Origin of the sequence: Butyricicoccus sp. AM27-36 (assembly GCF_003480945.1) — a bacterium.
Lineage (GTDB): Bacteria > Bacillota > Clostridia > Oscillospirales > Butyricicoccaceae > Agathobaculum > Agathobaculum butyriciproducens.
In genome coordinates this window covers 571844-625289 of sequence record NZ_QUJR01000001.1, presented here as the reverse complement: position 1 = coordinate 625289, position 53446 = coordinate 571844, and the positions used below count along the sequence as shown (strand labels likewise).

Below are 53446 nucleotides of genomic sequence, written 5' to 3'. Positions count from 1 at the left end.
AAAATGGTACGTTAAAAACCGCATTTTAGATCAAATTGATTGGTATAATAAGAAAGCTGTCCAAGCACAGTCTGATTTTAAGCATTGGTCCGTAGCATCCATCGTTTTAAGCGCGATTATTCCTATCTTAACTCTCTTATCAGATATGCTATCATGCCGAGGGATCAATATTTTAATAGCCATTATCAGTTCAGGTGTAACTGTTATTTCTGCAATATTATCCCTATATCATTTTCAAGACTTATGGGTTCGCTATCGAAGCAACTGTGAAATTCTGCAAAGCATATTACACCGGTATTTGACACACACAGGCGAATTTCAAAATTTGTCCGTCAGCGAAGCGTTTAATATACTTGTGGTTTCTTGCGAAGAGTATATGACCAAAGAATTTCAAACTTGGGTCGCCGCTAACGCTCCTCGTTCTCAGAGTCAAGACTCCACATCCGATTCATCGCACAACTCGTAGGTTTTTTCAAAAATATCGGGCTTACATGGGTATTGTTCTCCATTGACCCCAGTAATAATATAATCCCCTACAGAAGCTATCATATCCCCTTCAAGAGTGTGTATTGTCATTTTTTTATCCGTCCTGTATGCTTTGACAATCACCGGTTTTTTTCGGTACTTCTTAGTTTCAGGCATAGTAAACCTCCTAAATACGAAAGGATGATTTTTTTGGCATTATATAATATCTTCATCAGTCACGCATGGAAATATTCTGATGACTACAAAAAAGTGGTTTCCTGGTTAAATGAAGCTCAAGACGAAGGACTCTTGACATGGAAAAATTATTCTGTACCTGTGCATGACCCCTTAATTGATCCTACTCAGCCAGCCGGTAAAACCACCTTAAAAAACCTTCTGAAAAATCAGATTAGTCCTGCGTCCAAAGTAATCATTATTTCCGGTATGTACGCCGCACACAGTGAATGGATTGACTTTGAAATTGACACTTCTACCGATTATGACAAATATATCATCGGTTTGAAGCCCTGGGGACAGCAGCGGATTCCCTCTAAAGTGCAGGATAATGCAACTGTAATGGTGGGCTGGAACAAAGATTCCCTGATTAACGCTATTCTAAACAGTTAACTCCCATCACAATACACACTCTTATCCCTTGAATAGTCGAAGTATATGACTTCGGCTATTCTTTTTTGCTCATATTACCGTATTATATTATATTTGTCAAGCTGGCACGAAAAAGCACCCTTGTTTCCAAGAGTGCCTTTCCGGAGGTGTTCCAAACATGAAGCAGGAGAAACGCGGGACCTCGGTTTCATTCCCGCTGAACTTCATGATACCAGTATAGCACGGAACAATATGACATACCATGACATCCTATGCCATTCTTGCGATAATTGGTTCGGCGGTGTGCAATGCCTGTCCATGCAGGCGCATCACCTGCCGCCACGAATAATTCAGGTCAACCGCGATTTTCTCCCACTTCTCGAAGTTTAAGTACCGCTTTGTGAGAAGTGTCCGCAGAGTCGTATCCGGCACCTGCGCGATAACCGCCGCGATCTCCTGCTTGATGCCAATGAGCTTGTCGATCTGGGCATCCACCTGTGCGGCAAAGTCGGCGTAGCGGCTCAGGCCGCCGTCTGAGGCACCGCCGCCGCCCGGTGCACCGCTCACCGATGCCACGCCGGACACGCAGCGGTCATACGCCCGGCGCTTGGCACTCTCCAAAGCCGTAATCTCGCGGTCGAGTGCCCACCCGCGGTTCAGCCAATCTTTTGTTGTCATAATCCTACCTCAACGTGATTCCGTAGTCTTCGAGTTCCTTTTCGAGATCGGCGATCGACACATAGCCTTTGGAAACGCTGTCCGCGAGGTAGTTTACCTCGTCCCAGACCCGCCGGAGCCGTGTGTAGCCGAAGCCCTCCTTATCCCGCAGCGCCGAGAAAAAGATTGCCCATGCTGTTGTTACCGCCTCGTTCTGCGCGGCTATCTTTGCCTTGTTGACGTCCGCCAGTGTCGCCGGACGCCTGTGCGGATTGACCCGCTTTTTCTTCATTGCCGTACCTCCATGCTAAGTAGCGCCGAACCTTGTCGCTGTATTTAGTCATGCGACGTCACCGTAACCGGAATGATCATCTCCGGCAGGAAATTCACCTCGTAGTGGAACTTGTCCACGTAAGCGCCACTGACGTCCTCCACAACGTAGATCGTCCAGTCGTTGAGGTACACAAGGTGTTTCTTGTAAACGCCCTGCCCGGTCTCGACAGTCACCTCCAGCTCGTTCTCGCTGTTGTTCGAGATGGCGAAGTTGCCGATCAGCTCAAACACCGGCTTGTCCGTACGCGCGTTGATGACTTCCAGACGGCGCGTGACGTTGAAATTGTCCGCCTCCTTCGAGATGTTGTACGCAACGCGCTCGCTCTCCCTGCAGGCCGACAGACTACACATCATAGCACCGCAGAGCAGTGCCGCCATGATTTTCTTTTTCATTTTTGTTCCTCCATGTATTTTCTCATAATTTGAACCGCCATGCGGCAGGCTTCGTCGCAGGCGACCATCATCTTCTCGTGGCCGTGCAGACCGCCATAGTATTCGATCTCACCAAGGGCTGCTGCTGAGGTCTCAGGATCAAGGATCCGTATAGCTTGTTCAATCGTCATTCTGTTCCTCCGTCCAGCTTCGCCCCGCAGTTGGGGCAGTAAGGCTTGCCGTACTCTTTCGAGAAATTCCGGCAGCGGGTGCACTGCTCCTCATAGTTTCCCGTTTCCAGATTGAACCGTCCCGTGCCCCACCGCCCATGCACCACCGGCACAACGTCGGCGGCAGGCAGCATCTTAATCTTAGCCATGTACCAGCTCGGATAATGCGCGTCCGGCGGTTCCCTTAAGATTGCATCCAGCGCGGATTGCTTCTCAATGTATTCAGCCATGCCGCAGCACCTCCACAAAGCCGTCAATCGGCGAAACGTCACAGAACTCCTCGCCCTTAGTGCCGACGATGAGCACCGTACCTACAACATCCACACCGCACACACGGCCGTTGTCCGACAGGCCGAGGATACGGCCCTCCTCATTGCAGATCAGCGCTGCGCCGTACGGCAGCGTGATGACCTCGATGTAACCCTCGACCTCGGTCTGCAAGGCTGCCAGCGTGTTGTCGATGTCGATCAGTTCCGGTTCACAGCCGGGCTTTTTACGGATTGCTTTCATATCTTCCTCCTACTTCAAATACCGCTCGATCGGCTCAAACGGAATGGTGAACTGCACATTGCCGTCGTTGATGCTCAGTGTCTTGCCGATTTCATCGTTGGTGATGATGCAGTCGAACGTTTTCGGCACCATGAATGGCGATCCCGATACATTCACGCCTCCGCTGACACGGACGTGCAGGTTTTTGATTTTCTTTTTCTCCATGCCTCATTCTCCTCTCAGTGCCTCTGCGGCATTTTGATCATCTTCCACAGAACAGCTACGCTCTCCTTGACCGCACTGCTGCTCCGTGCCCGATTCAGGATTTCCACCTGACGGTTATAATGCGCCTGACACAGCTTAAAGCCGGGCTTGACCGGATTGCTGCACCAGCAGCAGATCCCGGGTGCTTTGGCGCTCAACTTGCGGTTTCTGCGGCGGCGTGTACAATTCGTATTCTTGATGTTGCACTCATAGCAGCGCACATAGCCTTTCTGTGCAGGCTTGCCGCACCGCACGCAAAGTCCCGCCGCCTTACGCTGTTTGTAGAGCGCCTTGCCGCTCTGACGGACACGGCTGCGTACCTGCTCTTTCTGCTCCTCGGTCATGCTGTCCCATCGCACTAATCTGCGTATATTCTGTTTGTCAAGGCAGTTCAGACAGCACACACGACCTGGTGCAGCCTTTTCTTTTCCGCAATTCGGGCAGATGCCGTGCGACTTAAAGAACTGGTAGTCCGACATTGCCTGTTCAGCTGTCCTCATTACGACCCCTCCAGACAAATTTACTGTAATCCTCATCGCACTTATCGCAGAACGCCATGTACTCCTCGTTAGGCCGGTACACCGGCTTACCGTCGGCGCAGCAGTGCGCGCACATCTCACACGGGTCTGCATCGCCGGACACCAGCAGCCGCATATCCTGTTCCATGTCATTGAGCTGCTTCTCCATGCACTCGGCATGAGCCACCGGTGCAGCCTTAACCGGCTCCCCACAGAATTTACATTTTGCCATTGTTCTCCTCCTCAAAACATCGTTTCAACTTCCCCGACGATCTTCTTCACCTCGGGGTTCTCGCTTTGCCGCAGCAGCTTCATTGCCGTACCGGCACGCAGCCACTCGGCCTCCTGCGCGAGGTTACGCTCGTAATCTTTTTTCAGCTCCTGCTTATACGCCACGCCCTCGTTGCGGGTCAGGCCGCCGTGAAAGTGCAGCTCATACAGCAGCCGCAGTGCCAGCCAGATCATGCGCTCGGCGGGTGTCAGACCGTCCGGCTCGGGTTTGCGGTCGTATGCCCGCTGGTTCATCTCCTCAAAGTCCATATCAGCCCTCCACCGGCTCGATGTGAATCCAGATGCCGGGCGTGTCCGCCCAGAATTTCTCCGTGATCTCCGAGCACACCAGCGCATCGTCCGTCCAGAAGTGCTCGGCGGTCATGCAGTCCTTGAGCAGCTTCTGCAGGTTGTCCGTATCCGGCTTTGTCGTGCGGTAGCTGCCGTTCGGGTGCTTCCCCCGCGGGAACAGCCACTTCACTACGAGCCGCACGCCGCCTGTATACGGCTGTTCCGGCCGGTGCTGACCGAGATAGGCGCACAGCTTAGCGCGTGCGGCGGCGAGCGCCTGCGGCTCGTAGAACTGCGGCTTGCCATGTACCACCCGCACCTGCTTCTCCTGCGCCGTACACGTCGGCGGGCGCATCGCCATGAAAAACTGCGTTACCATTTTCTTCTTATCTCCTCTCGCGCGACGGGTCCAGTCGTGTGTGCGCTCTCCAACCATCTGTGAGGGGCGCCTTCAAAGCCCCCTCACATGGTGAGTGCGTTCACACACTGACCCACCTGGTTGTGTCACCTGTGACATTGCCAAAAATATATACGTAGTATATATATGGTCGTGGCGACACTGCCGCCATGACCTAAAATCAAGGTCGTGTCACAGGTTATGACAACAGCGCCACCACCTAAAACGCAAGGTCGTGTCAAAGGTCGTGACACTCTTGCCATGACCTTAAATTTCAGGTCGTGTCATTCAAGATTTTGCCAGTATTTTTATCTATCGTATATCCGTAGTCCTTGACCCAGCGGTAGACTGTCCGCTGTGCCGGTGCCTGCATTTCCCCGTCCTCGTTCTGCTCGGTGTAGTATTCGATCATGTCCTGCACCGTCGGTGCATCCCCACCCAGACACAGCGCGTTGTACGCCGTGTCAAACGCTTCCTTCTTGCTCTGCTTCGCCTGCTTTGCCTTGCCCTTGCGGGCCTTTGCGCCGCGCTGCCATGCCGGAGCAGCCTCGTCCGGATTGATGTCCTGCAAAGCGCCGTTGCCGTCCAGCCGGTGCACCGGAAACTCGAACCACAGGTTGACCGGCGGGAACTTCGGGAACTCGCGCAGCGTGCCCTCGATGCGCCACGCCGTCCGCGCCTGCACCTCTTTTCTCGTGTCCGCGATGCGGTCGAGCAGGTGATTGTAGTCCACGCCGGAGAGCAGCCGCTTGCAGGCATCCATGGCGGCACGCTGGCTGCACAGGTCGTCCTGCGATACCTCGTCGCTCTCTCCTGCTGCCTCGAGCGCCGCGCCGCACACACGGCAGACGGCGTTGTTCTCCATCTGGGTGCGTAAATCGTCCGACACCTCGAGCTCGATGAGGTCGAGCAGCGCATCCGGGTCGCGGGCGAACACGCCGGAGCCGCTCGCGCGGTCCATCGAGCGCTTGCCGCCCTGTGCACCCTTGGAATGGTGGTGACAGTAGATGGTCGCGCAGCCGAGTTCGGTGCACACCTTGTCAAACTGGTTGCAGAAGTTCGCCATCTGGTCGGCGGAGTTCTCGTCGCCGGTGATGACCTTGTAAATCGGGTCGATAATGACCGCGATGTAGTCCTTCTTGACCGCTCTGCGAATGAGTTTCGGCGTGAGCCTGTCCATCGGCACGGACTTGCCGCGCAGGTTCCAGATGTCGATGTTGCCGAGGTGCTCAGGCTTCCAGCCGAGGCAGCCGTACACGTCCCTGAAGCGGTGCAGGCAGGAGGCACGGTCGAGCTCGAGGTTGACGTACAGCACTCTGCCCTGTGCACAGTCAAAGCCGAGCCAGCTTTTGCCCTCCGCGATGGCGATGGTCAGCTCGATCAGTGCGAACGACTTGCCCGCCTTGGACGGTCCGGCAAGCAGCATCTTGTGTCCCTGTCGGAGCACGCCGCCGATGAGTGCCGGAGCCAGCGGCGGCATCTCGTCCCAGACCGCGCTCATGCTCTCCGGGTCGGGTAAATCGTCCGTTGCGCTCTCAATGAACTCGCGCCACTCGGCAAAGTCACTCTTGCCGATGTTGGTGTCGATGAGGAACTGCTTGTGCCCCTTTCGCATCACGCCCGGCATACGCGACAGGCGCGACGGATTGCGGTTCTGCTGGTCGAGTTCCAGACCGTTCTTGCGGCAGACCGTGTACAAGTATTCGACCCGCTTGCGGTACTCTGGGTAGTCGGGTGCATCAATGTGAACGATGGCGTGCACGCTCTTGCCGCCCGAGTGCACCAGACACGCCACCGGCAGCTCCAGCTCGCGGATGAGCGCGTTCTGGCGGTCGATGTCCATGCCGTCGCACTCGACGAGCGCGTAGCGGAACGCGGTGACGTTCTCGTTGCGGATGCCCTTGCCGTCGAGCGGGTTGAAGCGGATCCACGCGCCGACCGCCGGGTCGTAGTCACCGAGCACGCTGCCGATGTCGTCGCCGCAGGCAGAGAGCGCCTGCACCAGCTGACCGGCGGTTCGTGCCCAGTCGCCCTTGGTCGGCATGGCCTTGCCGTCCTCGTTCGAGAACGAGCGGGTGACGTAGCCGACGTGCTCCTCGCTGTCGAACAGCGTTTCGAGGTAGGTGATGAGCTGCTGCGCCGGATGCCATTCGGCGGGTTCGGCAATCTCCTGCGCTTCGACCCAGTGCGGGTCAATCACGCGGTAGGGTTCGTTCCCGCCGATCTCATCGTCCCAGCCGAGTTCACAGTCGCCGCCGTTCGGCTGCCAGCCGCCTCGCTGCGCCATCTGCACGATGGTCCCCGCCGTGATGGGCGTGTCCGTGCCGCGAAAGCTGTCCCACTTGCGGGCGCACTCGCCGGTGCGGTAGCGCCCGCCGTCCCGTCTTGACCAGTCCTCCCACAGACCGACGGGATAGCCTGCTTCTTTCAGTCCCATGCCGACGCCGACCCACTCGCTGTACGAGAGTTCTCTCGGGTCGATGTAGTCCAGCGCCTGCCGGAGATCGAGTTCGTCCTGTTTCATTTATCCTCCATTATCCCATGTAGGTTTTCGGGTCGATGCCGCGCGGAATGCGCCAGCCGTTGGCGGCAATGCGGTCTATGAGCTGCTTTGCCTGCTCAAACTGCCAGGTGCCGACGTGCTCAAAGCCCTTGCCCTCCAGAAAGCGAATCTGCTTGGGCGTTGTCAGACCCTCGGTGCGGCGTGCCGCCAGACGGTCGAGCAGCTTTGCCGCCTTGCCCGCGCATTCGATCTCGTCCGGGCGGATGCCCCACTTTTCCAGTGCGCCGAGCTGCTTTTCGCTCGGCGGCGCGATCTCCCAGCCGAATGCGGGCGTGTAGCCTGCTAAATCCTCCGCCTGAATGGACAGCTCAAACTGTAACGGGTCCACCAGACGGCGCTTGCGGCTTTTCATCTCCGCCAGCTGCTTGGCGAGGGATTCCTCGCGCTGCTGCACGACGTCGCTCTCGGCCTGCTCGGCGGCTTCCAGAATGTCCACCGGACCGCCCTGCTCGGCTGCACTCTCGGTCATGCTTTCGGCCACCTCGGCGGTTTCGCAGACCAGATGCGCCGGTCGGCAAAGCTCGTGCCGTTCGGTGTGCCACAGGAAATCCAGCAGCAGCAGGTCGGTCTTGCCGGGAAACAGGCGCGTGCCGCGGCCTACCATCTGGCTGTACAGGCTGCGTACTTTAGTCGGGCGCAGCACCACAACGCAGTTGACGCTCGGGCAGTCCCAGCCTTCCGTGAGCAGCATACTGTTGCACAGCACGTTGTACTCGCCGCGGTCGAACGCCGCAAGGATCTCCGCACGGTCGGGCGATTCGCCGTTCACTTCTGCTGCACGGAAGCCGCGCGAACACAGAATATCGCGGAATTTCTGGCTGGTCTTAACGAGCGGCAGGAACACAACGGTCTTGCGGTCGGCACAGGTCTTTGCCATCTCGTCCGCGATCTGGTAGAGGTACGGGTCGAGCGCACTGTCGAGGTCGCCCGGCTTAAAGTCGCCGGACTGCACGCCGACACCGGTCAAATCCATTTTGAGCGGCACGGTCAGCGCCTTGATGGGCACGAGGTAGCCCTCGCGGATTGCCTTTGTCAGCGAATACTCGTAAGCCAGCGACTGAAACACGCTGCCGAGGTTTCGCATATCACCTCGGTCGGGCGTTGCGGTTACGCCGAGCACCTTTGCGCTGTCGAAGTGATTCAGGATACGTCCGTAGCTGTCGGATACCGCGTGATGCGCTTCGTCGATGATGATGGTGCCGAAGTAGTCCCGCGGGAACGCCGCTAAGCGCTTGGGCCGCATGAGGGTCTGCACCGAGCCGACCGCTACACGCAGCCAGCTGCCCAGACAGCTCTGCTCGGCTTTCTCGGTCGCGCAGGAAAGTCCGGTCGCGGTGTGCAGCTTGTCGGCGGCCTGATCGAGCAGCTCACCGCGGTGCGCGAGGATGAGCACGCGGTCGCCCTGCCGTACCCTGTCCTCGGCGATTTTTGCAAAAATGACAGTCTTGCCGCAGCCGGTGGGAATAGAAAGCAGGGTGCTGTCGTCACCCTGCTCCCAGCGGTTTTCGACCGCTTCACGCGCCGCCTGCTGATACGGTCGCAGTTCCATATTAGAATGCTCCCGGCGTAAAGCCGCCCGCCTGCTGCATGGACGGCGCACCCAGCGGATCGAGGAACTCGTCCAGATCGTTGGTTTCGCGGTCTGCGCCGGTCTTGTCCTTGTAAGTACGCTTGGTGATGCGGCAGCGGCCGGTCTTGCCGGTGACGGCTGCCCAGTTCATACGCAGCTTTTCGCCATGCTGACGCAGACCGATGGACGTGAAGAACTGGCACAGCTTCCACTCAAAGCGCTTGAGAAGAAACAGGTTGACGTTCATCTCGCTCTCGCCGTCCGGCGCATCCACGCGCAGGTGCAGGATAGCCTGATTGCACGGCGCTACCTTTTCGCTGCCTGCGTAGCGGGCACGCTCAAAGCCCAGTACGGTAAACGGGTACTCGCCCGGCTCGAGCACACGGCGCGGACTGCCCTCGTTTTCGATCTCGTCTTCCCAGCCGAGCTCCTGATCCAGAATGTTGTCGTTCATAATGATTGTCCTCCTTGATTAAAACGGAATGTCCTTGCGCTCTTTCAGAATGACCTGATAGAGCTGATCCCACGCACCGATCAGGCAGCCGTTGACGAAATCCGCCGGATAGTCGGTGATCTCCATGCCGAGCGGGAAATATCCCTTGGCGGAAACGGCGGTCTGAATATCGGTCGCGGTGACGTTGTTGGCCTGCATCAGGTCGCGCAGCGCCTGCGGGATACCTGCCGGAATGTCCGGCACAGTGCCGTCCGGTTTCGCCGGTTCGCTTACTGCCGCCTGTGCGGGTGCATCGGAAACGTCCTTACACTTATCCGGCGTTTCGTCCGCAGAATTGACCACAATCGGTTCATTCGGTTCAGTAATTGACCGAATATTTTTTTCGTCCCCGATGATATGGGCGATTCCGGCATAGTCGAACGGCATCTCGCCGGGCAGGCCGAAGCGGTTCTTCGCATCCCAGCACGGGTGATGGGTGGTATACATCCGGCGCTCGCCGCCCTGTCCCTTGGTCTTGCCGTTCTCGGTCTTGACGGCGAACGTTTTGTAGTTGGCAAACAGCACCATGTCCGCCCACTCCTTGACGAGCGGCGCGGTCTTGGCGGACAGCTTCATCTCCCAGCGGTCGTATGCGCCGAGCTCGTCCGGCTGCTCAAATTTCCGCATCTTGGCGTGCGCCGTCACGACTACGTTCACACCGCGCTCGACCAGCTCGTTCAGCGTATTCAGCAGGGCGCCGAACTCCTCCATCAGATAGGTGTAGCCCTTGCCGTAGCCGAACTCCTCGATGCTCTTTTTCTGCGCCTTGTCGCAGACGTAGCGGCTGCACAGCAGCTCCGCCCAGTCCATCGTGTCGATGATGAGCGTGCCGCACAGGCTCGGGTCGGCAATGCACTCCTTGACCAGACCGAGCAGCATGACCCAGCTGGTCGGCTTAGGCGTGCGAGCGACGTCCATGTGCTTGGTGCCGCCCTCAGTGTCGATGAACAGCGGATTCGGGAACTGTGCGGCAAACGTAGACTTGCCGATGCCCTCCGGACCGTACACGACAACCTTGAGCGCGGTCTTCTGTTTTCCGCGGATGATCTGCATTAAAATGCACCTGCTTTCCATGTACTCTGCGGCTCGTCAGGTAAAGGCTGTTCCTCGCCCTGCACATAGCCGTCCTCGATGATGATGGAGCACTCGTCGCCGGTCGAAACGCGCGTTGCGATGGCCTGTAAGCCCTCGCTCTCCAACCACGCGCCGAACTCACGCAGCGTGCCGAGGTCCATCTGCTCCAGCTTGTCCAGCAGGACGAAGCCGCACTGCGGTTTCAGGCAGCGCACAATGGCGGTCGCCACCCGCAGCTGCTCACTGCCGGACATATTATCCCATTTCTGGCCGTGATAGGTCAGTGCGCCGTCCGCAACACCGAGGCCCTCCATCGGCAGCTTGGCGCCGTCCAGCAGCGCGCGCTTGTCCTCGCGGAGCTGTTCAATGTCGGCGGTGAGCGTGTCGTACTGCTGCTGATAGGCGCGGGCATCTTCCTCGGCCTTTTCGCGGTTCAGGTTGTCGCGCACCTTGGCGTTGATGGTTTCGATGTCGGCAATGCTGCGCTCCAACTCCTCGGTGCTCTCGTCCACAAGCTGCTCGGCGGTCTTGCGTGCGGTGGCAAGGTCAGCCGTCTTGGCGGTGAGTTCGTCCTCGGCGGTTTGCAGCTGACGGTGCAGCTCATCCACACGCGCGGTCAGGGTGCTCACCTGCTGCTCGAGCAGGCTTGCCATCGCCCGCTTGCTCTGGTTCTCGCCGTTGCGGGCAAGGATTGCCTGCTGCTGACGAATGAGGTCACTTGCGGAGATGAGCTCGTCCGGTGCATCCGGCCAGTACGGCTGCTCTTTCGCGTACTTTGCTTTCTGGTCGGCAATGCGGCCAATGGCAAGGCGCTCGTTGTACTGCTCCTGCTCTTTGCGTTCCAGTGCGGCAAGCTGTTCGCCCACGCCAATGATGCGGAGCAGCGTGTCCGCCTTTTCGTGGTCACTCGCCTGCATAAAGCGCGGCAGATCGAGTGCAAGCTGCTCGATAAAGGCGTTCAGCAGCTGCTGTCCGGCCTTGCTGCCCGACGGGTCGATGACCTTGAGGTCGCTGTTCTTGCCGCGGCGCTCGACGATCAGGCCGTTGGACAGCGTGACCTTGATGTGCGGCGGAATCGTGCTGCCCTCACGGGTCGCCATAGAGGGACGGAAGCGGTCGCCGCCGAGCGCCCATGCGATCGTGTCCAGCAGCGAGGTCTTGCCCTGGTTGTTGTTCCCGCCGATGATGGTCAGGCCGGTTGCGCTCGGATGCAGCTGCACCGCACGCACGCGCTTGACGTTCTCCGCCTCGAGCGAGGTGATCTTGATGGGGTCGGTCATGTTACATCTCCTCCAGCAGGCTCTTGATGATGTCCTTCGGCGTGCCGCGGCGCAGCAGGTCGGCAATGTCGTCGCCGGTCAGCTTCGCGCCCTTGCGGACGAGTGCTGCATCGAGCGTTGCGTCCTCGCACGGCTCCGTGCTCCACGTCGGCGTGCCCTTGCTTGCGATTGCGCGGATCAGTTTAACACGGAACTCCTCGGCGGCGTTCTTGTCCTGCTCGCGCACGTTCGTGTAGATGGTCTTGATAGCGTAGCCGATCTGGCTGACTACCAGATCCATGTCGCCGCCCAGCGCAATCTCCGTGCGGTTGTTGTCGCCGTTTTCCGTACAGATAATCTTTACCATTGAAATTCTCCTAACTTCATGCTATTATGTGGTTGAATACATTTCTTTGCCGCTGATCGGGATTGCCGTCCTGACAGCGGCGTTTTTCATGCGCATACTTCGTCGTAGGCGATAACAGCCGCGATCTCGCAGACCGACACATCGGCGTCGGGGTGCTGCTCGATGATGTACGACAGCTTGCGGATTTCCTGCTCGATGACCGACAAAGCCTTGCGCCAGCAGACAGCCATCTTGTTGAAGTCGTCCACCCGACCGACCACAGCGTCAAACGCCGTGAAGATCATGCGGTCAACATCGACCGGCTCTTTTGCTGGTTCCGGCTCGGCCTCGACGGACGGCTCGGTTTCAGCTTCCTGCTCTGGCTCTGCTTCGACCTCGGGTACCGGTTCGGTACTCGGCTCCGGCGTCTTGCTGCCGGTCCGCTGCCGTGCTGCCATGGCGGCCAGCTTGGTGATGACCTTATCGCTCGACACGCCCAGCGCCTCCGCGATCTCGTTCGCAGACTTGCCCTCGTCGCGCAGCGTTGCCAGCTGCTCGAGCTGTTCATCTGTCCAGCGGAAGTACGGACGCCTGCTCGGCTTGATGCCGCGGCCGTGCTTTGCGGTGTCCTCTACGCCGAACTCGGATGCGACCGAGGCGAGGGTTTCTGCGAAATTGTTGTTTTGCATTGGATTTCCTTCTTTCTAAATTTTGTTGTTCTTGAACCCTGCGGATTGCGTCACCCAGAGATAAAAGGTCAATGTCGGAATGTAAAATGCGCGGTTGTGCGCATTTTTCTTGAGCCAGCCCAGTCCGAACGGACAGGAACCATGCTCCAGACACGCCCGCAGGCTTTCGCCCGCCATGCCGAGGAACGCTGCGCACTCCTCAATCGGGATTTTGCTGGGGTACTTCTCGCAAAGCTGCTCCAGCTCGTCCAGCTTTGTGATGATGGTGGTGGGTACTGCCATAGATGTTCACCTCGCTTTCTTGATCTTCGTTGCCCCTCCTCGGCCAGTGTGATATACTGAGGCCGAAAGGATGATTAAAATGTTTAATACACCCGAACAAATGTGGAACCTATTGAATATCGTCGCAACGCTGTTAACTACACTCATTGGCGCCTGGTTCACCATGCAAGTATTTTATGGAGGTAAGAAAGCCGATGCAGCTAATATGCAACTTGAAAAAGTCTATGGCCCTCTGTTTACGCTTGTCGAGCCATACCTTTTTCATAAAATGGATCGTAAGCAGTGCGCAGCGCTTGTCGATCAGATCGAGCAAATTGTTCTCAACGGCGGCTATCTCGCAGATCCTATGCTAAAAGATCTTATACGGAATTTTCGTACAGCGAAGGACTGCACTCCCAAACAATATAATGAATATCAGCACAAGTGGCTCTATGTTTTCACAGAAACTCCCGACCACTACTTAGAATACTGGTTTCGGATTTGCAATCATATTGATCGCACGTATGATAAACTATGTCTAATCTGCTCGTATCCGCTGCGCAACCGAAGCTATCGACTTGATCGTAAGCAGTACGTTAACTCATTTCGGCTGGCTTTTGCTTGGGTTATTTTCTTATTGCCGGTTTTGATTTGGTTTGCCATTATACTGATAGTCCTAATAATGTCTGCATTACATGCATCATGATCGTGTATACCAGTAGATCAAACGCTAACGCTGCCAGTCGCATTTTCCACAATTCATATCGCATTGAATAAAGGACAAGCCCTACTGACGCTATTGCTCCAGCAATCCACATTGTGTCTTGGGTTGTCAACTCGCACCTCCCTCTGTCCTGTTTATCGGACATATGTTGCGCTATGCTGACTGCGATTTGATACCCAGCACTTTCTCTTGCTGCCGCCGCAAGGCATTCATGCAGCAACCGCAGCACCGAGTAGCGAATATTATCCGTGGATGAAATGCGCAGTATTTGTTTTTGTTCTGGCATTTACCTATTCTCCTCCGGCTCGCTGCTCGCCTTCAGTACACGGTCAAGGTTCTTTTCCAGCTCCTGCACGCTCTTTGTAAGGATAGCGTCCATCAGCTCATCCGGATACTTCGCAACGGCGCAGGAGTTAATGCTGACCTTGTCGCCTGCGAACGTAAGGCTGACTGTCGGTCTTGCTCCGCCTGTCTGGTGAAATGTTACCGACTGAACCATGCCCGAAATATCCACGCCGTTCAGCAGGATCTTCGTTGCACAGCCTTTGCCGGTGCTTTTGATCTTGATGTCTGCGTCCATGGGAATTACCTCACTTTTGTTCGTGTTTCTGAACTTTCTCAGTAAAAAAATATTCGGGGATTTCCCCTCGAGAAAAGCCTAATACGTCAGCCGATCGAAACATTTCCTGCTGTGAAAACTCGAGCTGATTGTTTAATCGTTGACTTACAGACACTCTTCCTAAGCCGATTGCGTCTGCAAAGGCATCCTGCGTTCCGAAAACTTCTTTAATTCGCCCTCGCAGGCGAGCATAATCGAAAACTGGGTCCTTCATTGTATTCACCTCCTGTTCGCGTTTCTGAACTCATTGTAGCATGTTCCTCTGCCAGCTGTCAATACTGTTTGTTCTCTTTTCTGAATTTATTTTTGTCTGCGTCGTTTTCTTGTTGCGTTTTCTGAACATTCATGATATATTTATACCAAGGAGTTAGGAGGGAGCTAAATGGATACTATTGCAAGCAGACTTCGAGCGGCGCTTGAAATGCGAGGCATGAAGCAAGCTGAACTGGTTGAGCTAACAGGTATCGGTAAATCATCTATCAGCACTTATCTACGAGGGTCATATATTCCCAAGCAAAAGAACATCTATAAGATGGCTAAAGCATTAAACGTCAATGAAGCCTGGCTTATGGGTGAGGATGTAGATCCGACTCGGCAGAATGCCTACTCGGAACCATCTGACAGCTCGCTCGTCACGATCCACTACGCCGGACCTGTCGCAGCGCACTTTGACGCAACACCCGATGACGCCTACGAGCAGCGTACCATCCCTGCCCAGTGGATTGGGCGGCGCAGACCTGAAGATTTCTTTCTGGCCACGGTCAGCGGCGACAGTATGTATCCGCAGTTCCAGGACGGCGATGAAATCCTGTGCCTGCGATGCAGCGACATGGGCATTTCCGGCCGGATCGGCATTATGCTGCTGGGCGGGGATGAGGCCACTGTCAAGCGTATCGAATATAAGCCAGGCGAGGATTGGATTGATCTCATTCCCATCAACCCAGAATTCAAGCCGAGGCGTATCGAAGGTGTAGACCTGGAACAGTGCCGTGTTGTCGGCCGTGTTATCAAAGTCATTCGCACGGTCGATCTGATTTGATACGCAGATACAGGAGTTACAACGATGCAAAAACTGAAAACACCTCGCGCAGCTGAGCCAAACAAGCCCGGCTGCTTGAAATATGGTGCAACGGTATTCTGTTCCTTAGGTGCTTCTATCTATCTCATCATTGCTTTGACGGGATATGGTTTGACCGATACAAGCGTCCGCCCTCTTCTTTTTGTCCTGTCCGGAATTATGATAGCCGTTATCATAATCATATGGCGTCCACGGTCAAAGAAAGCAGCCGAACATCAGATTTTATACGAAGCACCGCCATCTGACGAAATATCCGAAGATTTGTTTCCACTCAAAGCACTTGAAGATGACTGTGCCGAACCACCCGTCTCATACATTTCCAACGGCCGAACGACCTGGCGTGCAGACGGAAAAGAGCTTACCGATGATGATGTTGCGTATCTGCGCCAATCCAGTTGGGAAAAAGCACGCCAATACTATGAAAACAGTCCTAACCCGAAATTCCATCGCAGCTCTGATGAACGCATGGCTAAGAGCAAATTTCATACCGCCAACGCGGAATACATCGACAAGCTAGAGCAGGACATATGGCTGCCGAATTTGTACGATTTCAACAGTGTAGATGAAGCTATTGCCCATGCCCAAAAGGCTTTGATCTCCGCACAAGAGCTTGCAGAGTATTGCTCAAAAACCTCCATTGGGCAACAATACTTTGAAGATATGTGGCTGCATGCCCACAATAGCCAAAATCCTGATTTCAGCTTTATCGACAAGATCAAAGAGCGCTACAAAGATCTAACTCTGAACTACGAGGAACGCAAACACGACTTCGCTGTTCATCAAAAGCGACAGGCATTCTTGCAGATCGCTGACGACGAGGTGCTGAAGGTTATTCAGGACAATCCTGCTATCCTGCAGAAGGATCTGCACAAGCAGTTCGATCCCGACCTAAAGCCGACGATCGGTACTGCTGTCAGTCATTTAGTTAAGGCAGATAAGATCACTCGCATAAAGCACGGCAATACCTACGAGCTGTATCCAAAGTAAAGAGCTTATCACATCATCTATTGTTAAACTGGTCGATTTCGACTCGATTAAAACAAAAAAAATCCCGCCCCGGTGCTACCAACACCAGAGCGGGACATGAGGTACTGACAAATCGCGAAACCTATCAGTACCTCTATTTTATCACACCTTCACGCGATAAGAAAGGGGTTTTATTGTTATGCCAAGAAAAAAGCCAACACGCAAGGACAAACGGTTCGAGTACAAGATCACCGTCGGCCGCAATATCCACGGCAAGCCGCTGCGCAAATCCTTTTACAGCACCGTGAGTCTGTCCGATGCGAAGAAGAAAGCCGAGGAGTACCGCGTAGCCTCCGAGGTGTCGGCGCGTACCGGAGAGGCCTTTGTGCCCTCCACCGGCCGCTTTGCTCCCTGGGCACGAAAGTGGCTGCTGTCCTATAAGCAGCCGTTTGTCGAAGAAGATACATACAAGCTGACCTACGTCAGCCTTGTCGAAGGGCACCTGATCCCCTACTTCGGCAATGCCCTCCTCTCTGATATTCGTCCGGTAGACATACAGGCGTATTTCGCCACTAAGACAGCGTGCTCGGAAAGCCGGTTAAAGAAAATGCGGTCAATCCTCAATGCAATCTTTGAATGTGCGATTGAGAACGACCTCTGCTATAAGAACCCTGCCAAGCACTGCACCTACCGCAGCACCGCTCAGAAGCATATCAAGCACGTTCTCAGCGATGAGCAGATGGAAACGGTCAAAGCCTATACCGCAGATCGTATGCCCGAGGTCGTGCTCCTGCTGGAAACCGGCCTGCGCCGTGGTGAACTGGTTGGCCTTATGTGGTCGGATATTGATTTGAACGAAAAGACCCTCCGCGTGCAGCGCTCTATGATCGTGCGGAACGGGACGGTCGTTGCCAATCCGCCAAAGTGGAAAAGCTACCGTACCCTGCCGTTGAGCGAGGAGGCTGTCCAGCTGATCCGCTCGCTGCCGAAGGAATCTCTGTATCTGTTTCCGAACGAGGATGGCAAGCCCTATTGCCCGAACACATGGTCGCAGAAGCTCAAACGCCTTATGCGAAAGCTGCACAATGAGCATAACGAAGTGCCGGTTGTGACAGCACACGAACTGCGGCACACCTATGGTACTTATCTCCGGCGGCATGGTGCAGACATCTACACCATCCAAAAATTACTTGGTCATAAGGACATCAACGTCACCGCTGAAATCTACGTTCACAATGAAATCGACACGCTGCGCAACGTGCTGACTTCGATCAATCCGACAGGCGAAAATCAAGCCAAAACCGCCGAATCTTCCTGACGACAAATTGACGACACCAAGGTGTAACGGATTGAAAGAAATCGCAGATTTCCCATCCTCACCACTCCGAACTATTTTCTGCATTTCATCTCAAATATTACGAAAAACACAGATAAATCATCACTTTTGCATATCTGAACTATGCACTACGGTTGACAGATTTGAAAACAAATATATAAGCTTCAGGTGCTAGTGTTCGCAAGGACGTGGGGGTTCAAGTCCCCCCATCCGCACCAAGTGAAAGAGCTGAAATCTTTTGATTTCAGCTCTTTTCTATACTTTTTATGGTATTTAGTTTTATGATGTAATTTGTGAAAAACTGCTGTCTACCACAAGTGTCTACCAAAATCGCGGCACTTCATTTTCGGGCTGATTTTAGTGCAGGTTCAGCACCTTTTTTAACGAGTTTTAGGATGACAGGATATCGTTTCAGGACATATGCTACCGATCAGCAGCAAAAGCACAATTTCCGCATCACCAAAAGAGCTGAAACCCAAAGATTTCAGCTCTTTCCCACATTTTCAATTACGCCCTGCCTCCTCTACCTTCATGCGCGAATACCCAATCGGCATATTCAACGGTACGCTTGCACGAATCGAGTAATATACACCATTTGCGGTCTGCAGCAGCACACGATCGTCCTTAGAGAGATTCGGCAGCCAGCCTGCGTCCTGCTGCGCTGTCTCGTTATAAATACCGAGATTATATTTGCTGCCGGGTATCGTCACCGCAAACGCACTGACCGTCTCACCGTTTCCCAGAAAACTGTAAAACGGCTTGTACTTCACATCTTGCGTCAAATACACATTCCGGTAATAGCCGCTGATCGAATGCGAACCGACATCAGCCACCTCAGCCAGTGCCGTACTCGATACCGAAGCCGCTTGCTTCGGCACTGTCCACCCGGGATACAGCGCCGAGAACTCCGGTACCAGCTCTACTGTGCCGTCGCTGTGCTGAATGGCTGCCGCACCATTCACCGTCCACGCCTGACTGCCGTAAATGGCCTTCTCGCGTGCGGCTTCTGTGCCGGTATTCGCCGCACCGGCGCTCATCATTAGCGCAGAGACCGCCATGCAGCTTGCCAGCGCGGCGCTCAGTATTTTTCGAAATCTGTTCATCATTTAACCCTCCCTGTTTGCTCTCTAATTACTATCCACACCTTACCGGTTTTCATTTCAACATACCATCGCACTCACCTCAAAAAAGCAGTTATCTCAGCAGATAACCCATGCACATTGCATTTGTCATGGTCTATCTGTAAGATAACTGCTTTTCACCGAAATTGCAACCGGCTATTCCTGCTTAGTCGTTATTCGTTCCTGCTTTGCACGTTAAGGAGCAAAATATCGCAGATGAACCGGTCGTTCTGCTCGTAAAACCGAATCAGTCCCTGATTACGTTCCACCGCCTGCCGCATATTCTGAATGCCGAAGCCGTGGCGATACCGGATATTTTTCGTGGTACGCAGTGCCGGATTGTCCGGCAGCACCGGATGTGCGATATCATTGGCAATTACAATCGAGCTGTATGCTCCCTGCGGCTGAATATGAATATCCACCACCTTGCGCTGACTGTCTTTTGCGGCACGAATCGCATTGTCCAGCGCATTGCCGAGGATGATGGTAATATCCTCCGGCGAAATACCCGCCAGCGGTGTCGTGATAATGGCGCTCAGCCGAATACCTGCCCGTTCCGCGGCTGCGCTTTTGCTGTTGATAATCGCATCAAGCACCTTGTTGCCCGAAAACATGATCAGCTTGTTGACGGTATTCTGCTGCTGCAGAAGCTGCCCTGTGTACTGCTCGATGCCCGTAAGATCCCGTTCTTCCGCCATGGATAAAATGCAGAGCAGGTGATTTTTGAGGTCATGCCGCAGCGCACGAACCGTGTCATACATGTTCTCAATGTCCTTGGCGTTTTCCTGCAGACATTCGTTCTGCAGCGCGAGCAGCGCCATTTCGGTTTGGATTTTGCTGACCTGCCCCAATCGAACAAACAGGAAATAAATCAGGATATTCAACGCCAATACGATGCACACCGCATAAAATACAATATTTTGAATATGCGGTTCCTGTATCGCCGCATACATCATCAGCGTAATCGTGATAATGGATAACGTTGGAATCGCTGCCAACGGGATAAAATCCAGCCATTTGATTCGACCGTTTTCCTTCACCCGCAGGATAATCCGCGTGATTACAAAAAACAGCAGTTTGGTTATCAAAATCGAAATAATGCGAACCGAATTAAACCGACTGAGCAACAAGGCAACATTATTTCCGGACAATTTTGCGACAAGCAGTGCCGTAAAAGTTGCAATAATAGCCACAAGGCCCATCGTAAATGCAGAAACAAATATCTTCTGCAGGATTGGTCCGCGCAGCAAAATGCAGCAAAACGCAATGTTGATCAGTATCTGTATCGAGCTTGCATAGCCTTCATACAGCTGCCCCCAGGAGAAAAAGGCTACACTGCCGAAGGACAGCACACCAAAGAGTGCCGTCCATATATATTTCGCCGGGCAGGCCATGCGGTATCCGAAATACTGCACTAAGAAGCTCAAAATAAGGGTTACCTCTACGGCGTTAATTGCCATTTCAAACCAGAAATTCATGGGCGCAGACTCCTCATATACGCCATGAAGGCGTTCTGTGTTTCCTCTGCTTTGGCGCGGCTGACCGGCAGGACCGTTCCGTCCGTCAAAGTGACGCTCGTCCGGCTGCAGATTTGAACAAACCGGCAGTTCAGCAGATAGCCAACGTGGCAGCGCACGAAAAAGTATTTGCTGAGTGCCGTTTCGATATCGCTCATACGTGCCTTGAACCGCAGAGACCTCTCGTTGTAATGCACAACGATATAATGTCCCTGACTCTCAAAATACGCAATCTCCGTGATCGGAATGCGGGTGCTGCTGCCGTTCATCGTAACCGTGTAGTGAATCTGACGACTGTTGAGAAGCTGCATCATTTTCTCGGTTATCCGCGGCAGTTCCTCCAGATGCGTTTTACGGAGAAACCAGAACGGCTGAAACGCAAATGATTGATACACCAGATTTTCCATGCCGGACAGAAAAATGATAAGCGGCTTCGACGGCATGGCTGACAGTTCTTCCGCGACCGAAAAGCCGTCTTTTTCGGGCATATCAATATCTAAAAACAGCACATCCGTCGGCCTGCGTGTAATCTCGCGCAAGACTTCCACGCCCGTGTGCGCGGACACGATCTCCGGTGTGATTCCGTATTTTTTGAAAACGGTCAGCAGACGTTTTGCAAAGGTCTGCGTGAATACGGTATCGTCATCGCACAGTATAATACGCATGAGTGCTCCTCCCTGTTGTGTTCTGAACTAACTATACCATAAAGCAGCACGGCATACAATATTTCACAAAGCGGTCTGTCTCCTGCTGCCCCGCTTCTATTATACCGCAGATTGATGGACATTCGGCTGCAGAGCAGGAACGCAAAGTGACCAATCAGGAACGCGCTATTGATTTTGCTCTCGAAAACAGGTATCGTGCGTAACATAACCCGATAGAAATCAGGTGAACGATCTATGACGACACAGGACAAGGAGCTGTTTTCCCAATTATACGACCGGAATTACAAGCGGCTGCTGTATGCCGCCATCCGCATTGCACACAACCCGTTTACAGCAGAGGAGCTGACGAACGAGGCGTTTACCATCCTGCTGACGCATTTTGACCAGGTGCGCCAGCACCCGAATCTGCCCGGTTGGCTGCACACCGTGCTGACCAATCTCGCGCTTGATGAGTACAAACGGCGGAGCCGGTATGTGCAGGTGCCGCTGGACAGCGTTCAGGATCTTGGCTGTGAACCGATTTTCCTTTCCATGCTCGACCTGCTGCCGAACGAATTATCCCGCACGGATAAGGAGATTCTGTATCTGCGGTATCAGCTGAATCTGAACTGTGTGGACATTGCCGAATATCTGCATATCAGTCACGAGGCCAGCCGTGCGCGCTTAAGCCGCGCCAGACAGCATTACGCTCACCTGCTTGCGAAGGAAAGGTTGATGTGAACTCCCATCTTGCCGAATAGTTATGCTGTGTGTATAATACGGGCAGCAGAACTGCACTATAAAGGAAAAGTCAGCCATTTTCGGCTGACTTTTCCTTTACATATTATCCTTCTTGCGCTTCTGCTCCTATTTCCGCGAGGATTTGACAAGCCGCTCCAGCGTTTCCACCATCTCCGAGCCTTCCAGCGGCTTTGCAATATGCATATCCATGCCCGCAGCAAAGGCAAGCTGACGATCCTCTGCGAAGGCGTTTGCTGTCATGGCGATGATTGGAATGGTTCTCGCATCCGAACGCTTCATTGCGCGAATACGCCGCGTCGCTTCCAGACCGTCCATCACCGGCATCATCACATCCATTAAAATCGCATCAATTTCTCCGGGCTTGGAATCGGCAAAAATGCGTACCGCCTCCTCACCATTCACTGCCTTGATGATGGAGGCTTCTTCCACATTGAGTACAAACTCAGCAATCTCCATATTCATCCTGTTATCTTCCGCAACCAGCACATGCAGTCCGGCAATAGAACTGGTCTGCAGCAGACGTTTCGGCTTGTTTTGCTTCTCTGGTGCATGGCAGATGCGGAACGACAGCGACAGCGTAAACGTCGTGCCTACGCCCTGCCTGCTGACAAAGGACAGCGTGCCGCCCATTTTCTCCGCCAGACTTTTCGCAATCGGCATACCCAGACCGGTACCGCCATATTCCGATCGAGCAAAATTCCGTTCCTGTGCAAATGGCTCAAATACGTGCTTCTGAAACTCCTCGCTCATGCCGATACCGGTATCCGCACAGGTGAATTCAATCTGTGCAGTCTCCGGATCCGCACTCGGCTTTTCGCAGCATCCCAGCCTGATTTCGCCGCCCACGCGGTTGTACTTGACCGCATTGCTGATGATATTCATCAGCAGCCGCCGCAGGTGCAGCGGACTGCCGAGCAGGCAGCGGTGCTCAACCGGATAGCCATCCGTTATTATCGTAATGCCCCGCTCCCGTGCCTGCTTATCCACCACCATGCCAACACTGTCTAGCAGTTCCTTGAGGTCAAACTCGCGTTCCTCCAGCATGATCTCGCCGGATTCGAGTTTACCCATGTCCAGCACCTCGTTTACCAGCTCGAGCAGCAGACCGGAGGCATCCCAGATTTTCTTCCGGCACTCGGTCTGCTTGTCCGGATCGTCCTTATAGTAATTCGCAATCTCAATCATACCGCGAATGCCGTTGATCGGCGTGCGGATATCGTGGCTCATGCGCTGCAGGAACTCGGTCTTAGCGCGGTTGGCCTGCTCGGCCTTTTCAGCGGATTCCATCAGCTGCTCGCGGAATTCCCGCTCGCGCCGATCCTGCTCGGCCAGATATTCCCGCGCGGAACGTCTGCGGAACATCTGAATCGCGGTCAGCATGATCAGATAAATGATCAGCGCCGCCATCATATTTTTGACCATATCAGTCGCTACCATGCGGTCGGATACATAGGCGTAGATATAGTAGTCGCGGCTGCGGTCCAGACCGCCGAAATAGGTGCCGCCATCGCACTTGAAATGCCCGACCTCGGCGGACGAAAGATTCGACTTGATCTGCTGCAGAATACGGCTGTCCTCCACCTTGGTATCAGCCAGCGCTTCATCGTTGGACGCGATAATGCGGTCGCCGTTTGCCACCACAATCACACCGTCGTCCCTGGTATTATAGCCCGCAAGCGAGCCCTGTATGGTCAGCGTATAATTGCGTGCATACTCCGCAGTGGTGTGATAGTATGCAACGATCACACCGGGCACATCTGTACGGCCGTACGCCGAAATATCCACATAGGAGCCGTCCGGCAGGTCAATCCGCGAAGCATAGGTCTTCTGCGGATACCTGACCACATCGAGCACTGTATCCCGCTCTATATACTCCTGCAGTGTCAGAAAATTCAGCAGATCACCGTTATACTCGCACTGCACGCTTCCACCTGTGTCCAGCAGAATAATGCCGGTCAACCGCTGTTCCTGCGCATAGAACCGAAGCCGTTCTTCATCTACAGCCGAGCCTTCATAGCCGATATTGCGGTTTACCTGCTGTGCGTTGTCCATGATACGCATCAGGCTTTTGGTAACAGCTGCAGCATTGTAGCGTGTATAGGTTGTGCACTGCTCCTTCACATAATCTATCGTATTGCCGAGCTTTTCCCGTGTCTGCGCGCTCTCCGCACGCGCCGTGTTAAAGCCGACCACGATGACCAGCACGGCGCCGATTGCAGCCGCAATCCGTTCGTACCGACGCGTGGCTTTGTTCTTTTTAATCTGCAGCACAGTCCACCTCCAAATATTTGTCCGGATCGGACAGATATCTGCCTATGATTGTTCGAGTCGTACCGTCTGCACGCATTTCCTCGAAAACCCGGGAAAGCTGTTCGCTCAGTCCGCGCGTATCGTTTTTTGCAAATGCCACACCGATTCCTGTCGTGAGAATGCTTTCGTCCAGAATACGGTAATCCGCATCATAATCTTTCATGTACTGCCGAATAGCGGTTTCGTGCGCTGCGATCGCATCCACATAGCCCTTGCCGAGAGAGGTGTAAAGCAGTTCGCGATCCTCCAGACTGTATACTTCACGCACAAGCGGAATGCGGCTGTCCGTTCGCTCGAGGAAAATACTTTCCGGCTTGGTGGTGGACTGCACGGCAATGGTCCTGCCCTCCAGATCGCTCAGCCGGTAAATATCGCTGCTTCGGTTGACCGCAACCACCTGGCGGCTGATCATATACGGTTCGGTCCAGTTGTATTCGTTCTCGCGCCCATCAATGGAAAAACATCCCCAGATACAGTCAATATCACCATGTTCAACCAGTTTCTTCTTTTCTTCCCAGTCAATGCCGACGAAGGATACTGCATACCCCAGCCGTCCGAAGGATTCCTTAGCCAGATCCACATCTATGCCCGCCGGATTGCCGTTTTCATCGGTATAATTAAACGGCGGATAGTTGTCACTGCCCACCTTGATCGTTATCGGTGTTTCCGTCTGGTGCTCCTGCATATCCTCGACAGCCGTACATCCGCACAACAGCACACCTGCCAGCGCTGCCGCAAATACACCGAAAATTCGTCTTTTGAATCTCATGGCTTCCCCTGCTTTACTTTTTTATCCTTATTATACCATTTTAGATCTGTGAATGCCAGAGAGAATGTGACATTTTATCCCAGTATTTTTCGACAACTTTTTCACTTTATGTCGATTTTTTCGTACCCAAATCTGCCAGCAGCACCTTCATCTGCCCGCCGCAAACCATACCTTCCTGCGCAGCAATGTCGTTGCTCATGTCGATGGTGACGCACTTGTGCTCGCCGGTCCCAATCAAGTAGTACGCCTGCCGCATAACGGCGCTCTCACTGCAGCCGCCGCCGATGGTGCCTGCGGTAGCCGTGTTGGCATTGACCACCATGTACGAGCCGGATTTTACCGGCGTGGAACCGCTGGTCTCGTACACGAGCATGAGCGTTTTGGGAATATCACCGCGTGCAGCGGTTTCCAGCAGCGGCAGGTCGATGTCCTCTGCGGTGAGAATGCTGCTCTTGGAACGGCGATCGGTTGTGCGGCGGCGTTCCGCGATCAGCTCTGCCACGATAGAAATCGCAATCTCCTTGACGGTCAGCGCACCAATGTCCAGACCGATGGGCGTATGAATGCGGTCGAGATCTGCCCGAGAGAAGCCTTCTTCCTCAAGCATGTTCAGCAGACCGACCGTGCGTCTTTTCGACCCGATCATGCCGAGATAGCGCGGCATGGTGCCGTGCAGAAGCTCCCGCAGGCAGTCCGCGTCATAACGATGCCCGCGTGTGATAACGGCAACGTAATCGCTCTCTCGGATGCCGATTTTCTCGATTGCCGCCGGAAACAGATCACATACAATCTGCTTTGCTTCCGGAAAGCGCGGATGGTTGGCAAAGGACGGCCGGTCGTCCGCCACGACCAGTTCAAAACCGAGATCGGCCGCATAGCGGCAAAGCGGCTGCGCGATCGTGCCGCCGCCGAGCAGAATCAGGCGTTCCTGCGGCATGAAATTGCGCGTATACTGTACGCCGTCCGCGTCGATGGTCAGCGCCGCCGGAAGTCCCTTGCGCGCATTTTCTGCGGCAGCCTGCAGCTGTTCCAGCAAAGTCATCGTGCCGTCGCTCCTTCCGCGTGATAATCTCCGCTTTTGCCGCCGGTCTTGTGCAGCAGCAGCGTCTCATCAATACGCATACCGCGGTCCACCGCCTTGCACATATCGTAGACGGTCAGCGCGGCAACAGAGGCCGCCGTGAGTGCTTCCATCTCAATGCCGGTCTTGTGCGAGCAGCGCAGCGTGCTGACAACGCGCACCTGCGTCTCCGAGACAGCCTCAATGGCGATGTCCACGCTCTCGATCGGGATTGGATGACACATCGGGATCAGCTCTGCCGTCCGCTTGGCCGCCATAATGCCCGCGATACGCGCGCACGCGAACACATCGCCCTTGGGCGCTGTGCCGTCGAGGATCATGCGCAGCGTCTCCGGCTGCATGGTCAGCACGGACTGCGCCACAGCTTCGCGCTGCGTGACCGGCTTTGCGCCGATGTTGACCATGTGCGCTGCACCGTTTTCATCCAAATGGGTCAGTTTCATGTTGTTCCTCCCGAAAATTCATTCTTTTCTGCAAACACAAAAAACACCGCTCAAAACGACGTTTAAGCGGTGTTTCATCTGGTCCGAGTGACAGGATTCGAACCTGCGGCATCCTGCTCCCAAAGCAGGCGCGCTACCAACTGCGCTACACCCGGATAGTATTGTGAGCGCCCCGTATTCCGAGGAACCGAGGCGCTTGATGGTGCCGGTGACCGGACTCGAACCGGTACGCTGTCGCCAGCGGTGGATTTTGAGTCCACTACGTCTACCAATTCCATCACACCGGCATAACATGGTTATTATATCGTAAATCGCACCGGTTGGCAAGAGGAATTTTTCGAAAAGGGTATTTTTCTTTCACTGCCGCAAAAGATAAAAGCCATTCCCGCAGGAATGGCTTTCGTCTGTTAAAACAAATGTGCAACGCCAATTACACCCTGAGAACCGAGCAGCATAATGAAGCCTGCAACAATTACGCCGCACAGAATCGAAGTCAGCGCCTTGGTTTTCGGCATTTTGAGCAGCGTTGCGATCAACGCACCTGACCATGCTCCGGTGCCCGGCAGCGGGATCGCCACAAAAAGGAACAGACCCAGCCGTTCATATCTGGTGACCTGACCGGTCTTTCCGAGCAGCTTTTCGCGGTACTTGGTGGCAAAGCCGGAAAGCGGGCCGAGCGAGCACACCCAGTCCAGCAGCTTTTCTCCGAAGAACAGTAAAAACGGGATCGGGATCATATTGCCGATCACAGCCAGCGGAATCAGCTCGATCGCCGGCACGCCTGCGACCGCGCCCAGCGGGACCGCACCGCGCAATTCTACCAGCGGAACCATGGAGATGAGCACAACCGCCAGTTCACGGCCTGCGCCCATCAGCCAGTTGAATAACGATGAAAACACGATTTTTTCCTCCTGACAAGTGTTCTATGGTAAACAGCGAATATTCACACAGATATACTTGTTAATGATACCCTATTCCGCATACAAACGCAAGCGCTGCAATCGTAAAATCTGTGTAAAATAATTTGACGCACCCCTCGCGAGCGGTTATACTGAATATATAAAGGAGGGGATCTCCATGCCGCGAGGACAAAAAGACGCTGCCTTTTATGACAGCGCGGCTCTGCTTGTGCTTTCTCTGCTTGAGGAGGCGGACAAGACCGGTTTTCAACTGCTGCATGAGGTGGAATGCCGCTCAGACTGCGCATTTGCCCTCCGCGAAAGCCGCCTGTATCCCCTGCTGCACGGACTTGAGGCACGCGGCGATGTCCGCTCCTGTGAACGGCAGACCGAGGACGGCACGCACCGGTTTTACCGACTGACCTGTCAGGGCGTGAAAACGCTCACCTGCTGCCGGGAACAGTGGAAAACCTGCCGTAAGCCAATCGGAGGTGGCGCCTGTGTCACCAAATAAGCTGATTGTGCCGTACCTGCACCGCGTGTGCCGGCATCTCCTGTGGCCGCCTTACCGTGCCCGCGTTCGGCGGGAGCTGACCGACCATATTCTCAGCCGCGCGGAGGAGCTGCGCTGCCGCGGCAGTCTCACGCAGGAGCAGGCTGTGCGTCAGGTGCTGCGCGCACTCGGTGACCCGGATGTACTGGGAAAGGCTCTGCGGCAGGCACGTCTGCCGCTTGCGCGGGTAGTGTACAATGTGATTTTCGCCACTGTGTGGATCGCGATTCTGCTCTGTGCGTTATATCTGACAATTCACCTGCTGTAAGCAGCACAAAAGCGTTCTGTATGAGATCTACAGAACGCTTTCTTTAGGCAATACCGCATAGCGGTGTTGCCTGAGGCTGTCGAAAAACTAACGTTTTCCGAGCATCCTCTCGCTCGAAACCACGCTTTCGAGCGAATACCGAAGAAAAACCGCGCCCTGCGGGCACATTTTTTCTTCCCTTGTATAAATTCCGAGATACATGCTCCCGGAATTTATGAATTTGCTCCGCAAATTCTATTTTATGCGTGCTGCCGCACGAAGCGTAAAAATTAAAATAATATTTTTTTGACAGACTGAGGCAATACCGCATAGCGGTGTTGCCTTTATTTTCTTGCGCTGTACAGCAGCCACAGCTTGCCGAAAGTCTGCACCAGGCACGCCACAAGGATGACGCCGAACGCCATCGCGCCCGCCTCCTCGATGAACAGCGTACCGTATCGAGCAAAACCTGCCGTGTCGCCCTGCACGAGCGCAAGCGTCGTGTAATACAGGTCGCCGCCCGGAATCAGCGGCACCAGCATAGGCACGAGCAGCGTGATGACAGGCGCTTTGAGCAACCGCGCGAGCACCTCGGCCAGTGCGGCCGTTGCCAGCGTAGAGACAAAAAACGCGGTCACGCGGTTATCATACCACTGCATCGCCAGCAGATACACACCCCAGTTTACCGCAGCACCCAGCATGATCGTGATCAGGCGGCTGCCGGAAATATGAAACAGCAGTCCGAAGCCGAGCGCACCGATCATCGCCATGACAATCTGCAGGAGGATTTCACCTGTCATACGGCACCGCCCCCAGTCTGCATGAGCACGAGCGCGCAGCCTGCCGCGATGGCAAGCGCTCTCAAAACCGCTTCAAACGCGCTGAGCAGTCCGGTGATGGTGTCACCCACGAAAATATCGCGCATGGAGTTGACGAACGGAATGCCCGGAATCAGCAGCATGATGTTGCCGATAATGATATAGTCCAGATTCTGTCCCATGCCGGTTTTTACCGTGAGAGCCGCTGCCGCGCACATCGCCGCCGAGCTGACCATGGTCAGCACGAGCGGCTGCAGCGAAATCCGATCGCCGAGCACGCCGATGACATACAGCAGCACGCTGCACAGCATGGCGGCTATGCCGTCTCTCCAGGTGCCGCCGAAGAACACAGCGAACGAGCCTGACGTGATCAGATACGCCAGCGGCAGCCGGCAGCGCAGCTTATCCGGTGCGGTGCGTATCGCCTCCAGCCGTGCGTGCAATTCCTCCGGCGGAACAGGATTCACACATACCTCGCGCGACAGCTCGTTGACCGCCTCAATGCAGCGCATATCGGTTCCGCGCCGCAGAATGCGGCGCGTCTGCGTGATCACCTGATCGTCCGCCGTTCGTACCGTTACTGCCATGCTGGCCGTGATGGTCAGCACATCCGCTCGTACAAAACCGTAGGCGCGTGCCAGACGGCGCATGGTGTCCTCTACGCGGGCTGCCTCAGCACCTGAGGTCAGCAGCAGCTCTCCCGCATCCAGCACAGCGGAAAGTGTCTGCTCCGGTCGGTCCATTCAACCACGCTCCTCTCATTATAGCAGCGGCGCGAACAGACGCAGCACGCTTGCCATGATCGACCGAATCCACGGCACACGGCGCAGCCATTCGTCATCAATCCGGCGGCTGACATTGATGGTCTCCATAATGTCCTGCTTAACGGCGGCAACGACCGAGCTGTTGTAGAAGCAGGTCGCGCACTCGAAGTGCAGGAAGAATGAGCGGAAATCCATGTTGATTGTACCGACCACCGCCGTATCATCATCGGACACGATGGTTTTCGCGTGCAGGAAGCCCGGTCGGTACTCATAAATCTTGACACCCGCTCGGTGCAGCTGCTGATAGTACGAGCGTGTGATCATGTACACCAGCTTTTTATCCGGGATGCCCGGCGTCAGGATGCGCACGTCCACGCCGGATTGTGCCGCAATGGTCAGCGCCGTAATCATCTCGTTGTCCAGCACAAGGTACGGCGTGGTGATATAAACGTACTTTCGCGCGTTATGGATGATCTGCAGGTAGGTGGATTCACCGATATTGATGTCGTCGAGCGGTGAATCCGCAAACGGCTGCACATAGCCGTCTGCCGGCAGCTTGGCGGTCGGCAGATAGTTTTCGAGCGGCGGCATGTCCTCGCCGGTGACATACTCCCACATCTGCAGGAACAGGGCGGTCATATTGGCTGTTCCCTCACCCCGCAGCATGATGCCGGTGTCCTTCCAGTAGCCGAAGCGCACCTTTTTGTTGATATACTCATCCGCCAGATTGATACCGCCCATATAACCGACATTGCCGTCAATAATCGTCATCTTGCGATGGTTGCGGTAATTGAGATAGGTGTTCAGCGTCGGGATAAAGCGGTTAAAGCGCACCGCGTGAATGCCGAGACTCATCAGATAGCGGTCGTAGTCTTTCGGCAGCGTGCAGATCGAACCAACGTCATCGTACAGCACGCGCACATCCAGTCCGGCGGCCGCCTTCTCCCGCAGAATAGCAAGGATCGTATCCCACATTATGCCTTCTTCGATGATGAAATACTCCAGAAAGATGAACTTCTGTGCGTGGCGCAGCTCCTCGCACATGGAGTCGAACATTTCCTCGCCGACACGGAAATATTTCGTCTCCGTGTTGGTCCACACCGGCATACCGTCCAGCGTCTCGATGTAACGGGCGCGTGCTGCATGACGCGGATGCTGCTCGATCAGCTCCTTTGTAGCAGGTGTACGCATATAGTCGGTGAAATCCGGCGGTTTCGGCTCGTACTGATGTTGGGTACGCGCCCGATTGAGCGGCGTATTGCCCCAGAACAGATAAAACAAGCCGCCGAACAGCGGCAGCAGCACAATAACCAGTATCCATGTGATCTTGTACATCGGGTTGTCGTACTTACGCACCAGCCAGATGACAATGATAACGCTCAGCACGGTCAGTGCCGGTGTCAGCCAGTGATATTCCGTACTTGCCCAGCTTACGCCGAACATAACGATTGCAAGCTGCATCAGCAGCAGAAATCCGCCGACAACACGTCGGTCGCCCAGCAGCTTGCCTACTTTTCTGCGCATCATAATCGCTCCCTTCCCTGCAAAACGCAGTCCTTCCATAGACTATAATCATATCGCACAAGGTATAAAAAGTCAACGCGTCTGCGTTGCTCTCCGGTTAAATATGTGCTACACTAAAAGTAACATTTTTGTAAACCACCGTTAATCATACAGGAGGATCATCCATGCCCCATATTTCCGTGCCCGCCGCCGAACTGAACACGCGGCTCGACCGTCTGCGCTGTGCCATGACTGAGAAGGACCCTGCGTGGTCCATGCTTCTGCTCGACAACACGCTCGACATGTACTACTTCACCGGCACAATGCAGGATGGCGCACTTGTCGTGACACCCGATCAGGCTACACTGTTCGTCCGCCGCTCGTTTGATGTTGCAAAGGACGAATCCGCCTTTGCAGACATCCGTCCGATGGGCAGCTTCCGCGGCATCAAGGAGGTCTATCCGGATATTCCGGAGACCGTCTATGTTGCCGCAAAGACCATGACGCTGCAAAAGCTCTCCATGCTGAACAAGCATCTGCCGTTTTCACCCAAGCCGGTGGATGGCGTACTGAGCGGTCTGCGCTCGATCAAGAGTGCGTATGAACTGGACTGCATGCGCGAATCCGGCAGACTGCACCGTTATGTCATCGAGGAACTTGCTCCGGCGTTCCTGCGCGAAGGCGTCAGCGAAGCACGCCTGTGCAGCGAGATCTGCACCGCCATCGTGGACCGCGGCGGCATGGGTATCTCGCGCTACAATCAGCCGGCAGCCGAGGACGTGCTCGGCATTGCCAGCTTCAGCGAAAACAGCCTGTGTCCCACCGCGCTGGACAGTCCCTCCGGCTGTATCGGCACCTCGACCGCAATGAAGTCCATCGGCTCGTCCGAGCGCAAGCTGCACGAAGGCGACTCCGTCCTGCTGGACATTCCGTGCGGCTGGCGCGGCTACCATACCGATAAGAGCATCACGTTCTACTACGGCGAGCTGGACAAGCATCCGCAGAGCGGCGTGATCCGTGCGGCACGCGAGCAGTGCATTGCACTGGAGAACGAAACCGCATCTCTCCTGCGTGCCGGTGCCGTTCCGGCTGAAATTTACGAGAAGATCCTCTCTCTCGTCGATCCTGCGTTCCGTGAAGGCTTCATGAACGGCTGCAAGTTTCTCGGCCACTCCATCGGTCTGACAATGGACGAAACACCGGTTCTCGCCAAAGGCTTCTCGGCTCCGCTCCAGTCCGGCATGACGCTTGCCGTTGAGCCGAAGATTGCGATTCCGGGTGTCGGCCTCATCGGCTGCGAAAACACCTATGAGATCACCGCAGACGGTCCTGCGCAGTCGCTCACCGGCGCGTGCGACACACTGTTCGAGGTACTCAATCAGTAATCTATACAAAAACATCCGCTCTCTGTTTGTACAAAGAGCGGATGTTCTCTTTTCACTCCTCTTTTGCATCCGGCATAGAATGGCGCAAAGGAGGTTTTTGCTTATGAATCAATCGACGACTCTCGCCGTCGTCGGCGGCGACGTGCGTCAGGCATATTTAGCCGAGCTGCTGCATGAAGCAGGCCACACCGTTCGCACATTTGCACTCGAGCGCCGCCCTGCCGCAGGCTGCACGGCTGTAAGTGACCTGCAGGCGTGCCTTGCCGATGCACGCGCGGTCATTCTGCCTATGCCGGTGCAGACGGGGGACGGCAGCCTGAACGCGCCGCTTGCCAATGCACAGCACACGATCGGCGATGTACTCGATGCCATTCCCGCCGGAACGCTGACACTGGCCGGTGCCGTGCCCTTTTCCGTACACGCCCGCGCGGTGCAGAACGGACTGACACTCATCGACTACTTATCCCGCGAGGAGCTGGCGATCCGCAACGCGGTACCTGCCGCATTTGCAAAAAGCACAGGCTGTCCGGTTACAGGCGACAGGCTTCCTGCCGGAGATACTCCACGAGAGCCGCACAGAATTCGCGGTTGCTCGGCGGCTCCCTATCCTGTGCACGCGCTTCCCCGAAATACCTGGCAAGCACGGCTTTATCACACTTATCCCATGCGCGGTGAACGGCGTAGCGCATGTTGCGCTCCACATTACTGCCTTCGCTGTTCATCTGCTGCGCGACACTATGATAAATGATCTTGGTGATGCTGGCACCGTCGGTCTCCCGATACAGGCACACGGTCAGCAATGCACACTGATAGCCGATCGTCTGCTCGCGCATGCCCAGTTCCCGCAGGATCTGGGCCAGCCGCTGCTCCACCGTATCGCCCCGACTGGTACAGTTGACCGCCAGCTTGATACGCTCATACAGTGCATCCGCACAGATTGGCTTGCGCAGCAGCACGTTGATGTGCAGCAGACTGCACTCCACATAGGTCTGACCGCCGATGAACGAGCTGAGCAGGATAATGCTTGTATCCCACATCGCCTTCTGTCTCATCCACGACGCAACGGCAAAGCCGTCTGCATACGGCAGGTCGGTATCCAACACGACCATATCCGGCGTTTTTTGTCGAATCATTTCCCACGCCTTCGTGCCGTTCGACGTACTGCCGACAAGCTCCAGCTCATTGCTCGCCTGCATAAGCTGTTTTGTCTGTTTCAGCAGAGACTCGTCCGCACACGCCAGTAAAATACGCATTTTGCCTTGTTTGATCTTCATTTACTGCTTTCCCCGGCTTTCTCTATCTTATGCCGATTTACGGATTACATCTTATTTTTACATATTCAGCGCGTCCGCGCAAGCGGATATCCCTGCTTTTCCCCGCATATTTATCGACAATTTTCGACAAAACCGCGTTTTATCTGTCGAATGTCCGGTTTTCTCTCTGTCGGGCAGGGATTCCGCGCTTCTTGGTGAAACCGCATAATCTCTCTATCAAAACCATGTTTTGCTGCTTTTACACTTGCATAAACGGCAAAAATACGCTATACTATCGTTTGTGCCGTTCGGCACTTTGCTTCCGGATATGGAATGACAGTTCGAAACCATCCTGTCGTAAAACAAAACTAGGGACAACGAAACAGAAAAATTTTAAGGCAATACCGCATAATTGAACAAGAGTGATTTGCGAGTAAATTTTGCGTACTGACGCGGCACAGTTTTGCGGTAATACTTGATGTATTACCGTGAAACTGCAACAAAGTCAGGACACAAAATTTCCGCAAAGCACCGCAGTCTTAATTGTGCGGTGTTGCCTTAGGTTTCCAATCAACGTTGTTGTGTGCATTATTTGGAGGTGAACGAAATATGGTAAAAGAAAACATGAGCAAGGTTCAAAAACTGACCGTTTCTGCTATGGTGATGGCACTTTACGTTGTTGTGCTGTACTTTACGCAGAGCTTCTCTTTCGGCGCGTACCAGATCCGCATTGCGACGGCTCTGTATGCGCTCGCTTACCTGTTTCCGTTCCTGGTTTTGCCGCTTGGTTTCGCTAATTTCATTGCCAACTTTCTGTTTGGCGGACTCGGTCTGCTGGACTGGTTCGGAGGCTGCTTCGTCGGTATCATCGTTACCGCGATCATCGTGCTCATCCGCCGCAAGGGATGGAGCCGCTGGCTGATGATCCTTCCGATCATCCTTGTGCCCGGTCTCGGCGTATCGAGCTATCTGAGCTATCTGCTGCACGTTCCGTATTCTGTACTTGCCACCAGCCTGTGCATCGGTCAGTCCGTACCTGCGGTCTGCGGTGTCGTTCTGGTGAACGTACTGCAGCGCGCACTGTATCCCAAGGCAACTAAGGCTAGTTAATGTAAGGAGAATGCAACCATGACCGGAAGAAATAAAGAAGAACTGAACGGTGTCACGCTGCTCGGCAGCCAGAAGAACAAGTATCCCTCGGACTACGCGCCCGAAATGCTGGAGACTTTCCCGAACAAGCATCCGGACAACGACTATTTTGTCAAGTTCAACTGCCCGGAGTTCACCAGCCTGTGCCCGATGACCGGCCAGCCGGACTTTGCTACCATTTATATCTCCTATGTGCCCGGCGAGCGCATGGTAGAGAGCAAGTCGCTCAAGCTGTATCTGTTCAGCTTCCGCAACCACGGCGATTTCCATGAGGACTGCGTAAACATCATTATGAAGGACCTCATCCGCCTGATGGATCCGAAGTACATTGAGGTCTGGGGCAAATTTACGCCGCGCGGCGGCATCTCGATCGACCCGTACTGCAACTACGGCAAGCCCGGCACCCGCTGGGAGGAGGTTGCATTCGAGCGTCTCACCCACCACGATCTGTACCCGGAGAAGGTGGACAACCGATGAGCGAGAAGGCAATGGTCCTGTGCAGCGGCGGCGTGGACAGCACGACCTGTCTTGCGCTTGCCATCGAGAAGCACGGCAAGGAGAATGTGTGCGCGCTGTCCATTTACTACGGTCAGAAGCACGTTAAGGAGATCCAGGCTGCAAAGGCGGTTCTCGAATACTACGGCATCGAGGGCACGTCTCTCGACCTGACGCCGGTGTTCGCGTACAGCGACTGCTCGCTGCTTTCCCACTCGACCGAGGACATCCCCGAGGAATCCTACGCCGAGCAGCTGGCACAGCGCGGCGGCAAGCCGGTTACGACCTATGTGCCGTTCCGCAACGGTCTGTTCCTGTCGGCAGCGGCCAGCGTTGCGCTGTCCAAGCACTGCAGCGTGATTTACTACGGTGCGCATCACGACGATGCCGCCGGCAATGCCTATCCCGACTGCAGTGAGGATTTCGTAAATGCAATGAACCACTCCATTGTACTCGGCTCAGGCGGTGATGTCCGCATCGAGGCTCCGTTCGTGCGTTGGAACAAGGCGCAGATCGTTGCCGAAGGTCTGCGGCTGCAGGTTCCCTATCAGCTGACGTGGAGCTGCTACGAGGGCGGCGACAAGCCGTGCGGCAAGTGCGGCACCTGCCTGGACCGCATCCGCGCGTTCGAGGCCAACGGCGTGACCGACCCCGCAATGAGGTAAAACAAAAGACTGCTGTTTCATCGGAGACAGCAGTCTTTTTCTGTCCATCTTGACTTTTTCCTATAAGAATGCTATGATTATAGTCGTTAACCTTATTTTGAGGAGTCCATGCTATGATTTATCTCGATTATGCCGCCCATGCACCCGCGGACCCTGCGGTGCTGGAGCGATTCTGCGATATGGAACGCCGGTTCCCGGCCAACCCGAACTCGGTACACATGGCAGGCAAAGCCGCCCGCGAGGAAATGGCGCGTGTCACTGAGCAGATTGCAGCGCTGACCGGCGCGTCCCCTGCCGAGGTCATCTTTACCTCGGGTGCGACCGAGGCGAACAACCTCGCCATCAAGGGCATCGCACAGGCGTCACGGCATATCGGCAAGCACATCATCTCCACACCGCTCGAGCATTCCTCGGTCAGCGGCAGCCTGACCGCCCTGCAGGAGCGCGGCTGGGAGATCGACCTGCTCTCCATCGGTCGGGACGGCACGGTGGATCCGGAGGAAGTGCGCGAGCTTCTGCGTCCGGATACCGTTCTCGTTGCCATCTGCGCGGTGGACAGCGAACTTGGCACCATCCAGCCGGTAAACGAAATCGCGGCGCTGCTGGCTGACCATCCGAACTGCCGTCTGCACGTTGACGCAACGCAGGCTATCGGGCGCATCCCGGTGGACTTCGCCGGTATTGATACACTGAGTTTTGCGCCGCACAAGTTCGGCGGCATCTGCGGCAGCGGTGTGCTGCTCAAGCGCAGCCGTATGCCGCTCGAGCCGCAGATAAACGGCGGCGCCAGCACAACGCTGTACCGCAGCGGCACGCCCGCACTCGGTCTGGCGGCTTCGTCCGCACTGGCACTGCAGCTGGCATGCGATAAGCGTGAGATCCGCTGTGCTGTCGTTCAGCGCCACAGCGAGAAGCTGCGCCGCGCACTTGCGGCGTATCCGGCGGTGCATATCAACAGTCCGGAGCACGCCGTGCCGCATATCCTCAATCTGAGCGTGAAGAATGTGAAAGGCACCGTATTTCAGCGCGCGCTGTCCGAAAAAGGCGTGTGCGTATCGGTCAAATCCGCCTGCTCGGCGGATGGTCTGCCGTCCCGTGCGGTGTTTGCTGTCAGCCGTGATCGCAGAAATGCACTGTCCTCATGGCGCATCAGCCTGAGCCACCTCACCACAGATGCGGAAATCCACGAATTTCTGGCCGTTTTCGACGCGTGCTATCACGAGTTAGTCAAGTAATACAGGGAGCATCATTATGAAACGAGATTTACAGCCGCACGAGCTGATCGAGCGTAGTATCATCAAAAAATTTCGCAAGACCATCTGGAACCCGTTTACACTGGCGGTCCGTCAGTATCAGCTGATTCAGCCGGGCGACAAAATTGCCGTGTGCATTTCGGGCGGCAAGGATTCCATGCTGATGGCCAAGCTGATGCAGCTGCTCCAGCGGTACAGCGAGGTGCCGTTCGAGGTGGTTTTCCTCGTCATGGACCCCGGCTACAACGAAATCAACCGCAACAAAATTGAGAGCAACGCTGCACTGCTGCATATCCCGGTCACCGTGTTCGAGACCGACGTTTTCGCGGTTGCCAACAACAGCGAGAAGAACCCGTGCTACCTGTGTGCGCGCATGCGCCGCGGCTATCTGTACAGCAAGGCGCAGGAGCTTGGCTGCAACAAGATCGCGCTCGGCCACCACTTCAACGATGTCATTGAAACGACCGTGATGAGCATGTTTTATGGCTCGCAGATGCAGGCCATGCTGCCCAAGCTGCACAGCACAAACTTTGCGGGCATGGAGCTGATTCGTCCGCTGTACTGCATTCACGAGGAGGATATCCTCGCGTGGAAGCAGTATAACGACCTCGAATTTATCCAGTGCGCGTGCCGCTTCACCGAAAACTGCACGATGTGCGACAACGGCGGCGGCGGTTCCAAGCGACAGGAGGTCAAGATTCTGCTGCGCCGTCTGCGCCGCGACAACCCGAATATCGAGCGCAGCATTTTCAACAGTATCCACTCGGTAAATCTGGACATGATGCCCGGTTACAAGTCCGGCGGCGTGCTTCACTCGTTCCTCGATGATTACGACGAACGCGGATAGAAAAGCGAATAGTGTTCAGCCGTCCGTGCGCTGCACGGACGGTTTTTCTCTGCCCGAAAGGTCGAAATACAGCGGTTCAGACACGCCGTGCAGATATACAGTCAAGCCCTCCCCCGTTGCGGTGATATGATCGAGCAGTGCGCTGTAAACCGTTTCACTGTACAGCTTTTTTCGTAAAATTGTACAGAATCGCTGTCTTTCGGTGCGTGTGAGATCAGGTATCGCGCGCAAGGTCTGCCGCAATACCATCTCCATGTCGATTGGCAAATCCTGTACAATTTGCTTCATGCAGTCCAGCAAAATCCGATTTCCAACTGCCGGAGCCGCACACGCTGCCACGCCGTGCTGCACCCGTTTTCCGCACACCCATCGCAGACCGCCGTCCGCCTGTGCACCCCTGCGCGGCACAAGCCGACTGCCGCACAGTCCGCAGACCACTTTTCCGGAGCACCAGTACCGTGCGGAGGGTCGGCTGCCGGCTTTGCGGGTTGCCTGCCGACGTTCGAGTTCCCGTCGGACAGCTTCGAACATCGAGCGCGGTACAATCGCCTCGTGATGATCCCGCAGGTAGACCTGCGGCGACTGCCCTTCATTTTTCACCTTGCGGTGATCAAGGAAATCCGGCGTGCAGCTTTTGCGCTGCAGAAGATCGCCGCAGTATTTCTCGTTTCGGAGCAGCCGCAGCACCATCGTAGACGACCACGATTTTCCTTTTCCGCTTGGCGGCGGAATGCCATCGGCGGTCAGCTCCCGTGCAATCATGCAGGTGCCCTTGCCGTCCAGCAGAAACCAACGGTATACCTTACGAATGATTACCGCCTGTTCAGGTTTTACCGTCAGTTCCCCGTTTTTCAAGGTAAATCCGTATATATTATTGCATCCGAACACCACACCGCGCTCCATCGAGCGCTGCTGCCCCCACTTGACGCGCTCAGAGATTTTGCGGCTCTCCTCCTGCGCCACGCTTGCCATTATGGTAAGCCGAAATTCACCGTCATTCTGGCGGGTGTCGATATGATCTCCAATGAATACAATACCGACTCCTTGACGGCGCAGCAGCCTCGTGTACGCGAGCGTGTCAACCGTATTTCGGGCAAAGCGTGAAACCTCTTTGGTTAAAATCAGGTCAATTTTCTCTTCTGCTGCCGCTGCCAGCATGCGCCGAAAGGCAGGCCGGTCGGACGAGGTGCCGGACAGACCCTCGTCCGCATAAACCTCCACAAGCTCCCAGTCCGGCTGGCGGCTGATGTACTCCGAAAAATATCGCCGCTGATTCTCCAGCGAGTTTCTCTGGTCCTCCTGCGAGGTGGAAACGCGGCAATAGGCGGCCACGCGCAGCATGTCAGCGGCCTGCACACAGCAGCTCGAGCACCAGCTCCAGACGCTCGGGCGGCAGCATACCTTCCGCGTGCAAAGCGCGGAGCAGACCCTCGATCATGCCGCGCGAAACAGCAGCCTGCTCCTGTTCGGTCAGTTTCATGGCTATCCCTCCTTCGCTTGCAGTCTATGCGAAGGCAAACCCGTTTATGCGCCAAACCGCTAACGCCTTCCCTACCTGCGAGGGAGCACTTCAGCTCGCGATGGAGCAAACTGCGTTCACGCTGCAAAATGCACGCTGTCTGGTGATTGGTGCCGGACGGATCGGCATGCTTCTTGCACGCAAGCTGTACGCTCTCGATGCACAGGTTACGGTCTCCGCACGCTGTACGCGCGATTTTGCACGCATCGCCGCCGCAGGACTGCACGCACTGGATACACGCAGGCTCGCCGGTCATCTTGCCGGTTTTGACCTGATTTTCAACACCGTACCCGCCCCGATCCTGACAACCGAGGTACTGTCCGACATGAAACCGCCCTGCTTCATCATTGATCTTGCATCTCTGCCGGGCGGTGTTGCCGCCGATACCCTGCTTCCGGATGGCTGTCGCGTGCTGCACGCACTGTCTCTTCCGGGCAAGGTAGCACCGCTCAGCGCTGCACGCGCGGTATTCGATACCGCGGACACCATTCTGCACGAGGAGGGCATCTTATGAGCAAACTCCGCATTGGCTTTGTACTGACCGGTTCGTTCTGTACCTTTGCCAAGGTCATGCCGGTTATACAAGCACTCATCGAGCGCGGCGACACGGTCACGCCGATTCTGTCCGACAGCGCCGGCACACTCGACACCCGCTTTGGCACAGCCGCGCACTGGCGTCAGGAGCTGACCGCACTCACCGGCGTCTCCCCTATCGACAGCATTGTTTCCGCCGAGCCGATTGGACCGAAGGCGCTGTTTGATATACTGATCGTTGCGCCGTGCACGGGCAATACACTCGCCAGACTGGCGCACGGTCTGACGGACACGCCCGCGACCATGGCGGTCAAAAGCCATCTGCGCGGAGAACGTCCGGTCGTGCTGGCGGTCTCCACCAATGACGGTCTGTCCGGCAGCGCCGCAAATCTCGGCACGCTGCTGAATCGCCGGCATTACTATTTCGTGCCGCTCCGGCAGGATGCGCCGCACAGCAAGCCGCGCTCGCTTGTCGCAGATATGACGCTGATTCCCGCTGCCATTGACGCAGCCATGAACGGCAGACAGCTTCAGCCCATCCTGCTTGCACCCAGCGTATAAAAAAAACGCAAAGCTGACACTGAATCGTGACAAGTAATTATTGTGCCGCAAAGAACGGTGTGACCGTGAAAGTCACGCCGTTTTTTCTATGATCCCGGGCTCTGCCGATACGGAGATTGCCACTTCGTCCATGAAATTGAATCAGTTTACTTTTGATAAACAGCAAAAATCAACCGCCCCTTCCTTTCGGAAATGGGCGGTTGTCTTTGCGTTTGTGCTCCTTGCACACCTGAATCCGCCGACTATCCGTAATACGGCTGCATTCGTTCCTTATCACGGTTAAGCCAGCATTCTGCAGGACTTTTCTTATGATTCTTTGCCTTCCGGCTCCTTGCCGGTGGCAAATGTGATCGCACGGCTGCAGTTGGTAATCTGCACATTGTGCAATGCGCCGCCGAACTCGCCGTCCAGTGTCCACGTCACCTCGTCATCGGACGAAAAACTGATTTTTGACGTGCGGAAGTACGCGAAGCGGTTAGATTCGACATTATGCGTCAGCAGGTCATTCGCCAGCCACTGCAGCTCCATCGGATTCTCGACCGGGTAAATGAGCAGCACCTCGTACAGTCCGTCATCCAGCGCCACGCCATCCGGCCGGATGGTCTTGAAGCCGCCGACCGACACCGTGTTTGTCACCATACCGTAGATGAAATCGTCCTCTATCTGCGTTTCCGCGCTGTTCACGCGGATGTGGTAGGTTTTGATGTTGGTCAGCGCCTTAATGCCCTCGATAATATACGCAGCACGCCCGAAAATGTTCTTGGTCTGCTGCGGTGTCTCGTAAGAGACCTCGGTAAACGCGCCGAACGCCGCAACATAGTTAAAATAGCGATCGTTGAAGCGGCCGATGTCCAGCGCCTGCAGCGTATCGCCTGCCGCAATAACCGCCGCCTCAGCGGGCACCTTGGAAATGCCCAGACTGAACGCGAAGTCGTTTGTCGTACCGGCAGGCACATAACCGAGAACCGGACGGGTCTCCGCCTGCATAAGACCGGTAATCACCTCGTTCAGCGTACCGTCACCGCCTGCACACACAATGCGATCGAACTCGCCCGCACGCTCCCGTGCAACACGCGTTGCATCCTGCGCACCCTGCGTGATATAAATCGTCACATCATATCCTGCCTGTTGAAATGCGGTCACACAGTCGATGATCTTTCCGCTCATTGCACCGCGTCCCGCATGCGGATTGAGTATCCACAGCATTCTCTTCATGTTTCATCACCTTCCGGTTTTGTTCATAAATAAAATGTAGTATCGACGCAGCCGCGCCGCATCGCTATTCTCAATCCATCAATCATTCACTCTTTTATCCCAAGTATACTATCTATATACTAACTATATTATTATATATCTCAGGAGAGCAAATTGCAAACAGCATTTGCATAAGCCACCGGATCATCCACCGGCATACCCTCGATGAGCAGCGCCTGCGTATACAGGATATCCGCATAGGTGCTTACCTTATCCGAGCCTTCCGCCTGCAGCGCACACAGCTTCTTAAAGATCGGGTGCTCGGCATTCAGCTCCAGAACACGCTCGGCGTGTACGCTCTGACCGCCGTTGACAGCAGCCTGCTGGTTGAGCACCTTCTCCATCTCGAGCGTTACCGGGCCTTCGGCACGCAGGCAGCACGGATGGCTCTTGAGGCGGCTGGTCAGCTCGACCTTCTTAACCTTGCCCTCGAGCACCTTGCCGAGTGCTTCGAGGACATCCTTGTTGTCCTCACTCAGCTTTTTGATCTCTTCCTTCTCGTCCTCGCTGTCCAGACCGAGGTCTGCATCCGCGATGGACTTGAATTCCTTATCGTTGTACTTAGCGAGCATCTTGACGCAGAACTCATCAATGCTGTCATCCATACACAGCACCTCGTAGCCCTTGTCGGACAGCGTTTCCATAACCGGCAGCAGCTTGATCTTGTCGATGGTCTCGCCGCAAGCATAGTAGATATACTTCTGGTCTTCCTTCATGCGGGAAGCGTACTCCGCGAGCGATACCAGCTTGTCCTCCGTGGAGGAATGGTACATCAGCAGATCCTGCAGCAGCTCCTTGTGCGCGCCGTACTCAACATAAGCGCCGTACTTGATCTGACGGCCGAACGCTGCCCAGAACTTCTCATAATCCTCGCGCTTGTCCTTCTGCATCTTGAGCAGCTCGCTCTTAATTTTCTTCTCAAGGCTCTGCGCGATGGCCTTCAAATGGCGGTCATGCTGCAGCATCTCACGAGAGATGTTGAGCGACAGGTCTGCCGTATCAACCATGCCGTGTACAAAGCTGAAATGATCGGGCAGCAGATCCGCGCACTTGTCCATGATGAGCACGCCGTTGGAATACAGCTGCAGGCCCTTCTCATAGTCCTTGGTGTAGTAGTCCATCGGTGCGTGAGACGGGATGAACAGCATTGCCGTGTACGTTACCGCACCTTCCACGCTGGAATGGATGTGGCACAGCGGCGGCTGATAATCGTAGAACTTCTGCGTATAGAAGCTGTTGTAATCCTCGTCCTTCAGTTCCTTCTTGGACTTCTTCCAGATCGGGACCATGGAATTGAGGGTCTCATTCTCGGTGTACTCCTCCCACTCCGGCTTGTAGTCATCGCCTGCATCTGCCGGCTTCTCCTTCATGCGGGAGCGCGTCATATCCATCTTGATTGGGTAGCGAATGTAATCGGAATACTTCTTTACCAGACCCTGAATGCGGTACGGCTCGAGGAATTCATCGTAATTCTCGTTCTCCGTATTATCCTTGATGGTCAGCACGATCTTCGTGCCGTTTTCTGCCTTTTCGCACGGCGCAACCGTGTAGCCGTCTGCACCGTCGGACTCCCAGCGGTTGGCCTCATCGCTGCCTGCCGCACGGGATACGACCTCAACATGCTTTGCGACCATAAATGCCGCATAGAAGCCAACGCCGAACTGACCGATGATGTCGATGTCGTCCTGCTTTTCGTTTTCGTTCTTGAACGCCAGCGAACCGGAATGCGCGATCGTACCGAGGTTGTTCTCCATTTCCTCGGCAGTCATGCCGCAGCCGTGGTCCTCGATGATAAAGCGGCGGTTTGCCTTGTCGAGCGTCAGCTCAATCGGCAGGCTGTCGCGGGTGATACCGGTCTTGCCTTCCTTCATTGCATTATAGTAGAGCTTATCCGTTGCGTCGGATGCGTTGGAGATCAGCTCACGCAGAAAGATTTCCTTGTGCGTATAAATGGAGTTGATCATCAAATCGAGCAGGCGCTTGGATTCTGCCTTAAACTGCTTGGTTGCCATGATTACATACACCTCTGTGTTTGTTGTTTGGTATTAGCACTCTCAATCGTCGAGTGCCAACATTGATATAATAAGCCTATTGCGCAAAAAAATCAAGTAGGGTTTGTAAAATTCATGGTTTGTTCAAAATCGAAATTGAGAATTGGATATGCCCGAACCATGCAGGCGGTTCACCCTATTCGGACGGAGAATTTTTACGTGAACCACGGCGGGGAGTGCCGCTGCGCGCGGCAGGCGCACAAGAGGGTAGACAACCTGCGGTTTTCCACCCTCTTGTGAATCTCCCCTTTTCCCTTAGAGGGCACGGCGGTAACGGTAGAGAGGAGACCGCTGCGAAAAAAAGAGTACGGCAGAGGATTTTTCGTTCCGCGTTGTATCCGCCTATTCGTAGTGTCGGATACCGTACTGCTACATCCAATTTGGGTCTACGCAGGCGCGGCATAACAGTGCCGCGCAACACGATTACGGGTGCATATCGCCTATATCCGTAGGATTTGGATAATCTGCACAGGCAAAACATTTGCGCGGCACGGGTATGCCGCGCCTGCGTGGAGTAAGCCGCCTGTGTAGCAGTACGGTATCTGGCACTGCGAATAGGTAGAGGAATGGACGCGCAATGCGCGCCCCTACGGAACGGTAACCCGACTGCCGTACTCCTTTTCGGAGCGGTCTCTTCTCTACCATTACCGCCGTACTATCAAACAAAGGAAAGGTAGGAGTTCAAAGAGGAAGGGAAACCATGGGTGTCCCTTCTTTTTTGTCCCCGCGGCGGACGCCGCACGTTCCTCACCGCCGCAACGGCGGAATCCTCGCCCGGAAATGGCGAACCACCTTCGCAGTTCGGGCACACCGGAAAACCCGTGCCTGCGACCAGTGCAGCCCGGATAGGACGAACTGTCTGCGCGATAGGACGCTCCCTATCCATTCTCAATTTTGACACACCCCCTTTCCTATGCTATACTAAAGGTAAGAAAACAATTTTGGAGTGATAGCATGGTACATCTTGGCAACGATTGGGACGAGATCCTTGCCGGTGAGTTTGAGCAGGATTATTACAAGCGCATTCGCTACTGGCTGAAAAAGGAATACGCCGAGCAGACCATCTATCCGGCGGCAGAGAACATCTTTAATGCTCTGCGGTACACGCCGTATTCCAAGGTCAAGGCCGTCATTCTCGGGCAGGACCCATATCACGGTCCCGGACAGGCGCACGGACTTTGCTTTTCGGTTCAGCCGGGTGTTCAGCCGCCTCCGAGCCTGCAGAACATCTTCAAGGAGCTGCAGAGTGATCTTGGCATTGTGCCTCCCAAGGACGGCACGCTCACCAAGTGGGCGGAGCGCGGTGTGCTCATGCTGAACACGACTCTGACCGTACGCCGCGGGCAGGCGAACAGCCACAAAAACCTCGGCTGGACAACCTTCACCGACCATATCATTGAAAAGCTGAACGAGCATGAGCAGCCGATCGTCTTTCTGCTCTGGGGCGGCAATGCCCGCAGCAAAAAGAAGCTCATCACCGCACCGCAGCACCTTGTGCTCGAAAGCGTGCATCCCTCTCCTCTGTCGGCGTACAATGGCTTTTTCGGCTGCAAGCACTTCTCCAAATGCAATGCGTTTCTCGAAGCGCACGGCATCGACCCCATCGACTGGGATCTCAATCATTAAATCGTGAGCTTCCGCACCATTTTCCGGGTGCGGAAGTTTTTTTGACTTTTTTCAAAATTCCTATTGACAAACAGGAGTTTCGGTTGTATATTTAATTCATACAAAACACATATGATTAAAGTGAATTAAGGAGAGTGATCTCTATGATGATCCGGCGAATGTGTCGATGTTGCATCGACTGAGTTTTCCCATCATTCCTTATTAACATCACATTCTAATTTTTCTTAATTTTGAAAGGCGGTTTATCCCATGTCTGATATTAAAAAGAGCTTCTCCGATCTGATCGGCAACACCCCGCTGTATGCGGCTGAAAAGTTTGCAGCTAAGGCTGGCGCTAATGCACAGGTTCTCGCAAAGCTGGAGTACTTTAATCCGGCCGGTTCCGTTAAGGATCGTATCGCAAACGCTATGATCAACGAGGCTGAGAAGTCCGGCGCACTCAAGCCGGGCGCAACCATTATCGAGCCGACCTCCGGCAACACCGGTATCGGTCTGGCAGCAGTTGCAGCCTCTCGCGGCTACCGCATCATCCTCACCATGCCGGAAACCATGAGCGTTGAACGCCGCAACATGCTGAAGGCATACGGCGCTGAGCTGGTTCTGACCGAAGGCACGAAGGGCATGTCCGGTGCGATTGCAAAGGCAAACGAGCTGGCTAAGGAGACCCCGAACAGCTTCATCCCCGGTCAGTTCGTAAACCCAGCAAACCCGGCTGCACACTACGCAACCACCGGCCCCGAGATCTGGGAGCAGTCCGGTCACAAGGTTGACATCTTCGTTGCAGGCGTAGGCACCGGCGGCACCGTAACCGGCACCGGCAAGTACCTGAAGGATCAGGACCCGAATGTCAAGGTAGTAGCTGTTGAGCCGGATACCTCCCCGGTACTGTCCACCGGCAAGGGCGGCCCGCATAAGATCCAGGGTATCGGCGCCGGCTTCGTTCCGGATGTACTCGACACCAAGGTTTACGACGAAGTTATTCGTGTAGCGAACGAGGACGCATTTGAAACCTCTCGCCAGTTTGCTCACAGTGAAGGTCTGTTCGTAGGTATTTCCTCCGGTGCTGCTCTGTGGGCTGCTGTTGAGCTGTCCAAGCGTCCGGAAAACGCCGGCAAGGTTATCGTAGCTCTGCTGCCTGATACCGGCGACCGTTACCTGTCCACCCCGCTGGTTTCTGAGTAATTTTAATTCTCAAATCCTGCAATTCTCTCCAAAAATCCATTCATCTCCAAATGTATAAAAAAGACACCTCTGCATAGCGGAGGTGTCTTTTTAATTGAAAATGGAGAATGAACGTAACGTTTCTCCAGTTTTCGCCCACGCATTTAACAACGAAAAACCACCCTGCGAAAGCAGGGTGGTTGCAGTCTGTCAAAAAAGTATTATTTTAATTTTTACGCTTCGTGCGGCAGCACGCATAAAATAGAATTTGCGAAGCAAATTCATAAATTCCGGGAGCATGGTCCAGACCACCCTCTCTTGCCGCTATGCGGCAATTCACCTTGTGTATCTCGGAATTTATACAAGGGAAGAAAAAATGTGTCCGCAGGACGCGGTTTTTCTTCGAGATTCGCTCGAAAGCGTGGTTTCGAGCGAGAGGCTGTTCGGAAAACGAAGTTTTTCGACAGCCTCACCACCCTGCGAAAGCAGGGTGGCTTCGTTATATCCTGGAATAATAAATTGCAGTAACCGTGCCGTCCTCGATGGAGGGATAGCAATGCCGGTAGGTACTGCCGGTGCTTGTCGGCGCATTCAGCTGATGGTACGGCTGGCTGACATCGATAGCTACGCAATCGGCGGCCGCCGGAATGCTCACTGTACCCTCACCGTCTGCGAAGGTGAACACGCCGTTCGTGTACGTTACCGTGCGGTCGATCGCGCGTTTGCCGCTCAGCGAAACGTAGGTAACACCGCCGACTCGTCGGAAATCCGTATACCCCATCAGACCAGTATACGTCACCGAAGGATCATAGTTCTCGATCACAACATCGCAGTAATTCTGCGTGCCGATACACAGGTTGACCAAATCGCCGCGGCTCTGATACACAGCGCCGCTGCCCTGCACGGTCAAATGCGTTGCCCGATAGAGCATCACCGCCATCTCCGCACGCGTTACCTTGGAAAGCGGATTGATCTTTCCTTTCGAGCCGCCGATCACCTTAGCACCGACCAGTGCACTGACGGAAGGCTTCGCGTAATTGGAAATCCTGCTCGCATCCGAGAAGCTGCTCACCGAACCGGTGCCCAGTTTGAGCGCCGTGCGGTCAATCGTGCGTTTGAGGAACACCATTGCGTCCTGACGGGTCATGCTCTGCTGCGGCTGAAACTCACCGGTCGCGGTGCCCGCCGCTATGCCGAAGGCTTTCGCCGCGATAACCGCCTTGCTGTAATAGGCGCTGCTCGGCACATCGACAAACGAGCCGTTCGAATTGACCTGACCGTTGTCGAGCGCTTCACTCATGCCATAGGCGCGGTCGAGCATAACAATGAAGTCCGCTCGGGTAATGGCGTTGCCCGGATAAAACAGATGGGTTCCGCCGCCCTTGATCACGCCTGCAACGGCAAGCGTATCAACCTCGCTGGAAGCCCACGCGTACTCTCCTGCTGTATCATAAAAGTAAACCGAGTGTTCAGGAAGATACGCATACGTCTCCGTGGTGTTCGCGCTCAGTGCATAGGCTGCCGTGATCGCGCTTACGACCACCGCAACCGCCAGCACCGCAACGGTCACCAGCTTTCGCGTTCTTTTCATAATATTCTCCTTGCCCAGTGGTTATGATAGATAGGGTATATTCCCCACCTATGTAAACTTGCTTCAAAATTATAGCACACCGTTCCCCACTTGACAAGTTAAAATATGACTAAATTTGTTGTAACCATTCTGTAATTTTAACCTTTTTATACAAGAAAAGCGCGGTTTTCCAGCAAACCGCGCTTTCAAAGTCCATTTTTCGTCTATCACTGCTGTTCTGCGCGGTACCATCGCCAGCTCAGCACAGTCGGGATAATCGTTGCCGCCGCCGTTGGCGCAAGCACCAGCACAAACTTTGCAATCTCGTTCGGAACGAACGAACCTGCCGCACCAATAATACCCGCCGCAAACATCATGCGGCCTGCAGCACGATGCGTTTTCGCCCAGACAGTTTCGCTCGACAGCGTCCATGGCGTTTTGAGTCCGCAGTACCAGTTCATGCGAAACTTCGGCATAATGTTGCCGAGGCACATCACCAGCAGGCTGACGAGCAGACATACGACTGTCGGCACATCGACCGTACCCGGACGCAGTGCTTCCGCAATACAGATGCCGCACATTGCGGTCAGGAACAGGTCGATCATAATCTGGAACCCGATATAGGCATCGGAAAATTTGTCGTAGTTCTTGCTTTTCGGGTCAAACCGCGGCAGAAAGTAGAACAGAACCGCAAACAGCGGTGCCATACCCGCCACGATCCACAAATGCCATCTGGTTTCGTAACTCACATGACCGACAAGATCCCACTGCATGGGAATTTCTGCGGGCAGCCTGCTGTAAAACGCCGCTGTCATTGCCGCCGGCAGCAGCGACAGCACCCACGCCGTCACCTGCAGTCTACTGATTTTTTTCATTCCTGCCATCTCCTTTCAAGGCGCTGATCCATTCGAGAATCTCATCCACGACCGACATATTCAGCTCATAATAAATGTACTTGCCCTGCTTGTCATCCAGCACCAGACCCGCATCCCGCAGGACGGACAGGTGATGCGAAATGGTTGCGCCCGACACCTCGAAGTGCGCCGCAATATCGCCCGCCGCCATCGGTCCGCGCCGCAGCAGCGACAGAATTTCGCGCCGCACCGGATCGCTGAGCGCCTTAAAGCTCTGCTGAAACCCCATTACTGTCCCCTCTTTCGTGCGGCAAACCACGTTTTGCGCCCGCAGACCGGACAATACAGCTGCCAGTCATTTCCCACATGCGTGCGGAAAACCAGCCGCTTCCACGGCAGATTCTGCTTCGTGCCGCAGGATTTGCAAATCAAATCGTACTTCGCAAGCGCTTTTGCCTGCCAGATTACCAGTATTGCCGCTAAAATCAGCGCAATCGCGCAAATCAGAATGGTAATGTCCATTCCGTTCACCATCCTTCTCGCTATCCTGTTAATTAGATGGCCATCTAATTGTTTTCAGTATACCACAGTTTCTGCATTTGTCAACACATTTCGATAAATATCTAAATGATGCAAAAAGAAAAACCGCAAGTTTAACTTGCGGTTTCGATGTTCTATACCAGAACTTACGCCATACCGTTGAGCTTGGTAGTCATCTTGCTCTTCTTGTTGGACGCATTGTTCTTGTGCAGGAGGTGCTTGGCAGCCGCCTGATCGACAGCCTTGACAGCGGTCGTGTAAGCAGCAGTTGCTTCAGCCTTATCGCCGCCAGCAATCGCAGCATCAAACTTCTTCAGAGTGGTCTTGAGCTCGCTCTTAGCCATCTGGTTGTTCAGCGCCTTTACGGAGTTAACCTTAACGCGCTTCTTTGCAGACTTAATATTGGGCATTCTGAAAACACCTCCTTCGTTTTCTATTCAACAGTGATATTATTCTATCATCTTCTCACAAAAAAAGCAAGTGTTTTTTTCATTTTCTGCATAAAAACTTTTTCCTCGAAAAAACTATCCTTATAAGGAGGAATTGTGCATGGCTTTCCGCACCGATCTGGCCGTTGAGGCGATTGAAAACCATAAGTCAGCCGCTGCCCTGCCGCATGTCCGGCAGTCCGACCGCACGCTTGAGGGCTTCGCCATACACGAAGTACGCATTCTCTCAGAGGATGCCGCCCGCGAGATCGGCAAGCCGCAGGGACGCTATCTCACACTTGAGTTGGATGCACTCATCCGCCGTGAGGAGGACGCGTTTCCGCGTGCCTGCAAGGCGCTCAGCACGCTGCTGCGCGAACTGCTGCCGCGTCCGAATGATGGTCCGGTGCTCATCGCCGGACTGGGCAACCGCATGATAACCCCCGATGCCATCGGTCCGCAGACCGCCGACCATGTCATTGCCACGCGGCATCTGGTCGCGCAGTCACCCGCTATTTTCGCGGACTGGCGGCCCGTTTCCGCACTGGCTCCGGGTGTGCTCGGACAGACCGGCGTCGAGACCGGCGAGGTCATCTGCGGTGTGCTCGACCGTGTGCGCCCTGCCGCTGTCATCGCCGTGGATGCGCTTGCCGCCGGTCGGCTGTCGCGGCTGCTGCGTACGGTTCAGCTGGCAGATACCGGCATTACACCGGGGGCCGGCGTGGGAAACGCCCGCGCAGCGCTCAACGAGGAAACACTCGGCGTGCCGGTTATCGCCGTTGGTGTGCCGACCGTGGTGGACGGCGCAACGCTCGCACATGAGATCAGCAGTCAGCTTGGGCAGCCTGATTGTGAAGCGCTGGACGACCTTTCTCAGCCGGTGATGATCACCACACGCGACATTGACCGCGAGGTTGCCGACATCTCCCGCATGATCGGCTATGCGGTCAACATGGCGCTGCATCCGCACCTCAGTGTTGCCGATATCGACCTGTACCTCTCGTGACAGGTTTCGGGCATACTCGCACGCTGTACGGCGTATGATAGATAGCATGAAACAGCAAGGAGGATGGCGCAATGAAGCGGCGTAAACATCAGAAATTCCGATCGAGAGGTGGCATCCGCCTGCCTGCCGTCATCACCCTCTGTCTGGCACTGTCGCTGCTGATTTTTTCCCGGGCAGGCGGCGAGCCGATCGCGCAAAAGGCACTGACCGGTCTGGCGCACAACAGCGGCTTTGTCACCCGCGCAATGGCGCTCGAATTCGGCGTTTCGCCGGATGATACCGCCGAGGTGTACACGCCGCGCACGGCTGCCGCAGCGCGGGATGAGCAGGCGGAGAATCCGCTTGCGGAGAGCACCTATGTGCCCTCGTCCGACACCGAGAACGACAATCCGGTGCTGTCGGCTGCTGACAAGGCCGCCACGGTCTCCATCAACAACGAGACCTCGTATGACGTGGATGCGGCAGACTGTCTCGCCGCAGACGAGCATCTTTCCGCAGACGGTGACGGACCGCAGGTGCTTATCTATCACACACATGGCAGCGAAAGCTACACGCCGGATGCCGCTTTTCCGTATACACCGACCGAGACCGAGCGCACGACCGATACCAATTATAATGTAGTGCGCGTCGGTGACGAGCTGCAGAAGGTGCTCGAGGGCAACGGCATTGAGGCCGTACATATCCGCGAAATTTTCGATTCGCCCGTGTACACCGGTGCGTATGACCGCTCACTTGCCGTGGTTGAGGACACGCTGGCAAACTATCCATCCATCACAACCGTCATTGACGTGCACCGCGACTCGATTCTGACCGATGACGGACGCGCCTACAAGACCTCATGCACGATTAACGGTGAGGAAACCGCACAGCTGATGCTCGTGGTCGGCACAGATGACGGCGGCCTGTATCACCCGGACTGGCAGGAGAACCTGAATCGTGCAGCATCGCTGCAGTACCGGCTCAACCGCACCTATCCGACACTCATGCGTCCGCTTAATCTGCGGACCCAGCGGTTCAATCAGCATGCAACACACAGCGCGTTTCTGGTGGAGGTAGGTTCGTCGGGCAATACGATGACAGAAGCGCTGAAAGGAATCAGATTATTTGGCGAGGTTCTTTCGGCCGAATTGACCACTTGACCGTAGGGCGGAATGAGGTCACCCCGCCCTACAAGATAACTTTCCGAATAATTTTTATCATAGTGCGCACCCTAACTTGGGGTGAAACTATGGAAACGATCACATTTACCGCCGATCTGGAACGGAACATCCGCATGATGCAGGAGCTGTTCCGGAACGACGATACGCTTATCATACGGCGTGCCATTGGTCAAAACGGACTGCGCTGTGCGCTGTTTTTCTTTGACGGCATGGTAAATTCCCTTGCCATCAACCAGAGCCTTGTGCGGCCTATCCTGCGCTGCGAGCAGGCGCGGCTTTCCGCCGATATGCTCGCCGCCACCGTGCTCCAGGCTGACGAATGCCGCGTGGAAACCGATATGAACAAGGTATTTGCCGCCTTTCTCTACGGCGATGCCATTGTGCTGACCGACGGCGATGCACGTCCGGTGCTCGTCAACACCAAGGGCTTCGACAAGCGCAGCACCGCCGAACCGGAAAACGAGCGCGTGCTTTCCGGCCCGCGAGAGGGCTTCACCGAGTGCTTTATGCCCAATCTGGCGCTCATCCGCCGCCGCGTGAACGACCCCCGGCTGAAATTCCGGTTTATGCGCGTCGGCAGCCGCACGAACACCAACGTGTGCCTGTGCTATATTGCCGGACTGTGTGAAAACAGTCTGGTTGAGCGTCTGGAAACGCGTCTGACCGCGCTCGATATCGACAGCGTGCTCGACTCCAACTATCTTGCCGAGCGCATACGCGACCATCGCTGGTCGCCGTTTCCGACACTCGGCACGACCGAACGGCCGGACGTTGCCGCTTCCCGTATGCTGGAGGGTCGGTGCGTCATTGTCGTGGACGGCAGTCCGGTAGCGC

At 55.0% G+C, this 53446-nt stretch carries 66 protein-coding genes, 2 tRNA genes and 1 pseudogene (2 of these 69 cut by a window edge); 23 read left to right on the top strand and 46 right to left on the bottom strand.

Features of this window, described 5'->3' with window-relative positions:
- Positions 1-466, top strand: partial view of a DUF4231 domain-containing protein gene (locus DW724_RS16355; RefSeq protein WP_118760619.1) — the 3' portion only. The gene continues 113 nt to the left of window position 1, outside the view; only the last 466 of its 579 coding nucleotides appear in the window; its start codon lies off the left edge, out of view; it ends in the stop codon at positions 464-466.
- On the opposite strand, the gene DW724_RS03130 is transcribed toward DW724_RS16355, so the two are convergent.
- Positions 430-642 carry a hypothetical protein gene (locus DW724_RS03130; RefSeq protein ID WP_118760618.1) on the bottom strand — a complete coding sequence of 71 codons (213 nt, stop codon included), beginning with the start codon at positions 640-642 and terminating at the stop codon, positions 430-432. The genes DW724_RS16355 and DW724_RS03130 overlap by 37 nt on opposite strands.
- 33 nt (positions 643-675) lie before the next feature.
- On the opposite strand from DW724_RS03130, the gene DW724_RS03125 reads away from it, so the two are divergent.
- Positions 676-1092: a TIR domain-containing protein gene (locus tag DW724_RS03125; protein ID WP_442861249.1), complete on the top strand. Its 417-nt coding sequence runs from the start codon at positions 676-678 to the stop codon at positions 1090-1092.
- A 249-nt stretch (positions 1093-1341) separates the two neighbouring features.
- Here DW724_RS03125 and DW724_RS03120 read toward each other — a convergent pair whose 3' ends face one another.
- From DW724_RS03120 to DW724_RS03035, 19 genes are all read right to left on the bottom strand, one after another.
- Positions 1342-1749: a hypothetical protein gene (locus DW724_RS03120; RefSeq protein WP_118760616.1), complete on the bottom strand. Its 408-nt coding sequence runs from the start codon at positions 1747-1749 to the stop codon at positions 1342-1344.
- A gap of 4 nt (positions 1750-1753) precedes the next feature.
- Positions 1754-2020 (bottom strand): hypothetical protein, encoded by a 267-nt coding sequence (locus DW724_RS03115; protein WP_118760615.1) that lies wholly within the window; start codon positions 2018-2020, stop codon positions 1754-1756.
- 44 nt (positions 2021-2064) lie between these two features.
- Positions 2065-2454, bottom strand: coding sequence for a beta-sandwich lipoprotein (locus tag DW724_RS03110; protein WP_118648008.1), 390 nt, complete (start codon positions 2452-2454; stop codon positions 2065-2067).
- Entirely contained in the window at positions 2451-2624 is a 174-nt protein-coding gene (locus DW724_RS15535; protein WP_158580197.1) for a hypothetical protein, read from the bottom strand. The genes DW724_RS03110 and DW724_RS15535 overlap by 4 nt, the downstream gene beginning before the upstream one ends.
- Positions 2621-2893: a hypothetical protein gene (locus tag DW724_RS03105; protein WP_118760614.1), complete on the bottom strand. Its 273-nt coding sequence runs from the start codon at positions 2891-2893 to the stop codon at positions 2621-2623. Before DW724_RS03105 ends, DW724_RS15535 begins: the two co-directional genes overlap by 4 nt.
- Positions 2886-3173 carry a DUF3846 domain-containing protein gene (locus tag DW724_RS03100; RefSeq protein WP_118760613.1) on the bottom strand — a complete coding sequence of 96 codons (288 nt, stop codon included), beginning with the start codon at positions 3171-3173 and terminating at the stop codon, positions 2886-2888. Before DW724_RS03100 ends, DW724_RS03105 begins: the two co-directional genes overlap by 8 nt.
- 9 nt (positions 3174-3182) lie before the next feature.
- On the bottom strand, positions 3183-3377 hold the full coding sequence (locus DW724_RS03095) for a hypothetical protein (RefSeq protein WP_118760612.1): 195 nt from the start codon (positions 3375-3377) through the stop codon (positions 3183-3185).
- Positions 3378-3391: 14 nt separating this feature from the next.
- The gene (locus tag DW724_RS03090; RefSeq protein WP_118760611.1) at positions 3392-3916 is read right to left on the bottom strand and encodes a hypothetical protein; all 525 of its coding nucleotides are present in this window, start codon (positions 3914-3916) and stop codon (positions 3392-3394) included.
- The gene (locus tag DW724_RS03085) at positions 3903-4166 is read right to left on the bottom strand and encodes a hypothetical protein (RefSeq protein WP_118760610.1); all 264 of its coding nucleotides are present in this window, start codon (positions 4164-4166) and stop codon (positions 3903-3905) included. The genes DW724_RS03090 and DW724_RS03085 overlap by 14 nt, the downstream gene beginning before the upstream one ends.
- 11 nt (positions 4167-4177) lie before the next feature.
- Positions 4178-4474: a hypothetical protein gene (locus DW724_RS03080; protein ID WP_118760609.1), complete on the bottom strand. Its 297-nt coding sequence runs from the start codon at positions 4472-4474 to the stop codon at positions 4178-4180.
- 1 nt (position 4475) lies between these two features.
- On the bottom strand, positions 4476-4874 hold the full coding sequence (locus tag DW724_RS03075; protein WP_118760608.1) for a RusA family crossover junction endodeoxyribonuclease: 399 nt from the start codon (positions 4872-4874) through the stop codon (positions 4476-4478).
- Positions 4875-5166: 292 nt separating this feature from the next.
- Complete coding sequence (locus tag DW724_RS03070) at positions 5167-7416, bottom strand: AAA family ATPase (RefSeq protein WP_118760607.1); 2250 nt, start codon at positions 7414-7416, stop codon at positions 5167-5169.
- A gap of 10 nt (positions 7417-7426) precedes the next feature.
- Positions 7427-9004 (bottom strand): DEAD/DEAH box helicase, encoded by a 1578-nt coding sequence (locus DW724_RS03065; RefSeq protein ID WP_118760606.1) that lies wholly within the window; start codon positions 9002-9004, stop codon positions 7427-7429.
- Between the two features lies 1 nt (position 9005).
- Complete coding sequence (locus tag DW724_RS03060) at positions 9006-9479, bottom strand: DUF669 domain-containing protein (RefSeq protein WP_118722275.1); 474 nt, start codon at positions 9477-9479, stop codon at positions 9006-9008.
- A gap of 18 nt (positions 9480-9497) precedes the next feature.
- Entirely contained in the window at positions 9498-10571 is a 1074-nt protein-coding gene (locus DW724_RS03055; RefSeq protein ID WP_118760605.1) for an ATP-binding protein, read from the bottom strand.
- Positions 10571-11872, bottom strand: coding sequence for an AAA family ATPase (locus tag DW724_RS03050; RefSeq protein ID WP_118760604.1), 1302 nt, complete (start codon positions 11870-11872; stop codon positions 10571-10573). The genes DW724_RS03055 and DW724_RS03050 overlap by 1 nt, the downstream gene beginning before the upstream one ends.
- A gap of 1 nt (position 11873) precedes the next feature.
- Positions 11874-12218, bottom strand: a complete 345-nt coding sequence (locus DW724_RS03045) for a hypothetical protein (RefSeq protein ID WP_118760603.1) — start codon at positions 12216-12218, stop codon at positions 11874-11876.
- Between the two features lie 86 nt (positions 12219-12304).
- Positions 12305-12886, bottom strand: a complete 582-nt coding sequence (locus DW724_RS03040; protein ID WP_118760602.1) for a GcrA family cell cycle regulator — start codon at positions 12884-12886, stop codon at positions 12305-12307.
- 15 nt (positions 12887-12901) lie between these two features.
- On the bottom strand, positions 12902-13168 hold the full coding sequence (locus tag DW724_RS03035; protein WP_118722280.1) for a hypothetical protein: 267 nt from the start codon (positions 13166-13168) through the stop codon (positions 12902-12904).
- 79 nt (positions 13169-13247) lie between these two features.
- Here DW724_RS03035 and DW724_RS03030 point away from each other — a divergent pair, with 79 nt between their 5' ends.
- Positions 13248-13853: a hypothetical protein gene (locus DW724_RS03030; RefSeq protein ID WP_147358629.1), complete on the top strand. Its 606-nt coding sequence runs from the start codon at positions 13248-13250 to the stop codon at positions 13851-13853.
- On the opposite strand, the gene DW724_RS03025 is transcribed toward DW724_RS03030, so the two are convergent.
- Genes DW724_RS03025 through DW724_RS03015 form a run of 3 tightly spaced genes read right to left on the bottom strand, consistent with a single transcriptional unit; the run spans position 13810 to position 14704 of the window.
- Entirely contained in the window at positions 13810-14157 is a 348-nt protein-coding gene (locus DW724_RS03025; protein ID WP_118760601.1) for a hypothetical protein, read from the bottom strand. The genes DW724_RS03030 and DW724_RS03025 overlap by 44 nt on opposite strands.
- Positions 14158-14451 carry a hypothetical protein gene (locus tag DW724_RS03020; protein ID WP_118760600.1) on the bottom strand — a complete coding sequence of 98 codons (294 nt, stop codon included), beginning with the start codon at positions 14449-14451 and terminating at the stop codon, positions 14158-14160.
- Positions 14452-14461: 10 nt separating this feature from the next.
- A complete protein-coding gene (locus DW724_RS03015) occupies positions 14462-14704 on the bottom strand; it encodes a DUF739 family protein (RefSeq protein ID WP_118760599.1) in 243 nt (80 codons plus the stop codon).
- Positions 14705-14872: 168 nt separating this feature from the next.
- On the opposite strand from DW724_RS03015, the gene DW724_RS03010 reads away from it, so the two are divergent.
- From DW724_RS03010 to DW724_RS03000, 3 genes are all read left to right on the top strand, one after another.
- The gene (locus DW724_RS03010) at positions 14873-15529 is read left to right on the top strand and encodes a LexA family protein (protein WP_118760598.1); all 657 of its coding nucleotides are present in this window, start codon (positions 14873-14875) and stop codon (positions 15527-15529) included.
- A gap of 24 nt (positions 15530-15553) precedes the next feature.
- Positions 15554-16555: a hypothetical protein gene (locus DW724_RS03005; protein WP_118760597.1), complete on the top strand. Its 1002-nt coding sequence runs from the start codon at positions 15554-15556 to the stop codon at positions 16553-16555.
- Between the two features lie 178 nt (positions 16556-16733).
- A complete protein-coding gene (locus DW724_RS03000) occupies positions 16734-17852 on the top strand; it encodes a tyrosine-type recombinase/integrase (RefSeq protein WP_118760596.1) in 1119 nt (372 codons plus the stop codon).
- Between the two features lie 521 nt (positions 17853-18373).
- Here the strand turns inward: DW724_RS03000 and DW724_RS02995 are convergent.
- From DW724_RS02995 to DW724_RS02985, 3 genes are all read right to left on the bottom strand, one after another.
- Entirely contained in the window at positions 18374-18976 is a 603-nt protein-coding gene (locus tag DW724_RS02995; protein ID WP_147358628.1) for a hypothetical protein, read from the bottom strand.
- 188 nt (positions 18977-19164) lie between these two features.
- On the bottom strand, positions 19165-20469 hold the full coding sequence (locus DW724_RS02990; RefSeq protein ID WP_118760594.1) for a sensor histidine kinase: 1305 nt from the start codon (positions 20467-20469) through the stop codon (positions 19165-19167).
- Complete coding sequence (locus tag DW724_RS02985; RefSeq protein WP_118760593.1) at positions 20466-21173, bottom strand: LytR/AlgR family response regulator transcription factor; 708 nt, start codon at positions 21171-21173, stop codon at positions 20466-20468. Before DW724_RS02985 ends, DW724_RS02990 begins: the two co-directional genes overlap by 4 nt.
- Before the next feature lie 234 nt (positions 21174-21407).
- On the opposite strand from DW724_RS02985, the gene DW724_RS02980 reads away from it, so the two are divergent.
- A complete protein-coding gene (locus DW724_RS02980) occupies positions 21408-21893 on the top strand; it encodes an RNA polymerase sigma factor (RefSeq protein WP_118760592.1) in 486 nt (161 codons plus the stop codon).
- Positions 21894-22019: 126 nt separating this feature from the next.
- Here DW724_RS02980 and DW724_RS02975 read toward each other — a convergent pair whose 3' ends face one another.
- The 7 genes from DW724_RS02975 to DW724_RS02945 form a co-directional block, all read right to left on the bottom strand.
- Positions 22020-24185 (bottom strand): ATP-binding response regulator, encoded by a 2166-nt coding sequence (locus DW724_RS02975; protein WP_118760591.1) that lies wholly within the window; start codon positions 24183-24185, stop codon positions 22020-22022.
- The gene (locus DW724_RS02970; RefSeq protein WP_118760590.1) at positions 24172-24993 is read right to left on the bottom strand and encodes a substrate-binding periplasmic protein; all 822 of its coding nucleotides are present in this window, start codon (positions 24991-24993) and stop codon (positions 24172-24174) included. Before DW724_RS02970 ends, DW724_RS02975 begins: the two co-directional genes overlap by 14 nt.
- A 106-nt stretch (positions 24994-25099) precedes the next feature.
- Entirely contained in the window at positions 25100-26035 is a 936-nt protein-coding gene (locus tag DW724_RS02965) for an XdhC family protein (RefSeq protein WP_118760589.1), read from the bottom strand.
- The gene (moaC, locus tag DW724_RS02960) at positions 26032-26517 is read right to left on the bottom strand and encodes a cyclic pyranopterin monophosphate synthase MoaC (protein ID WP_118648062.1); all 486 of its coding nucleotides are present in this window, start codon (positions 26515-26517) and stop codon (positions 26032-26034) included. The genes DW724_RS02965 and moaC overlap by 4 nt, the downstream gene beginning before the upstream one ends.
- Before the next feature lie 79 nt (positions 26518-26596).
- Positions 26597-26672, bottom strand: a tRNA-Pro gene (locus DW724_RS02955).
- Between the two features lie 45 nt (positions 26673-26717).
- Positions 26718-26804, bottom strand: a tRNA-Leu gene (locus DW724_RS02950).
- Positions 26805-26924: 120 nt separating this feature from the next.
- Entirely contained in the window at positions 26925-27416 is a 492-nt protein-coding gene (locus tag DW724_RS02945) for a COG2426 family protein (RefSeq protein WP_227109541.1), read from the bottom strand.
- A gap of 178 nt (positions 27417-27594) precedes the next feature.
- On the opposite strand from DW724_RS02945, the gene DW724_RS02940 reads away from it, so the two are divergent.
- Both DW724_RS02940 and DW724_RS02935 read left to right on the top strand, forming a co-directional pair.
- Entirely contained in the window at positions 27595-27930 is a 336-nt protein-coding gene (locus DW724_RS02940) for a PadR family transcriptional regulator (RefSeq protein ID WP_118760588.1), read from the top strand.
- A complete protein-coding gene (locus tag DW724_RS02935; RefSeq protein ID WP_116704895.1) occupies positions 27917-28237 on the top strand; it encodes a permease prefix domain 1-containing protein in 321 nt (106 codons plus the stop codon). Before DW724_RS02940 ends, DW724_RS02935 begins: the two co-directional genes overlap by 14 nt.
- 323 nt (positions 28238-28560) lie before the next feature.
- Here DW724_RS02935 and DW724_RS02930 read toward each other — a convergent pair whose 3' ends face one another.
- The 3 genes from DW724_RS02930 to cls are packed head-to-tail and all read right to left on the bottom strand — an operon-like array spanning position 28561 to position 31325.
- Entirely contained in the window at positions 28561-29016 is a 456-nt protein-coding gene (locus DW724_RS02930) for a threonine/serine exporter family protein (RefSeq protein ID WP_118760587.1), read from the bottom strand.
- A complete protein-coding gene (locus DW724_RS02925; RefSeq protein WP_118760586.1) occupies positions 29013-29777 on the bottom strand; it encodes a threonine/serine exporter family protein in 765 nt (254 codons plus the stop codon). The genes DW724_RS02930 and DW724_RS02925 overlap by 4 nt, the downstream gene beginning before the upstream one ends.
- Before the next feature lie 18 nt (positions 29778-29795).
- The gene (cls, locus tag DW724_RS02920) at positions 29796-31325 is read right to left on the bottom strand and encodes a cardiolipin synthase (protein WP_243105676.1); all 1530 of its coding nucleotides are present in this window, start codon (positions 31323-31325) and stop codon (positions 29796-29798) included.
- 161 nt (positions 31326-31486) lie between these two features.
- On the opposite strand from cls, the gene DW724_RS02915 reads away from it, so the two are divergent.
- Together DW724_RS02915 and DW724_RS16350 are read left to right on the top strand one after the other, a co-directional pair.
- Positions 31487-32686 carry a M24 family metallopeptidase gene (locus tag DW724_RS02915; RefSeq protein ID WP_118760585.1) on the top strand — a complete coding sequence of 400 codons (1200 nt, stop codon included), beginning with the start codon at positions 31487-31489 and terminating at the stop codon, positions 32684-32686.
- Positions 32610-33089 (top strand): annotated as a pseudogene (locus tag DW724_RS16350) (dipicolinate synthase subunit A N-terminal domain-containing protein); the annotation flags it as partial. The gene DW724_RS02915 and the pseudogene DW724_RS16350, both read left to right, overlap by 77 nt.
- Positions 33090-33216: 127 nt before the next feature.
- Here the strand turns inward: DW724_RS16350 and DW724_RS02905 are convergent.
- Positions 33217-33960 (bottom strand): sporulation initiation factor Spo0A C-terminal domain-containing protein, encoded by a 744-nt coding sequence (locus DW724_RS02905; protein WP_118760583.1) that lies wholly within the window; start codon positions 33958-33960, stop codon positions 33217-33219.
- A gap of 588 nt (positions 33961-34548) precedes the next feature.
- On the opposite strand from DW724_RS02905, the gene DW724_RS02900 reads away from it, so the two are divergent.
- From DW724_RS02900 to DW724_RS02880, 5 genes are all read left to right on the top strand, one after another.
- Positions 34549-35049 carry a QueT transporter family protein gene (locus tag DW724_RS02900; RefSeq protein ID WP_199677276.1) on the top strand — a complete coding sequence of 167 codons (501 nt, stop codon included), beginning with the start codon at positions 34549-34551 and terminating at the stop codon, positions 35047-35049.
- Between the two features lie 18 nt (positions 35050-35067).
- Positions 35068-35565 carry a preQ(1) synthase gene (gene queF / locus DW724_RS02895; protein WP_118285179.1) on the top strand — a complete coding sequence of 166 codons (498 nt, stop codon included), beginning with the start codon at positions 35068-35070 and terminating at the stop codon, positions 35563-35565.
- Entirely contained in the window at positions 35562-36248 is a 687-nt protein-coding gene (gene queC, locus DW724_RS02890) for a 7-cyano-7-deazaguanine synthase QueC (RefSeq protein ID WP_118760582.1), read from the top strand. Before queF ends, queC begins: the two co-directional genes overlap by 4 nt.
- A gap of 113 nt (positions 36249-36361) precedes the next feature.
- Positions 36362-37483, top strand: a complete 1122-nt coding sequence (locus tag DW724_RS02885; RefSeq protein WP_118760581.1) for a cysteine desulfurase family protein — start codon at positions 36362-36364, stop codon at positions 37481-37483.
- 16 nt (positions 37484-37499) lie between these two features.
- Complete coding sequence (locus tag DW724_RS02880) at positions 37500-38348, top strand: tRNA 2-thiocytidine biosynthesis TtcA family protein (protein WP_118760580.1); 849 nt, start codon at positions 37500-37502, stop codon at positions 38346-38348.
- Between the two features lie 15 nt (positions 38349-38363).
- Here DW724_RS02880 and DW724_RS02875 read toward each other — a convergent pair whose 3' ends face one another.
- The gene (locus DW724_RS02875) at positions 38364-39689 is read right to left on the bottom strand and encodes a recombinase family protein (protein WP_118760579.1); all 1326 of its coding nucleotides are present in this window, start codon (positions 39687-39689) and stop codon (positions 38364-38366) included.
- Between the two features lies 1 nt (position 39690).
- Positions 39691-39828 carry a hypothetical protein gene (locus tag DW724_RS15530; RefSeq protein WP_158580195.1) on the bottom strand — a complete coding sequence of 46 codons (138 nt, stop codon included), beginning with the start codon at positions 39826-39828 and terminating at the stop codon, positions 39691-39693.
- 100 nt (positions 39829-39928) lie between these two features.
- Between DW724_RS15530 and DW724_RS02870 the strand changes: the two genes are divergently transcribed.
- Both DW724_RS02870 and DW724_RS02865 read left to right on the top strand, forming a co-directional pair.
- A complete protein-coding gene (locus DW724_RS02870) occupies positions 39929-40381 on the top strand; it encodes an NAD(P)-dependent oxidoreductase (RefSeq protein ID WP_158580194.1) in 453 nt (150 codons plus the stop codon).
- Entirely contained in the window at positions 40378-40962 is a 585-nt protein-coding gene (locus DW724_RS02865) for a dipicolinate synthase subunit B (protein ID WP_118760577.1), read from the top strand. Before DW724_RS02870 ends, DW724_RS02865 begins: the two co-directional genes overlap by 4 nt.
- Positions 40963-41268: 306 nt before the next feature.
- Here the strand turns inward: DW724_RS02865 and DW724_RS02860 are convergent, their stop codons facing one another.
- Both DW724_RS02860 and htpG read right to left on the bottom strand, forming a co-directional pair.
- On the bottom strand, positions 41269-42177 hold the full coding sequence (locus tag DW724_RS02860; protein ID WP_118760576.1) for a diacylglycerol/lipid kinase family protein: 909 nt from the start codon (positions 42175-42177) through the stop codon (positions 41269-41271).
- 140 nt (positions 42178-42317) lie between these two features.
- The gene (htpG, locus tag DW724_RS02855; protein ID WP_118760575.1) at positions 42318-44228 is read right to left on the bottom strand and encodes a molecular chaperone HtpG; all 1911 of its coding nucleotides are present in this window, start codon (positions 44226-44228) and stop codon (positions 42318-42320) included.
- Between the two features lie 993 nt (positions 44229-45221).
- Here htpG and ung point away from each other — a divergent pair.
- On the top strand, positions 45222-45893 hold the full coding sequence (ung, locus tag DW724_RS02850; RefSeq protein ID WP_110436950.1) for a uracil-DNA glycosylase: 672 nt from the start codon (positions 45222-45224) through the stop codon (positions 45891-45893).
- 249 nt (positions 45894-46142) lie between these two features.
- Complete coding sequence (gene cysK, locus DW724_RS02845; RefSeq protein ID WP_110436951.1) at positions 46143-47075, top strand: cysteine synthase A; 933 nt, start codon at positions 46143-46145, stop codon at positions 47073-47075.
- 478 nt (positions 47076-47553) lie between these two features.
- Here cysK and DW724_RS02840 read toward each other — a convergent pair whose 3' ends face one another.
- The 5 genes from DW724_RS02840 to rpsT all read right to left on the bottom strand — a co-directional run bounded on the left by DW724_RS02840 (position 47554) and on the right by rpsT (position 50428).
- Positions 47554-48645 (bottom strand): S-layer homology domain-containing protein, encoded by a 1092-nt coding sequence (locus tag DW724_RS02840; RefSeq protein WP_118760574.1) that lies wholly within the window; start codon positions 48643-48645, stop codon positions 47554-47556.
- 206 nt (positions 48646-48851) lie between these two features.
- On the bottom strand, positions 48852-49499 hold the full coding sequence (locus tag DW724_RS02835; RefSeq protein WP_158580193.1) for an SdpI family protein: 648 nt from the start codon (positions 49497-49499) through the stop codon (positions 48852-48854).
- The gene (locus DW724_RS02830; protein WP_118358725.1) at positions 49483-49767 is read right to left on the bottom strand and encodes an autorepressor SdpR family transcription factor; all 285 of its coding nucleotides are present in this window, start codon (positions 49765-49767) and stop codon (positions 49483-49485) included. The genes DW724_RS02835 and DW724_RS02830 overlap by 17 nt, the downstream gene beginning before the upstream one ends.
- A complete protein-coding gene (locus DW724_RS02825; RefSeq protein WP_118760572.1) occupies positions 49767-50000 on the bottom strand; it encodes a hypothetical protein in 234 nt (77 codons plus the stop codon). Before DW724_RS02825 ends, DW724_RS02830 begins: the two co-directional genes overlap by 1 nt.
- Before the next feature lie 164 nt (positions 50001-50164).
- Positions 50165-50428 carry a 30S ribosomal protein S20 gene (gene rpsT / locus DW724_RS02820; protein ID WP_110436956.1) on the bottom strand — a complete coding sequence of 88 codons (264 nt, stop codon included), beginning with the start codon at positions 50426-50428 and terminating at the stop codon, positions 50165-50167.
- A gap of 139 nt (positions 50429-50567) precedes the next feature.
- Here rpsT and gpr point away from each other — a divergent pair, with 139 nt between their 5' ends.
- The 3 genes from gpr to DW724_RS02805 form a co-directional block, all read left to right on the top strand.
- Complete coding sequence (gpr, locus tag DW724_RS02815) at positions 50568-51452, top strand: GPR endopeptidase (RefSeq protein ID WP_118760571.1); 885 nt, start codon at positions 50568-50570, stop codon at positions 51450-51452.
- A gap of 71 nt (positions 51453-51523) precedes the next feature.
- Positions 51524-52591, top strand: coding sequence for a stage II sporulation protein P (spoIIP, locus tag DW724_RS02810; protein ID WP_118760570.1), 1068 nt, complete (start codon positions 51524-51526; stop codon positions 52589-52591).
- 89 nt (positions 52592-52680) lie between these two features.
- Positions 52681-53446: the 5' portion of a spore germination protein gene (locus DW724_RS02805; protein WP_118760569.1), read on the top strand. 683 nt of this gene lie beyond the right edge of the window; 766 of the gene's 1449 nt are visible here — the first part of the coding sequence; its start codon is at positions 52681-52683; its stop codon lies off the right edge, out of view.

What these genes read in the sequence shown, in the direction of transcription:
- DW724_RS03130 (WP_118760618.1), bottom strand. Translation starts at nt 642, where the DNA reads ATGCCTGAAACTAAGAAGTACCGAAAAAAACCGGTGATTGTCAAAGCA.
- DW724_RS03120 (WP_118760616.1), bottom strand. Translation starts at nt 1,749, where the DNA reads ATGACAACAAAAGATTGGCTGAACCGCGGGTGGGCACTCGACCGCGAG.
- DW724_RS03115 (WP_118760615.1), bottom strand. Translation starts at nt 2,020, where the DNA reads ATGAAGAAAAAGCGGGTCAATCCGCACAGGCGTCCGGCGACACTGGCG.
- DW724_RS03110 (WP_118648008.1), bottom strand. Translation starts at nt 2,454, where the DNA reads ATGAAAAAGAAAATCATGGCGGCACTGCTCTGCGGTGCTATGATGTGT.
- DW724_RS15535 (WP_158580197.1), bottom strand. Translation starts at nt 2,624, where the DNA reads ATGACGATTGAACAAGCTATACGGATCCTTGATCCTGAGACCTCAGCA.
- DW724_RS03105 (WP_118760614.1), bottom strand. Translation starts at nt 2,893, where the DNA reads ATGGCTGAATACATTGAGAAGCAATCCGCGCTGGATGCAATCTTAAGG.
- DW724_RS03100 (WP_118760613.1), bottom strand. Translation starts at nt 3,173, where the DNA reads ATGAAAGCAATCCGTAAAAAGCCCGGCTGTGAACCGGAACTGATCGAC.
- DW724_RS03095 (WP_118760612.1), bottom strand. Translation starts at nt 3,377, where the DNA reads ATGGAGAAAAAGAAAATCAAAAACCTGCACGTCCGTGTCAGCGGAGGC.
- DW724_RS03090 (WP_118760611.1), bottom strand. Translation starts at nt 3,916, where the DNA reads ATGAGGACAGCTGAACAGGCAATGTCGGACTACCAGTTCTTTAAGTCG.
- DW724_RS03085 (WP_118760610.1), bottom strand. Translation starts at nt 4,166, where the DNA reads ATGGCAAAATGTAAATTCTGTGGGGAGCCGGTTAAGGCTGCACCGGTG.
- DW724_RS03080 (WP_118760609.1), bottom strand. Translation starts at nt 4,474, where the DNA reads ATGGACTTTGAGGAGATGAACCAGCGGGCATACGACCGCAAACCCGAG.
- DW724_RS03075 (WP_118760608.1), bottom strand. Translation starts at nt 4,874, where the DNA reads ATGGTAACGCAGTTTTTCATGGCGATGCGCCCGCCGACGTGTACGGCG.
- DW724_RS03070 (WP_118760607.1), bottom strand. Translation starts at nt 7,416, where the DNA reads ATGAAACAGGACGAACTCGATCTCCGGCAGGCGCTGGACTACATCGAC.
- DW724_RS03065 (WP_118760606.1), bottom strand. Translation starts at nt 9,004, where the DNA reads ATGGAACTGCGACCGTATCAGCAGGCGGCGCGTGAAGCGGTCGAAAAC.
- DW724_RS03060 (WP_118722275.1), bottom strand. Translation starts at nt 9,479, where the DNA reads ATGAACGACAACATTCTGGATCAGGAGCTCGGCTGGGAAGACGAGATC.
- DW724_RS03055 (WP_118760605.1), bottom strand. Translation starts at nt 10,571, where the DNA reads ATGCAGATCATCCGCGGAAAACAGAAGACCGCGCTCAAGGTTGTCGTG.
- DW724_RS03050 (WP_118760604.1), bottom strand. Translation starts at nt 11,872, where the DNA reads ATGACCGACCCCATCAAGATCACCTCGCTCGAGGCGGAGAACGTCAAG.
- DW724_RS03045 (WP_118760603.1), bottom strand. Translation starts at nt 12,218, where the DNA reads ATGGTAAAGATTATCTGTACGGAAAACGGCGACAACAACCGCACGGAG.
- DW724_RS03040 (WP_118760602.1), bottom strand. Translation starts at nt 12,886, where the DNA reads ATGCAAAACAACAATTTCGCAGAAACCCTCGCCTCGGTCGCATCCGAG.
- DW724_RS03035 (WP_118722280.1), bottom strand. Translation starts at nt 13,168, where the DNA reads ATGGCAGTACCCACCACCATCATCACAAAGCTGGACGAGCTGGAGCAG.
- DW724_RS03030 (WP_147358629.1), top strand. Translation starts at nt 13,248, where the DNA reads ATGTTTAATACACCCGAACAAATGTGGAACCTATTGAATATCGTCGCA.
- DW724_RS03025 (WP_118760601.1), bottom strand. Translation starts at nt 14,157, where the DNA reads ATGCCAGAACAAAAACAAATACTGCGCATTTCATCCACGGATAATATT.
- DW724_RS03020 (WP_118760600.1), bottom strand. Translation starts at nt 14,451, where the DNA reads ATGGACGCAGACATCAAGATCAAAAGCACCGGCAAAGGCTGTGCAACG.
- DW724_RS03015 (WP_118760599.1), bottom strand. Translation starts at nt 14,704, where the DNA reads ATGAAGGACCCAGTTTTCGATTATGCTCGCCTGCGAGGGCGAATTAAA.
- DW724_RS03010 (WP_118760598.1), top strand. Translation starts at nt 14,873, where the DNA reads ATGGATACTATTGCAAGCAGACTTCGAGCGGCGCTTGAAATGCGAGGC.
- DW724_RS03005 (WP_118760597.1), top strand. Translation starts at nt 15,554, where the DNA reads ATGCAAAAACTGAAAACACCTCGCGCAGCTGAGCCAAACAAGCCCGGC.
- DW724_RS03000 (WP_118760596.1), top strand. Translation starts at nt 16,734, where the DNA reads ATGCCAAGAAAAAAGCCAACACGCAAGGACAAACGGTTCGAGTACAAG.
- DW724_RS02995 (WP_147358628.1), bottom strand. Translation starts at nt 18,976, where the DNA reads ATGATGAACAGATTTCGAAAAATACTGAGCGCCGCGCTGGCAAGCTGC.
- DW724_RS02990 (WP_118760594.1), bottom strand. Translation starts at nt 20,469, where the DNA reads ATGAATTTCTGGTTTGAAATGGCAATTAACGCCGTAGAGGTAACCCTT.
- DW724_RS02985 (WP_118760593.1), bottom strand. Translation starts at nt 21,173, where the DNA reads ATGCGTATTATACTGTGCGATGACGATACCGTATTCACGCAGACCTTT.
- DW724_RS02980 (WP_118760592.1), top strand. Translation starts at nt 21,408, where the DNA reads ATGACGACACAGGACAAGGAGCTGTTTTCCCAATTATACGACCGGAAT.
- DW724_RS02970 (WP_118760590.1), bottom strand. Translation starts at nt 24,993, where the DNA reads ATGAGATTCAAAAGACGAATTTTCGGTGTATTTGCGGCAGCGCTGGCA.
- DW724_RS02965 (WP_118760589.1), bottom strand. Translation starts at nt 26,035, where the DNA reads ATGACTTTGCTGGAACAGCTGCAGGCTGCCGCAGAAAATGCGCGCAAG.
- moaC (WP_118648062.1), bottom strand. Translation starts at nt 26,517, where the DNA reads ATGAAACTGACCCATTTGGATGAAAACGGTGCAGCGCACATGGTCAAC.
- DW724_RS02940 (WP_118760588.1), top strand. Translation starts at nt 27,595, where the DNA reads ATGCCGCGAGGACAAAAAGACGCTGCCTTTTATGACAGCGCGGCTCTG.
- DW724_RS02930 (WP_118760587.1), bottom strand. Translation starts at nt 29,016, where the DNA reads ATGACAGGTGAAATCCTCCTGCAGATTGTCATGGCGATGATCGGTGCG.
- DW724_RS02925 (WP_118760586.1), bottom strand. Translation starts at nt 29,777, where the DNA reads ATGGACCGACCGGAGCAGACACTTTCCGCTGTGCTGGATGCGGGAGAG.
- cls (WP_243105676.1), bottom strand. Translation starts at nt 31,325, where the DNA reads ATGATGCGCAGAAAAGTAGGCAAGCTGCTGGGCGACCGACGTGTTGTC.
- DW724_RS02915 (WP_118760585.1), top strand. Translation starts at nt 31,487, where the DNA reads ATGCCCCATATTTCCGTGCCCGCCGCCGAACTGAACACGCGGCTCGAC.
- DW724_RS02905 (WP_118760583.1), bottom strand. Translation starts at nt 33,960, where the DNA reads ATGAAGATCAAACAAGGCAAAATGCGTATTTTACTGGCGTGTGCGGAC.
- DW724_RS02900 (WP_199677276.1), top strand. Translation starts at nt 34,549, where the DNA reads ATGGTAAAAGAAAACATGAGCAAGGTTCAAAAACTGACCGTTTCTGCT.
- queF (WP_118285179.1), top strand. Translation starts at nt 35,068, where the DNA reads ATGACCGGAAGAAATAAAGAAGAACTGAACGGTGTCACGCTGCTCGGC.
- queC (WP_118760582.1), top strand. Translation starts at nt 35,562, where the DNA reads ATGAGCGAGAAGGCAATGGTCCTGTGCAGCGGCGGCGTGGACAGCACG.
- DW724_RS02885 (WP_118760581.1), top strand. Translation starts at nt 36,362, where the DNA reads ATGATTTATCTCGATTATGCCGCCCATGCACCCGCGGACCCTGCGGTG.
- DW724_RS02880 (WP_118760580.1), top strand. Translation starts at nt 37,500, where the DNA reads ATGAAACGAGATTTACAGCCGCACGAGCTGATCGAGCGTAGTATCATC.
- DW724_RS02875 (WP_118760579.1), bottom strand. Translation starts at nt 39,689, where the DNA reads ATGCTGCGCGTGGCCGCCTATTGCCGCGTTTCCACCTCGCAGGAGGAC.
- DW724_RS15530 (WP_158580195.1), bottom strand. Translation starts at nt 39,828, where the DNA reads ATGAAACTGACCGAACAGGAGCAGGCTGCTGTTTCGCGCGGCATGATC.
- DW724_RS02870 (WP_158580194.1), top strand. Translation starts at nt 39,929, where the DNA reads ATGGAGCAAACTGCGTTCACGCTGCAAAATGCACGCTGTCTGGTGATT.
- DW724_RS02865 (WP_118760577.1), top strand. Translation starts at nt 40,378, where the DNA reads ATGAGCAAACTCCGCATTGGCTTTGTACTGACCGGTTCGTTCTGTACC.
- DW724_RS02860 (WP_118760576.1), bottom strand. Translation starts at nt 42,177, where the DNA reads ATGAAGAGAATGCTGTGGATACTCAATCCGCATGCGGGACGCGGTGCA.
- htpG (WP_118760575.1), bottom strand. Translation starts at nt 44,228, where the DNA reads ATGGCAACCAAGCAGTTTAAGGCAGAATCCAAGCGCCTGCTCGATTTG.
- ung (WP_110436950.1), top strand. Translation starts at nt 45,222, where the DNA reads ATGGTACATCTTGGCAACGATTGGGACGAGATCCTTGCCGGTGAGTTT.
- cysK (WP_110436951.1), top strand. Translation starts at nt 46,143, where the DNA reads ATGTCTGATATTAAAAAGAGCTTCTCCGATCTGATCGGCAACACCCCG.
- DW724_RS02840 (WP_118760574.1), bottom strand. Translation starts at nt 48,645, where the DNA reads ATGAAAAGAACGCGAAAGCTGGTGACCGTTGCGGTGCTGGCGGTTGCG.
- DW724_RS02835 (WP_158580193.1), bottom strand. Translation starts at nt 49,499, where the DNA reads ATGAAAAAAATCAGTAGACTGCAGGTGACGGCGTGGGTGCTGTCGCTG.
- DW724_RS02830 (WP_118358725.1), bottom strand. Translation starts at nt 49,767, where the DNA reads ATGGGGTTTCAGCAGAGCTTTAAGGCGCTCAGCGATCCGGTGCGGCGC.
- DW724_RS02825 (WP_118760572.1), bottom strand. Translation starts at nt 50,000, where the DNA reads ATGGACATTACCATTCTGATTTGCGCGATTGCGCTGATTTTAGCGGCA.
- rpsT (WP_110436956.1), bottom strand. Translation starts at nt 50,428, where the DNA reads ATGCCCAATATTAAGTCTGCAAAGAAGCGCGTTAAGGTTAACTCCGTA.
- gpr (WP_118760571.1), top strand. Translation starts at nt 50,568, where the DNA reads ATGGCTTTCCGCACCGATCTGGCCGTTGAGGCGATTGAAAACCATAAG.
- spoIIP (WP_118760570.1), top strand. Translation starts at nt 51,524, where the DNA reads ATGAAGCGGCGTAAACATCAGAAATTCCGATCGAGAGGTGGCATCCGC.